Origin of the sequence: Lysinibacillus parviboronicapiens, from assembly GCF_003049605.2 — a bacterium.
Classification (GTDB): Bacteria; Bacillota; Bacilli; order Bacillales_A; family Planococcaceae; genus Lysinibacillus; species Lysinibacillus parviboronicapiens.
The window spans coordinates 453,356-511,026 of sequence record NZ_CP073713.1 but is presented as its reverse complement, the minus strand read 5'-3'; the positions used below and the strand labels follow the sequence as shown (position 1 = coordinate 511,026).

The window sequence follows — 57,671 nt, the reverse complement described above, 5'->3', positions numbered from 1 at the left end:
ACCTATTTCAAACCCTTGATAAATAAAGGGTCTAGACAATACGTAAAAAAAGTAATAGTATTTGCATCATATCTACAATAATTATTATATTCTGAAAAAGGTGAAAGTACATGGAATTCTCTAAAAAACTACAGCAACTGCCCACACAATTTTTCGCGGCACTTGTGCAGAAAGTCAACTCGGCTCTTGCAGAAGGACGAGATGTTATTAATCTTGGACAAGGCAATCCCGATCAGCCCACACCTCCACACATTATTAAAGCCTTACAACAAGCAGCCGAAAATCCACAACATCATAAATACTCTCCATTTCGTGGTATCGCAGAATTGCGTCAAGCTGCGGCTGATTTTTACAAACGAGAATATAATGTCGACATTGACCCTAATACGGAAGTAGCCATTCTAGGTGGTACCAAAATTGGTCTTGTTGAACTACCACTGGCTGTTTTAAATCCTGGTGATTATATGCTACTACCTGACCCAGGCTATCCTGACTATTTATCAGGCGTTGTACTAGGTGATGTAAATTTTGATGTCATGCCGCTTTTTGCAGAAAACGCCTTCTTGCCTGATTATAAGGCTTTGTCAGACGAAGTAAAAGCCCGTGCCAAGTTACTTTACTTAAACTATCCGAATAACCCTACTGGTGGTACAGCGACACTAGAGTTTTTTGAAGAAACTGCTCGCTTTGCTAAAGAACATAATATTATCGTATCACATGATTTTGCCTATGGCGCCATTGGCTTTGATGGCAATAAACCTGTTAGCTTCTTACAAGCAGCAGGCGCAAAAGATGTCGGCATTGAAATGTATACATTATCTAAGACGTTTAATATGGCCGGCTGGCGTATTGGATTTGCCGTTGGCAACGCTAAAATTATTGAAGCGATTAATGTTATTCAGGATCATCTATTTTGTAGCCAATTCCCTGCTGTTCAACAAGCAGCAGCTATAGCACTTACTTCCTCACAGGAGTGTGCAATAGAGCTTAGGGCAACCTATGAACGCCGTCGCAATGTTCTCGTGGAGGAAGCACAACGAATCGGCTGGCAGGTAACAGCACCAAAAGGTTCGTTCTTTGCGTGGCTACCTGTCCCAGTAGGATATACAAGTGAGCAATTTGCCGAGCTATTACTCGACAAGGCTGATATTGCTGTCGCAGCTGGCAATGGCTTCGGTAAGTATGGTGAAGGCTATGTCCGCGTTGGCTTACTTGTCAGCGAAGAACGTTTACGTGAAGTCGTAATAAGAATTGAGAAATTAAATTTATTTAAATAGACCAACAGACTGTCCAATCAACGTGCGGACAGTTTTTTGTTATTTATTTATTTTTCGAGGGCTGTCTAATCCTTCTTCTAGCGGATAAAATTGAACATGCGCTGTTTCTTCATCGAAACGTCTAAAATGCTGTACGCCCCGTACCTCCGCTAAAACAATATCCGCGGTAATGACTGGATTGCCACCTTTTATAAAATGGCCACCAGACACACCTCCCCATTGATCACTCATCGAGCCATGGAAATGTGTTTCATATACATCATCACGCTTGCAGACAACGCCCGAACCTTGTATAAATTCTAGCGGCCCTGCCTTTTCAATGATTTCACTAAAGCTTACGTTAATTTTTGATGTCTCATCTGGCACTAAATAAACAAAGCTACTTTTTTGAAAACTACCGATACAGCTAACAATTGTTGCTGACGCAATTGCATTCTCTTTACATACAGCCTCAATTCCCTCGACAATATCTGTTCCCATTAAGATGCGTGCACTAATAACTCTACCAAATGACCCTACTCCATAATTAACCCTTACAGACATAAAAAAACCCCTTTCCCTGAATAATTATATTCACATATCACTAGCAGAGACTTCATGCCCAGCACTATCGTCTTCACGGGCAATTTCTATCATCAAAAAACCCTATTGAATATAATTTAATTTTATAAAATATTTAAAATATTTATTGACTTAATATAACCTATAAATTATATTAGTTCTATCGGATTTACAAAAATACTATAAATCTCTTATCAAGAGTAGCTGAGGGACTGGCCCTATGAAGCTCGGCAACCCCCCTTTTTGGGAAGGTGCTAAATCCTGCAAACGATTATTCGTTTGAAAGATAAGAGAGGACTTCTTTTCATGAGCCTCTCTTAAGTTTGTAAGAGAGTTTTTTTTATTTTCAAAAACCGATAAAACAACTTTGGAGGTAATTTTTCATGAAAAAGAAAAGCAAATTTTTAGTAGGTTTAGCAAGTCTCACATTAGCAGTGGCATTAGCTGGTTGCGGTAGTAAAGACGACAGCAAAGGTGCTGGTGAGGCTATTAACGAAAATAAAATCGTAGTTGGTGTAACATCTGGTCCACACGAACAAATTGCAGAGGTTGCTGCCAAAGTAGCACAAGAAAATGGCTTAGAGGTTGAACTAAAATCTTTCTCTGATTACGTTTTACCGAATACGGCATTAGCACAAGGTGATTTAGATGCCAACAGCTATCAACATGAACCGTTTCTAGATACCTTTAATAAAGACCATGATACAGATTTAGTACCTGTTGGAAAAACAATTTTAAATCCAATGGGGGTATACTCTGAAAAATATAAATCATTAGATCAAATTCCTGACGGTGCAACATTTGGTTTGCCAAATGATCCGACAAACGGTGCCCGTGCCCTATTCGTCCTGCAAGAAGCAGGCTATATCAAATTGAAAGAAGGCACTGGTTTGACAGCGTCCATTCACGATGTGGAAGAAAACAAAAAGAACTTAAAATTTATTGAACTAGAGGCTGCACAAATTCCAAAGCAATTAAGTGAAGTAGATGTAGCGGCTATTAACACAAACTTCGCACTAGAAGCTGGCATTAATCCTAAAGCAGATTCCATTCTTTTAGAATCTACTGACTCTCCATATGTAAACTACATTGTTGTGCGTGCTGAAAACAAAGAAGACCCAACGATTAAAAAATTCGTTGATGCTTATCAATCGGACGAAGTACGAAAATTTATTGAGGAAGAATTCGATGGTTCTGTAATTCCAAGCTGGTAATACAACACGACAAAAGTTACCGTCTAAACGGTAACTTTTTCCTTTAGGAAGGAGAAATAGCATATGATTCAATTACAAAATATATCAAAAGAATTCAAAACAAAAACAGGTACTGTCAAAGCAGTTGATGGCATTAATCTTCATGTGAAAAAAGGTGAAATTCATGGAGTTATTGGCTATAGTGGTGCCGGAAAAAGTACACTTATTCGATGCGTGAATTTATTAGAACGTCCAACAGCAGGTAAAGTATTCATTAATAACGTAGATATTACAACTCTGTCATTAAATGAGCTTCGCCACACACGCCAAAAGATTGGCATGATCTTCCAACATTTTAATCTCTTAAAAACGGCAACGGTCTATAACAATATTGCCGTACCGTTAAAGTTGCTTGGTTATAGCGATACGGAAGTAAAAAATCGTGTTGCTAAGTACGCTGAAATTGTTGGTCTGACAGAGAAATTAGATAGCTATCCAAGTCAATTATCAGGTGGTCAAAAACAACGTGTCGCGATTGCTCGCGCGCTTGCACAAGAGCCAGAAATTTTACTAAGTGACGAAGCAACGAGTGCACTTGATCCTGAAACAACTGATGCTATTTTGGAGCTATTACTTAAAATCAACCGTGAGCTTGGCATTACGATTTTGCTAATTACGCATGAAATGAATGTTATACAAAAGATTTGCGATGACGTTTCTGTTCTTGAGGCTGGTAAAGTCGTAGAGTTTGGCTCTGCTATTGCGCTTTTTGCAAGACCCCAACATCCAACGACTCGAAAATTTTTAAATACTATTTCACAACGTAATTTATCCCCTACGCTAATCAAACAGTTAAATGTTTCAGGCAGTGTCATTCGTTTAACTTTTTTAGGCGAAAGTACTGGAAAACCTTTACTTGCCGAAGTAAGCAAAATTTATGATGTACAGCCAAACATTTTAACAGCCAATATTATTGAATTAAAAAATGGCATTGTCGGTAATATCGTTGTCCATTTAAACGGTGAAGTACATATCGTACAAAAAGCACTTACGTTTTTCACAGAAAACGGCGTAACCATTGAGGAATTGGGAGGCGAACTACATGGATAGCATTCAAAACTTCTTTACAGATTGGTCACACATTATTGGAAAATCTATGATTGAAACCTTCCAAATGGTCAGTATTTCTTTATTGTTCTCCATTTTAATCGGGATTCCTTTAGGGCTTTTAATCGTTTTAACACGCCCTGGACAATCCTTTGAAAATAAATTTTTGTATCAACTTGTCAATTTACTCATTAATATCGTCCGTTCTGTACCATTCATCATTTTACTATTCTTCATCCTTCCATTTACGAAGATAATCGTAGGGACAACGATTGGCGTAAAAGGTGTCATTGTACCACTTGTCATCTATACTGCCCCTTATATTTCTCGTTTAATGGAAACAGCGCTTTTAGAAGTGGACGCTGGTGTGGTGGAAGCTTATACAGCAATGGGTATTAAACGTCGTCATATTATTTGGCATGTATTACTACGAGAAGCACGTCCATCTATTATTTTAGGCTTAACTATCGCAACAGTCGGTCTTATCGGGGCAACTGCAATGGCGGGTATGGTTGGAGCTGGTGGTTTAGGTGACTTAGCATATCGTTACGGTCACTTGCGCTATGAAGTAGATGTGATGTATGCAACTGTCTTTATTTTAATTATTCTTGTCCAAAGCATTCAATCTCTTGGTAACCGCTTTGCTGCAAAACTAAAAAAAGACTAATAGGAGGATTCGCATGACAACTGAAATATATGTAGAGAGAGATGGCTATATTGCTACATTAGTGTTAAATCGTCCTGATAAACGTAATTCCTTGTCGAAAGCGATGTTCCAGGCCATTGTAGATAACCTAGAAATTTTACGTGAAGATTCTTCTGTAAAAGTATTAATCGTGCGCGGAGTAAATGACATTGCCTTTTGCTCTGGCGCTGATATTAGTGAATTTTTAGATATTCGTTATGCGGCTGAACATGCGAAAGCCTACAACGACTTAGCTTTGAAAGCCATTGATATACTTTATAAATTTCCCCAGCCTACAATTGCGATGATACAAGGCTTAGCTATTGGAGGCGGCTTAGAGCTAGCCAATGCTTGTGATTTCAGACTAGCAACGCCAAAAAGTAAACTTGGTATTACAGCTGCGAATATTGGTATTATCTATAACCTTGAAAGTACAAAACGACTGATAAATATTGTTGGTGTTGCAAAAGCAAAAGAGATTTTATATACAGCGAATATCTTTACAGCTGAAGAAGGAAAAAACATTGGCTTAATTACAGCATTACATGAACCAGTTCAAATTGAAGAAGCAACATTACAGTTTGCCAAACTTTTATTAAGTAAATCATCTGTTGCCAATGCGGGCATTAAAAAAATTATTCAAGCAATTGTAGATGGCGAGACCGAAGAAAGCGAAGAACTGGCGCAAATGATTCTTGATTCATTTAGCTCTGATGACTACAACGAGGGTATTCAAGCATTTCTAAATAAACGAAAGCCCACTTTCAATAAATAAGGAGGTAATAATGATGACAAACACAACAAATGGCGATTTACTATTAAAAAACATAAACGCGCAAGCTCCCTTTCCTATTTCTTTTGCTGATCTAGAGAAAGCCGTCGCTGAAAAAATCGATGCTGGCCCTTATGGCTATGTGCGCTCTGGTGCAGGTGGCGAACAAACATTACGCAATAACCGTGCCGCCTTCGAAAAATATTCTATTATCCCCCGTTTTTTAAATAATGTAGCAAACATCGATACAACGATTGAATTATTCGGGAAAACATATCCAACACCATTATTGTTTGCACCCGTTGGTATGAATAAAATGGCACACGAAGATGGCGAGCTAGCTGTTGTGCGCGCAGCCAATCATTTAGAAATCCCCTATATTCAAAGTACGGTTTCCAGTTACGCACTTGAAGATGTTGCTCAAGCAGCTCCAAATGCGACAAAATGGTTCCAATTATATTGGTCTACTAATGAAGAAATTGCATACAGCATGGTTGCTCGCGCAGAAGCTGCCGGCTTTGAAGCCATTGTCTTAACTGTCGATACAGTGATGCTCGGTTGGCGGGAGGAAGATGTACGTAATCAATTCTCCCCTTTAAAGCTTGGCTATGCACGCGGAAATTATGTCAATGACCCTGTTTTTATGGCCTCTTTACCGGATAATTCTTTTGAATCGTATGTGCAAGGTGTCTTGCAAAATGTGTTCCATCCTACATTGAATTGGGAAAATGTGCGTGAATTAAAACGCCATACAAAATTACCTATTTTGCTAAAGGGTATTTTACATCCAGAAGATGCACAACTGGCTGTAGACAATGGCATAGATGGTATTATCGTTTCCAACCATGGCGGCCGCCAATTAGACGGTGTCATTGGTTCGCTTGATGCACTACCTGCTATTGTTGAAGTGGTGGATGGACAAGTTCCTGTCATTTTAGATAGTGGTGTTTATCGCGGTATGGATGCGCTTAAAGCACTTGCGTTAGGTGCTGATGCAGTAGCAATCGGGCGTCCTTTCGTTTACGGACTAGCACTAGATGGACAACAAGGCGTCGAAAAAGTCATGACAAATTTATATGATGAATTAAAAGTATCTATTGCATTAGCAGGTGCTACATCTGTCAAGGATTTACGCAATGTGACTTTGGTGAAAAACAATGGGGTTGATGACATATGAAGCAAGCATTAGCAGGATTAAAAGTAGTCGATTTATCACAAGTACTTGCCGGTCCTTATTGCACAATGGTGTTAGCGGATATGGGGGCTGAAGTCATTAAGATTGAGAAGTATCCAAATGGAGACGATACACGATCAATGGGTCCCTTTATCAATGAAGAAAGTCATATGTATATGATGGTTAACCGTAATAAAAAAGGTGTTTGTATCAATTTAAAAACACCTGAAGGGTTAGAATTATTCCAAGAGCTGATTGAGTCTGTCGATGTGCTTGTAGAAAATTATCGTCCAGGTGTCACAAAAAAACTGGGTATCGATTACGATACATTGAAAGCCATTAATCCAGGGCTCATCTATTGCTCCATTTCAGGCTATGGACAAACAGGGCCTTATAGTCAAAAAGGTGGCTATGACATTATGGCACAGGGACTTAGCGGTTTAATGCATATGACCGGTGAACCTGATGGCCGCCCAGTCAAAGTTGGTTTTGCCGTGAATGACATTGCCGCAGCGCAAACAGCCCTACAATCTATATTAATGGCCTATATTTATAAGCTTCGAACAGGTGAAGGACAATATGTCGATGTATCACTTGTAGAATCGGGTCTAGCTTGGACAGTGTGGGAAGCTGCTGCTTATTTTGGTGAAGGGCAATTACCTGAACGTACAGGTACTGCACACCGTGTATCCGCACCCTATCAAGGCTTTAAAACAAAAGATGATTATATATTAATCGGTGCGGGCAATCAAAAACTGTGGGAAATTTTCGCAAACAAAGTAGTGAACCGTCCAGATTGGTTAGACAATCCACTATTTTCCACAAATTACTTACGCGCTCAAAATGTAAAAACATTAGAAACAGAAATAGAAAGCGAACTCTTGAAATATGGTGCTGCTCATTGGTTACAGTTATTAGACGAATACGGTGTACCTTCTGGCCCTATTTATTCATACAATCAAACTTTACATGACCCACATATTTTAGATCGCGGTATGGTCCTTTCTTATGAGCATCCAATTGCTGGTCCAATGCGGACCCTCGGTTTTCCTGCAAAATTCTCTAAAACGCCAGGTCAATTGACAAGTGCGGCACCTACATTAGGTCAACACAACGAGGAGATTTTACAAGCATTACATGTGACAGATCAACGCATTCAACAATTGAAATCAGCGAATGCTATCCATTCCTAATGTCGATTTTGCAGTACCGTCACTTTCGCGATTCTATCCGTTATTTCAAAAATCAAATGAAAATGGGGCTACCTCATAGCCGAGGAGCCCCGTTTTTTTATTGAATAACCCCTAATTCACGACCTACTTTTTCGTAAATTGCTAGTGCATTATCTAACATATCTTTTGTATGTGCCGCTGTTGGCATATTACGAACACGTCCTGTGCCCTTTGGAACTGTTGGGAAAACAATTGACTTTGCATAAACGCCTTCTTCAAATAGGCGACGCGAAAATTCTTGTGTAAGCTTTTCATCACCAATAATACATGGCGTAATTGGTGTTTCAGAATCTCCGATATTAAAGCCTAACTTCGCAAGACCTGCTTTTAAATAATGGCCATTTTCCCATAGCTTATCGTGTAGTTCTGTAGAGTCAATCAGCATTTGAACTGCTGCTGTAATTGCGGCCACATCACCTGGTGGTAACGCCGTTGAGAATAGGAATGGGCGAGAGCGTACTTTCAACCAGTCGATTAGGTTTTTCTTACCTGCTACATAGCCACCAACGACACCAATCGCTTTTGATAATGTGCCAATTTGGAAATCGATTTCTTTTTCTAAACCGAAATGCTTGACTGTCCCCTTACCTTTACCAGTTACACCTGATCCATGTGCATCATCAACATAAGTAATCAAATCAAATTCTTTAGCAATTTCAACGATTTCTGGTAGCTTGGCAATATCACCGTCCATCGAGAAGACGCCATCTGTAATGACCATCACTTTATTATATAAACCAGACGCTGTGGCTTCTTTTGCCTTCGCGCGTAAATCTTCCATATCAGAGTGATTGTAAGCAATGATTTTGGCACGTGATAAACGACAACCATCAATAATAGATGCATGGTTTAATTGATCTGAAAGAATGGCATCGTTTTTATCCATAACAGCAGAAATCGCCGCCATATTACAATTGAAACCTGATTGATAAGAAATCGCCGCTTCAGTTCCTTTAAATTCAGCTAACTTTTCCTCTAATTTCACATGAAGATCAAGCGTACCATTAATCGTTCGAACTGCACCCGCGCCCACACCATATTTATCAGTCGCTGCTTTTGCAATGCGCTTTAATTCTTCATTAGTCGCTAAACCTAGATAGTTATTGGAAGATAGGTTAATAAGATTCTGACCACGCACCTGAATTACCGGTCCGTTTGCGCTCTCTACTGCATCGATTTCATTGTATAAGCCTTGATCATGTAAGGCTTGTAGGTTTTCATTCAAAAATGCATTTAGTACTTTAGACAAGTGTATCATCCTTTCTAAGATCATTTCGTCTCGACGTAGATATGTCCCGGATTTGATATTATGCTTAGGTCAGCACAAGAGCCTACGGATAGCGGTCATTTCGTAAGTCCACAAAGACCGCTGCAGGTCAGTTAGCGGTTACTGTAGGATACGATAAAGTTCGTCTACCATCTTACAGTAACTTCTTCCAAAATCCGTGACATCCGTCGGAGTTGTTTAATCTGCATTCAGTTGGCATTTTGTCATCCTGTAAAAAAGGGTTGCACTCGCATTTATCCCGTTACCTACAGAAGTGAGGGCTGCTGAATGAAGATCAATTATTCTAGTTCCTAGTGTAGCATAAGCGCACAATTATATTAAATCACTTTGTTAATCTTTCAAATAAAGGTGCTGTTTTTTCACGCCACACGGCCGTCGACAAACAACGGTCCATTAACTGGCGTATCGTGTTCTCCGCCTCTTCGTAACGCGTCGCATAACCCATAGCATCTTGTAAAGCTGCTTTATATTTCACACGAATTTCTTCAATTTTCCCTTCAGCATCCTCTGAAAGTGAGCAATGTTGACCCATATCAAATATCTCATCACCCAGTCTGTCATCCTGTGGTTCAAATACATGTGGCTCTGTACTATCAAAAATACAGAAATTCAATTCTGGAATAATGACCATATCGATTGAGCCCGCATCCAGTCCACACCACACAATTTGTGCATCTAGCCCTCTTGCATTTGCTTCATCTGCTAATCCTTTCATTAGCGAAGATTTCCCTGTGCCTGGCTTGCCCTTAATCATCAGCCTTCTAGCCAAATTTTTCGTGATGCTTTCAACTGTATTTTGTGCACCTCGTGGTGTTAATGTGCCTAGTAATCTGTGTGTGCGAATACCTGTTTTATTAAGTGTTATTGACTGAAAAACAGCTGATTTTAAATTTTCAACTTGATTATTTAAAGCTTGCCAGTCCATACAGCTTTGCGTTACAACTTCCCAATCGTCATGAAGTTTTTTAGCAATTTCCAGCATAGTAATACACTTTTCACGATACAACTCTCGATCCTTCATTGCATGAGCAAGTTTGTCACCAACGACCGCAAGCTGCTCTTCTGCTAAACAATCATAAAAGGACAGCACACGATGCTTCGTGCCAAGTAAAGTTGGTTCAATCCCCCACTCCGATGCCCATACAAACAGACGATTGCAACCTCTAACATACACCGCCTCTACGGTATCTTCTAACAATGCATGTTTAAACCACTCCACCTCAAAACCTTGCTTCACATAAAAATAACCAAGTTCCTTCAGTAGCTCTGAGCCTTGAAAGGTTGGTGCGCCTTGTAGAACGTATACTAGTGTTGCCTCTTCCATCATTTCTTTATATAAATGCTTTCTCCCTTGGCCTGTCAATGCGTGTCCAAAATAATAGGTTACATTTCCGTTCAGTGTCGTTCCCCCTTTGCCTTATGCCCTGCATTATATGAATTATCTCTTTAAAAAATGAAAAACTACTTTTATCTCCATATTGATAAAAGTAGCTAATTTTCAATAAAATGGCTTCATGCCCTCAATACTACCGATACATTTCATTAAAACTTTTCGACAATAGGGCAATGAATACTGCACAATATAACCGGACGTTAAGGCAATTAATACTGTACCAACGCCAACAGGGCCGCCAAGTAACCATCCTAGAATCGTAACAAGTACCTCAATACCCATACGCGCTGTTTTAATAGTCCCACCAAATTTTTCAACAAGGATCATCATTAAAGTGTCTCGCGGGCCAGCTCCCATATTAGGCGCTATATACATACCGCAACCAAAGCTTAAAACAAATAATCCCATCACAAAATAGGTTATCTGAAATCCATAGATATCCGTTGACGGCAATAACCAGTTAAATACATCAATAAATGAACCGATAAGTAACATATTTAGCCACGTACCAATTTTAGGCCATTCTCGTAACACCAACGAAGTCGAAACAACAATCAAAAACCCAGTTAAAATAGACCAGGTCCCAATGGTCAGACCAAAGTTTTGAAACAAACCTACATGTAAAACATCCCATGGGCTCGTGCCAACAATTTTCCCCTTAATAGACATCGTGATGCCAAGGGCCATAATCATCATGCCACCGATAAAGAACGTCCAGCGCCATCCCGTAATTTTTCGCATTTCGCAATCCTTCTCTCTATGTACGATATTGCTCTAACTGTACCATATTTTCTCGAAAATGAAAGAATTCAGTTTGGGTGTCCTAAGTATTTCTAATGACTGGCTCTACCTGTGCAGTGACTCCCTTCACCCGAGCGATGGGTGACTCTACCTGAGCGATTGTTGGCTTCACCTGAGCGGTGACTTGTCTACCTGAGCCGATTCCCTTCTCCCGCACGTTCACTTGAGAATATGGGCAAAGATACGCACAACCTAGTGTTTCTTTTCATAAAAAAACTATCCATAATATTACACATGGATAGTTTTTATAGGTGCAAGTTGAGCCTTTGTCACTGCAATTAAATCATCCAGCTGCACATGAATTTGCATACCAATTTTACCTGCGCTGACAATAATGCGCCCTTGCTCCTGCGCAGAAGCATCAATAACCGTTGGATAAAGTTTCTTCATACCTACTGGTGAGCAACCGCCGCGAACATAACCCGTATAGCCAAGTAACTCTTTAACAGGAAGCATCTCGATTTTTTTCTCACCAACGACTTTTGCTGCTGCTTTTAAATCCAGTTCCTCTGCCACTGGAATGACAAACACAAAAAGCTTTTGTGCTCCTGCCTTTGCTACTAAAGTTTTAAAAACGAGTGAAACAGGTTGACCGATTTTTTCAGCTACTGACACTCCGTCCACTTGACCATCACCAGTTTCATACTCCATAACATCAAATTGTATTTTTTGCTGCTCTAATAATCTTACAGCATTTGTTTTCGTATGCTTTGCCTTTGCCACTTTTAAAATCTCCCATCTACAGCATTAGGCTGTCATTGAAAACATCGAATCGTTTCCAGCTCGATAGCCGTTTTTTGCCATTTGAATATGAGTAGCATACATAGCCAACGCATTTTTAAATGTCCGTGCTTTGAATGCTTCCTCATAGCTCTTACCGAAAATTGTATCTGCAAATGGGTCCAATTTCAATTCCTTCGAGAACCGCTCTGGTACCTTTACTTCAATAATTTCTCGTATGAAAGCAGGATTTTCCTCAAGTTGCTCCTTATCATCTTCATCGATGCTATGTTTTTTCGCCTGTATTTGCTGCAAGTGAGCATCCGCACTCGTTGCTACAAGTAAATCTTGAGATGATGGGTTAACCGGTGCTAGCGCCGCACTGCTAACATGTTCTACGTTCTGGAACGTGTCGTCTATAGCAGTGTCTTTATCAGCAGTGATAGCAACTTCCTCTTCTGAAATATTACGTTGCCCCTCTGGTTGTGTTGCGTGCGTGTCAGGGGACGTTCCAGTTTTATCACCACCCACAGCTTTATACACTTGCTCATGGGCACGGACATTTTTTTCAATTTGCTGTAAATCACTAATCATCGCACGTTGTTGTGGTGTTACTTCTTTTGCTTCTTCTTTGTGTTGCTCATATAAATCTTGATCTTTATGTCCTAATAAGAGATTTTCAAGCTCCAGCAATAAAGGGTTTTTCTTTGGTTGGAAATACTGTGCATTTTTTCGATACGCATCTCCAGCCTCTTTTCGCTGTAAAATTTTTTTACGAGTGTGGCTATTTGTATTACTTTCTTGTTGAATTAAATTAGATAATTTCATATGATTCACCTCGACTTTCTATCTTAATATGCAAGTTGAATAGTAAATATGATTAATTCTACTATTACTATACATATACCAACTGAACAGTTTCTGTACCCTCATTATCGGAATTTTCTTAATTAAATTCAAGTGCAAAACACGACTAACATCCTAAAGGAATAATTACTTTTTTTTAAACTAAATCTATCGACCTATCCTACTTTGAAAAATATTCTATTTTTTTGTCTCATCTATTGTTTTATTGTTTATTAGCATTGAAATTTATTATGCTATACACTGGTAAATTAGTGTTTACTTCCAACTATAAAATGAAGACATTCGACAAAATCCCCCGAGAGTTTCAGCACTCGAGGGATTTTCATCTCGTATTAGGGTCCTAGGGGCAAGCTTTTCAAATTCATCGTAGCAAAAATAAGCATTGCCTGCATGGACAATTTTTGAGGTTTCGTAGGATTATTCAACGCATACATGTTTTTCTTTCACATCGGCAAAGACATGTTCAATTGTTACTTTACGCATTGTTTATGTTTCTTTTACTCCAACATGATGACAGAGATATTCACTTCCTCTACATACCTTCCCAAAGCACAAAATGTTCAATTTCACGCTCATTGAGTTGGTTTTTTGTCATCCTATTTATCATCCAACATGTATAGAGCAGAATAGGCGATACAAGTCGATTTGGCGTGGAAAGCGCGACACTCCTGCTGGAACGGCATGTGCGGAGAGATCATTTTTGCGGGGATCTTTCGAGCCATGCCTGCTGAAAGTGAGCGCATGGAACGAAAATCAACGATTTCTTACTATATTTATGCTAAAAAAATACTGTAGGCAAACTTAAATTTCTTTACGTTTGCCTACAGTTTGAACAGTCTATTGATAATAGTTAGTTATTGCTCTTAGGTATGACCAGTAAGCATTTATAGGCTATGTAACCAAACCATGCGCCAACTGTATTTAATATTAAATCGTCAATATCGGCAGAGCCAACCGTAAAAATAAACTGCACAGTCTCTACCGCAAGGCTGGAGAAAAAACCTAAAATAATGATTAGCCATGCTTTGCGAAATTTCTTCGACAGTAGTGGCAATAAAAAGCCCATTGGTGTAAATATTAATAAATTGCCAAGTAAATTGATTAGCAGCAGATCTAAATTAAAATACTGCGAGTAGTTTATATAACGTAAAATTGTTTCAAACGGCACAAAATTTGTTGTCACTCGCCAACTACTATAATCAAACATGCCTAACTCGCCCAAAGAATAGTCGCCCTGAAAAACAACAACAATAACATTCACTAGACGATCAATCACTAATTTATAAAATGCTATAAAAGAATAGACAATAAAAATTATCCAGCCTACAATCTTCACTTGCATATAATATGTATCAAGCCACGATCGATAAGGTAATGGTAGTTTCGCATCACCTTGGACATTCGATATATTATTTTTCGTCATGCTATACCACCCACTTCCTCTTATCCATCCCATATTTTAATATGTCTGCACTGCCCACGCAAGGGGCTAAATATAGCAAAAAATGCACCCCAGAATTTTTTTCTGGAGTGCTTTTTTCTCTAACGAATGAATAATAACAGCCCTTAAAAAATTTTATATGCCATTATACGGGATTTACACCATGCTTCCGTTGTGAAAACAACAAATATTTCGACATATATAATTCTAAACGTGTTTCTAATGCTTTACGTAAATCATTCGGTTCAATGACATCATCAATAATTAGCTCCGATGCTAAGCGATATATGTCAATTTCCTCTTGGTACTCTTTGCGTTTTTCTGCAATAAAGTTTGCCTGCTCTTCCTTTGGAAGCTCAGCAATTTTGTTTGCATACACAGCATTTACAGCTGCTTCAGGGCCCATTACGGCAATTTGTGCGTTTGATAAAGCAATACAGCAATCAGGTTCAAAAGCTGGACCTGCCATTGCATATAACCCTGCCCCGTATGCCTTACGTACGATAACTGTTAACTTAGGCACAGTCGCTTCGCTCATAGCGAAAATCATTTTCGCACCATGACGAATAATACCAGCCTTTTCTACTTGTGTACCAATCATAAAGCCCGGTACATCTGCAAGGAAAATTAGGGGAATATTGAATGCATCACATAATGAAATAAACTTCGCTGCTTTGTCAGCCGAATCGTGGAATAGTACACCGCCCTTCACACGAGGTTGGTTGGCGATAATACCGACAGATTGACCATTTATGCGTCCAAGTCCAGTAATTAATTCTGAAGCAAATAATTTCTTTACTTCGCAGAAAGAATCTTCATCAATTAGTCGATCAATTAATTGATACATATCAAAAGGAGAGTTTTGATTTTTTGGAATTAATTCTTCAATTGACTTTTCAAATGATGCCGGTGGCTTTGGCTCTTCCACTTTACTGCGCTCTGCATAGTTATTTGGGAAATAGCTCAAATATTTGCGTGCATATGCGATCGCTTCCTGCTCTGATTTTGCCAGTACATCTCCACAACCAGATACAGAACAATGCATCTTAGCACCGCCCATCGTTTCTAAATCCACTTTTTCACCAATGACCATTTCCGCCATGCGTGGTGACCCCAAGTACATAGAAGCATTCCCCTCAACCATCACTACGATGTCACAAAATGCTGGAATATAAGCACCTCCAGCTGCAGAAGGACCGAACAATAAGCAAATTTGTGGTACTTTGCCTGAGAGCTTGACCTGATTATAGAAGATACGTCCTGCCCCTCTGCGACCAGGGAACATTTCTAACTGATCTGTAATGCGTGCGCCTGCCGAATCGACTAAATATAGCAATGGGCAGTTTAGCTTCTCAGCCGTCTCTTGTATACGAATCATTTTTTCGACAGTTCGTTTTCCCCAAGAACCTGCTTTGATTGTGGAATCGTTCGCCAAAACACATACTGTGCGACCGTGAATTTTACCAATACCTGTAATTACACCATCTGCTGGTAAATCACCTGCTAAACAGTTAGCATACAAGCCGTCCTCTGATTGAAGACCATCATCTAATAATAATTCAAGTCGTTCACGTACGAATAACTTACCTTGTTGCGCATTTTTTTCGTGATATTTCGGCAGTCCTCCTGCTAAAATTTGTTCCTTCATCGTATTTGTCGTATTTTCTGTCGATACGTTGCTCATGTCCAATTCCTCCTTTTGCCCATTCCATTAGCCCTTATCTTGAAAGATGGGACACTACTATTTCTGAATCAAAATAAATTACTGTCCCGAATATTGTGGCGACCGCTTTTCCTGGAAAGCAAGCAGGCCTTCCAAACGGTCCTCCGTTGGGATAAGAGCACTGTATGCAAGAGATTCAATTTTCAAGCCTGTTGCTAAATCTACTTCAACACCTTGATTCATAGCAATTTTCGCCTGCATAAGAGATAGTGGCGCATTTTTCGCCATTTCGAGTGCAAGTTGTTGTGCCTTTTCCTGTAGCTCATGGCCGTCAAATACATACTCTACTATGCCGTATTCCTTTGCTTCTACTGCATTTAATCGACGTGCAGTATAAATTAATTCCTTCGCTTTTCCGATACCAATCAGTCGCGGTAAACGTTGTGTGCCTCCTGCGCCCGGAATAATACCTAACGATGTTTCAGTAAGACCTAATTGCGTATGTGCAGCTGCAACACGTACATCACAAGCAAGAGCCAACTCAAGACCACCACCAAATGCAACTCCATTTAACACGGCAATAACTGGTTGCGCCAATGCTTCTACTTTGGTAACTGTCGCACCAATCAATTGCACAATTTGTTTTACTTGTCGATCAGACATACCTTTACGCTCTTTTAAGTCAGCTCCAGCACAAAATGCCTTTTGCCCTGTCCCTGTTAGCAATACAACCCGCACTGTCGGATCTCCGTTTACTTTATCCAAAGTGGCTCCAAGCTCATTCAATAACTGTACAGACATTGCATTTGCTGCTTCAGGTCGTGTTAGCGTGATGAGTCCTATGTTTCCTGCTATCAATTCAAAACGAACAAGTTGTGTCATAGAACATTAGCACTCCCTTCATTACGGACAATTGCCATTTGTTTAGACGCAACTGTTTTTCCTAGTTTTTGTTCTATAAAATGCGCCGCTTCTAGCAAAGATTTCAAGTTAACACCTGTTTTTATACCCATTTCATCTAATAGATACAATAAATCTTCTGTGGCAATATTGCCTGATGCTCCTTTCGCATAAGGACATCCACCTAAACCACCTAGTGCACTATCAAATTTTGTAATCCCCATATCTAAGGATTTCATAATATTTACAAGTGCTGTACCACGCGTATCGTGAAAATGCATCGCAAATTTTTCTGTGGGGTATCTTTTTAATAGTTCTTCTAAAAGAGACTCTACCTGTGTTGGTACACCAACGCCGATTGTATCACCTAGAGAAATTTCATCGACGCCCATTTCTAGTAATTTATCAGTTACTCGTAAAACCTTTTCTGGCTGTATGTAGCCTTCATAAGGGCAACCAATCACCGTTGAAATATAACCACGTACGTTTTTATGCTCGTTCTTTGCCCCTGTTACTACTTCCCGTAATATAGGAAATGTTTCAGCAATTGATTTATTGATATTATTTTGATTATGGCTTTCACTTGCAGACATAAAGACGTTCACTTCATCAATATCAGCTTGCAAAGCGCGTTCTAAGCCACGCATATTTGGTACGAGTGCCGCATATGTTATATCTTTTTCTCGCTTGATGGCTTGCAGGACCTCTACCGCATCCGCCAATTGAGGGATCCATTTTGGATGGACAAACGACGTTACCTCAATATAATTTAATCCCGTCTGACTAAGTAAATTCACTAGTTGTATTTTATCTGCAGTAGTAATGTGTGTCTTTTCATTTTGCAAGCCATCACGGGGGCCAACTTCCTTTAACGTTACATGCTTCGGTAGTTGCATATAGATGCCTCCTTATTCGATTTCTAAAATATCGTCATCTACGTTAATGAAATCTCCCTCATTGGCAATAATTTTTGTCACAACTCCATCTTCCTCTGCAGCAATCGGAATCTCCATTTTCATGGATTCTAAAATTACTACGTCTTGCCCTGCTGTTACTTTTTCGCCTTCTGCTACAACGATTTTCCATACTGTTCCTGCCATACTCGCTTTCACTATTGCCATAAAAAATCCCTCCAAATAGTATTGTGTCAAAATTTATTTCGATATTTCAGACGCATATTCGGCACTGTTATTTCGTTCCCGTTAGTTGCGGTAAATAATATTCCTCAACGAACTTAGTCGTTGTCTGTCCTTTTAAGAATTGCTCATGGGTTACAGTTTTTAAAAGCATCGGAATATTGGTCTGAATACCTTCTACTTTGTACTCCTTAAGTGCCTGAATTAGTCGCTCACATGCGATTGCGCGCGTTTCCCCCCATACGACTAATTTACTTATCATTGGATCGTAAAACGGTGTCACTGCTGAGCCTGCTTCTACCCCGCATTCATGACGAATACCTTCCCCAGCAGGTAACTCTAGTGCTGTAATCAGACCCGGAGACGGGAAGAAAGTTATTGGATTTTCTGCATAAATTCGTACTTCTATTGCATGCCCTTGTTTTTGAATGCTATCGCGCGTAAATGTTAATGGATGCTGAGCTGCAACTTTTAATTGCTCCTCTACGAGATCCAGCTTCGTGATTTCTTCTGTCACGGGATGTTCAACTTGTAAACGTGTATTCATCTCTAAAAAATAAAAATTTTGCTCTGCATCCACCAAATATTCGATTGTGCCGGCATTGACATAACCGATATGTTTAACTGCCTGAATAGAAGCATCTAACATACGTAGCCTCGTTTCTTCAGAGATGAATGGAGATGGTGCCTCCTCTACAACTTTTTGATTACGCCGTTGAATCGAGCATTCGCGTTCAAATAACGGAACAACATTGCCAGCATAATCAGCGATAATTTGTACCTCTACATGATGGGGATTAGCAATAAATCGTTCCATATACATCGTGCCATCACCGAAAAATGATTGTGCGCGTTTTTGATTACCTTCAAAAGCTTTTGCTAACTCCTCATCATTTTCCACGAGTTGCATCCCAATGCCACCACCACCAGCGGAAGCTTTCAACATAATGGGATACCCTAAACGGGAAGCAATTTCAATAGCTTCCGTACTATCGTTGACGGCTGTTTCTACACCTTCTACAATCGGTACACCTGCTGCCTTCATAGTCTTTCTAGCTTCTAATTTACTGCCCATTGATGCAATAACTTCAGCGCTCGGTCCAATAAAAACTAAGCCTTCTTGCTTACAGCGTTGAGCAAAACTAGCATTCTCCGATAATAAGCCGTAACCTGGATGGATTGCATCAGCACCGCTTTCCTTAGCCACTTCAAGAATCCGCTCCATATTTAAATAACTTTGTGCAACTGGTGGCTTTCCGATACAATATGCTTCGTCTGCCTCCCTAACATGTAAGCCTTCAGCATCCGCTTCTGAATAAACAGCCACGGTTTGAATTTTCAGTCGTTTACACGTTCGAATGATACGTCTAGCTATTTCACCACGATTGGCAATTAAAATTTTCTCGAACATTTCCTTACCTCCTTTATTTCACCATCGCCGCAAAGCCCTCACGTAATTTATATTTCTGCACTTTTCCCGATGCTGTCATCGGATAACTCTCGATAAAGAAAATATATTTTGGAATTTTATGTCTTGAAATTTTATCTTTGCAAAAGTTTCGGATTTCTTCTTCTGTTACACGTTCGCCTTCTCGTAAAATAATCCAGGCTGCTGCTTCCTCGCCATAAACTGGATCAGGGACGCCTGCAACTTGCACATCAGAAATTTTTGGATGCGTGTAAAGAAATTCCTCAATTTCTCGCGGATATAAGTTTTCGCCACCTCGGATAATCATGTCCTTTAAACGACCGGTTATTCGAACATAACCTGCATCATCTTTTGTAGCCAAATCTCCTGTGTGAAGCCATCCATCTGAGTCGATAGCAAGTTTAGTTTCCTCAGGATTTTTGTAGTACCCTTTCATGACATGATATCCTCTCGTACATAGCTCACCTTGCTCATGTGGAGTAGCTTCCTCATCTGTACCAGGAATTACGATTTTCACTTCTAAACTTGGTAATGCACGGCCAACTGTCTCGACTTTTAAATTGAGAGGATCATCTGCTCTCGTTTGTGTAATAACTGGAGAGGATTCTGTTTGTCCATAGCATATTGTCACATCTGTCATACCCATTTTGTCGATGACAGCTTTCATCACTTCGATAGGACAATTAGAGCCTGCCATTACTCCCGTACGTAATGACGATAAATCATATGACGAAAAATTCGGTAAATTCAATTCACTAATAAACATCGTTGGTACGCCATGTAACGCTGTACATTTTTCTTTCTCTACTGTTCGTAATACTTCTGCAGGGGAGAATTCCTGTACGGGTACCATCGTGCCACCACTAGTTGTAATCGCCAATGTACCAATTACACAGCCAAAACAATGGAAAAATGGCACAGGTATACACAAGCGGTCTTCATATGTTAATCGCATGCACTCAGCAATATTTAACGCATTATTCACTAAGTTATAATGCGTTAACATTACACCTTTTGGGAAACCAGTTGTCCCTGATGTATATTGAATATTAATGACATCATCATAATGAAGTAATTGCTGTCTTTGAGCTAATTGTTCCTCTGTTACTTGTTTTGCAGCGGCTAATACATCTGACCAGTTGAGCACACCAGGATACTTCGTGTTACCAATTAAAATAACATTTTTCAATAAAGGTAGGCGCTTCGATTGTAAATTACCTGGTTCACAATGTTCTAACTCCGGACATAACTCTTGCAGTGTATTTATAAAAGAATGGTCTCGAAAATTTTCAATTAAAATAATCGTTTTTGCATCTGATTGCTTTAATAGATATTCCAATTCATGTGCACGATAATTTGTGTTAACAGTGACGATTGGCGCTCCCATTTTCCCTGTTGCAAACTGCAATTGCACCCATTCTGGTACATTTGTCGTCCACACAGCAATGTGATCTCCCTTTTCGATTCCAAGAGACATTAACCCCCTAGCAACTAAGCGACTTTGATAATTTAGCTCCTCATAAGTCATTCGTAAATCTCTATCTGCATACACAAGCGCTTCACGTTTAGGATACTTTTCTGTTTTTTCATCTAGCAACTGACCAATTGTTTGATACACTAGCTGTGCCATGAAAAACCTCCTTCTATGTGCTATTTACTTATTAACAGCCGATTAGACGAGCAATAACGAGTCGTTGAATTTCCGATGTACCTTCACCAATTTCCATTAACTTAATGTCACGTAAATGACGTTCTACATCATATTCCTTCATATATCCTGAACCACCGTGAATTTGAATAGCTTGATTACAAGTACGGAAGCCCATTTCAGAAGCAAATAATTTTGCCATCGCTGCTTCTTTACCAAATGGCTTCTTTTGATCTTTTAGCCACGCTGCCTTATGTACTAACGTACGTGCAAGCTCAATTTCCATTGCCATATCTGCTAATTTAAACTGGATTGCTTGTAATTTTGAGATAGGTGCTCCAAACTGCTCGCGTTCTTTTGAGAATTGCAATGCTTTTTCATATGCAGCCTGCGCAATTCCAACTGATAATGCTGCGATTGAAATTCGCCCCCCATCTAAAGTATTTAAAAATTGACTAAAACCACGCTTTTCATCACCTAATAGATTAGTCTTTGGTACACGTACGTTTTGCAATACAATCTCACAAGTATTTGATCCACGCACACCCATTTTGTCGTAATTACAGTTGATTGTTACACCAGGCGTATTCGTGGGAACGATAATAGACGAGATAATCTTTTTCCCATCTTCACGTTTACCTGTTACTGCTGTCACGATAATTTGACGAGCATGACCTGCATTCGTAATCCAGCATTTTTCACCATTAATGACATAATCATCGCCATCAATGACCGCAGTTGTACGTGTACCTCCAGCGTCTGAGCCGGCATTGGGCTCTGTTAAACCGAATGCGCCCAGTGTTTCCCCCTTCGCTAATGGAACAAGCCATTCACGTTTTTGCTCCTCTGTTCCAAAATTATAAATTGGCGAAGCACCTAAACTAACTGCTGCTGCAAAACTTAAACCTGTGCCCCCACACGCTCGACCAATTTCTTCAACAGCAATTGCATAAGATACAGTATCTCCCCCAGAACCACCGTATTCTTCAGGAAACGGGATACCCAATAAGCCTAGTTCTGCCATTTTTTCAAAGCTTTCTATTCTCATTGTAGAAGTTTCATCTACTTCACGCGCATAAGGTTTAATTTCTTTTTCTGCGAAATCACGAACCATATCTCGAATCATCACTTGCTCTTTTGTTAGTTCAAAATTCATTCCAAGTTCCCCCTTGTGTTAAATTCGCCATCGCGAATTTTGTTAAGATGACAATTGCTCCAACTTAAACCGACTAGTCGGTTTGTATTACTAATTAATAAAACCAGTCTCTGTAGCTGGCTTTACCTTTACCATAAATTGAATTGCTTCTTCCATAGCTTGTTCAGTGACGATTGCACGTAATATCATGTCCGTAAAGACTTCTGTAATTTCCTCCATTGTCAATGGCCCTGTTTGTTTAAACCATTTATATGTCCAGTTAATCATCCCAACTATAGCCATTGTTACAATCGTAGACGGCAATTCCGAACGAAAATCATTTGTCTCCTGACCTTCTGCAATAACCTTTTGTAAAATATCCCGATATTGGTCACGTTTTTTATGAATAAGCACGCTATACTCTTCCGGCAGTGAACGACTTTCTTCGTAAAATACTATAATATGCGCCTGATACACATCAAACACTTGTGACAGCGTTTGAACCATAGCACATAAACGTGTAATCGGTGTGTTGTATTGATCGTAAGCTTCCTGGGATTGCTTTATAACATAGGAAATAAACACATCATGAATTTCATACAACAATTCATCCTTTGATTTGAAATTATGATAAAACCCACCTTTTGATGCACCAATATATTCGACAATTCGATCGACAGTTACACTGTGGTAGCCATCTTGCTGAAACAGTACTAGTGAAGCGTCTACAATTCTTTGTTTTAATGTTTTCTTTACCATAGGCATCCATCATCCTCTTTATGACTCTACTTCATCACTCCCTATAATCAGGAAATAACACTTTAAAAATACTATGACACCATTAATATAGCATTCTCAAAAAAAGGTGTCTAGCATTAACAAAGAAAATAATTGCTATTTCGAGAATTTAATTCACTTAATACAGTTATAATTACAAAACGCCATTTTACGTATGATACTTATCTTTATATAATAATTTTCAATAGCGTAATATAATTTCTCTTATTAGCTATAACAAAGTTTGCTTTGTCTCAACGATTACTCATATACATTAAAGGTATGACTGCCATTAAATTTTCATGCACCACTTTCACCATAAAAAAAGAGACTTCTAAAAGTCTCTTTTTTGGTCCCGCATGTGCTTTGGAATTTTTGTTACCCAAGTACTATTTAAAATACTTTTAGCTACTTAAGACATCACTAAATCATAACTTTATGCAACTGTAGGTACTTTTCGTATCCATGCAATAATGACTGCAATGATTAAAGCGAATCCTAAATACCCCATTGTTGAATACACTTTACCAACTAGTGTTGTAAACCCTACTAAGCTCGCTGCAAATCCAAGTAAACCAATAACGACAATACTAGGTTTAAAATATTTATGTTCTGGTGCTACAAAACGTACCGTAAAAGCATAAAACATGCCAACAGCAGTGTTGTACATCATCCCTAACAATGCAATTGACATGAGCACACCAACAACTGGATGAATTTGTTTGGCCAATTCTAACGTTGGCATTGCTACTCCATTCACAACATCCAATTTCACGAACATCGCGATATTAATCAGTAATATTAAACCACCAAGCATAAGTCCACCAAGTAGCCCACCTAATCCTGCCACTTTACGATCTTTCAGCGTACCGCCCATAACAATTAACATAGCTGCACCCGCTGCTATATTGTATGACACATAAAGCAGAGCACCCATAAACCAGTTTGGCGCTGCAGTTGTCTGCTCCCTAGCTATCACTTCCTGCTGGGCAATCGTTAGATCCATCGTCAATATTGAATAGACTAATATAATAAAGATAATAGCCATTAAATAGGGTGTTACTAATGCTATTATATTAATAATATTCTTCACATTTAATAACAATGTTAAAATAGTAAGAATCACCATTATAATACTACCGACCATCGGATTTATTCCGAACATTTGATGGAATGTTGACCCTGAGCCAGCAAACATTACAACAGCTACGCCGAATAGGAAAAATGTAATTAATATATCTAAAATTACGCCTACATAGCGTCCGCCTATATGATAGATCACTTTTTTATGGGACGTTGTTTGTAAATCCGTGCCAAGTTGCGCTAAACTCATCCCTAAAAAAGCAAAGGCAATCGTTGCAACAATTGCCCCTGCAATACCGTACAAACCAAAACTTGTAAAGTATTGCATGATCTCTTGACCTGATGCAAATCCAGCCCCTACGATTAACCCAACAAATGCACCGCCTATTTGCCAACTTTTTTTCATGAAACACCCGCTTATCAATTATTTATATGTTTTATGTGCTACGGTAAATGAATTGATTGTGTCTACATTTACGTCAAAGCCGATTCCTGCTTTTTGAGACACTTGAATATAACCGTCTTGCGCAACAACCTCTGGCTCGATGACATCCTTTTCCCAATAACGATTTGAACCTGCAGTATCACCTGGTAAAATGAAATTTGCTAGTGTTGTTAAGGCTACATTATGAGCTCGTCCAATTCCTGACTCAAGCATGCCACCACACCAAACTGGGATATTATTCGATTCACAGTAATCATGAATTTTTTTCGCTTCTGTTAAGCCCCCAACACGACCAATTTTAATGTTAATGATACGCGTACTACCTAACTCCACTGCTTTTCGTGCGTCTTCTAATGAATGAATACTTTCATCTAAGCAAATTGGTGTATTGATTAGCTCTTGCAATTTCGCATGGTCGATAATATCATCTGATGCCAGCGGTTGCTCAATCATTGTTAAGTTAAAGGCATCAAGCTGCTTTAACGTATCCGCATCGGCTAGGCTATATGCCGAGTTTGCATCAGCCATAAATGCTACATCAGGAAATGTTTCACGCAACCTACGCATCACATCTACATCCCAACCTGGCTTTATTTTAATCTTCATACGTTTATAGCCTTCTTTTACATAACCGTCTACTAAGCCAACTAAATCCTCGATTGATTGTTGAATTCCGATACTGATACCAACTTCAATTTTGTCCTTGTTGCCACCAAGTGCAGCTGCTAATGATTGATTTGTTTGCTGTGCATAAATATCCCAAATGGCACCTTCTAGCGTTGACTTTGCCATATTATTTTTGCGAATTGGCTTGAAGAGTTCGTTTACTTCATCTGGATGCTTGATTTCTTTATGTAGAATTAGTGGAATTAAGAAATCCTCGAGCATATGCCAGTTCGTTTGTAGTGTTTCTTCGTTATACCAAGGAGAGTGGAATGCAACTGATTCTCCCCACCCAATAGTACCTGATGCATCTTTAGCTTCTAAAACTAAAAAATCTCTATCGTCAAACGTACCAAAGCTTGTAGTAAACGGTGCTTTTAATTTCATTTTTAAATGGCGAATTGTAATTTCAGTAATTTTCATGTTAGTTAGCTCCTTCCAAGCCTAATGTTGCTAGTTTTACGAACACATACTCGTTATAGTTTTCCTGTTGCTGTAATTGAACTGCTGTATAACCTTGCGCAAATAATTTTTGTATCAATCGACGTGTTTTCAAGCGCCAATCCAATGCCAAAGCTGGGTCTTGTATCTTTAGTGTTTGAAAATCCTTCGGTACTGGTAATGTGTATATGTCATTATTAAAAATAGAATTTTCTGACATTTTTAGATAAGGTAAGTCTTGCTCATTGAATATACAGTTTGCTACATTTACCGCTGTAGTTGCATCGATGGCAACATCATGCACTACATAGTCAGATGTTAAGTACCAACTGACCTCCAATCGATCAGATGGTAAACCTTTATTTAAGCCATCCTGCATTTCACCGTAGCAATTTTCTATATATGTGTGGCAAATACCATTTAACTTTGATAGATTGAGATAACCGTTTCGTGTTTCAAGCGGGTCAAACGTCCACACCATTAAATCATAGCCGCGCTCAATAGCAATGACTTGCTGGGCTTGCTTTAATGATTCGCCAATTCCTTGCGAACGATAATTTTTATCGATACCTAACATATGAGAACATAAATAACTTTTACCCTCTCGAAAACCGGCAAATCCGTAGCTAAAACCAACTAATTTGTCACCATCATAAGCTCCAACTACGATACCACCGTTTTTCACTGCTGTTAATGTTTGATGAATTGGAATTGGCGGCATACTCCACACGTTATATTCAAGTTGTTGTACCTGTTCCAGTTGTTCGATTGTTTTTACTTCACGAATATCAATCATTTAGAATCGCTTCTTTCTTTACTTTTATCCCGTACCAACAGGAGCTAAATTCTCTTTGGCTAATTAAGCTCCTGTATGTACCCGATTGGTTCAACTATTAAAGCGATGACGTGGAAGATTCCACCGCTTCAGTTTCACTTTATCCCGTACCAACAGGAGCTAAATTCTCTTTGGCTAATTAAGCTCCTGTATGTACCCGATTGGTTCAACTATTTAGCGATGGCGTGGAAGATTCCACCGCTTCAGTTTCACTTTATCCCGTACCAACAGGAGCTAAATTCTCTTTGGCTAATTAAGCTCCTGTATGTACCCGATTGGTTCAACTATTTAGCGATGGCGTGGAAGATTCCACCGCTTCAGTTTCACTTTATCCCGTACTTACAATTGAATAACAGCTACGCTACTGCACGCTAAACAGTGCCCGCTACCTCCTTTTGTCGTTACTTCTTATAACGTACGTAGAATGGCTCTTGTGATGATAGCTACACCTGTTATGAGGCGTTCTTTATTAAACGTCATTTTCGGATGATGTAATCCTGGTGAAACACCACAACCAAGTCCAAGCATCGTGGCTTTAAGATGTGGTTTTTCATACGTATAAAAATGAAAGTCTTCGCCGCCCGGTGTAACAACTGGTGGTACGCACGCTACGTCCCCGACCACATCAATAATTGCTGCGCGCATATGTTCCATTGCTTCATCATTCACTAACGCCGCAACAATATGTGCATCCACTTGTAGCTCAATCTTTGCATTATACATGGCTTCCACAGATGCCTTTACACGTTCAATCCCTGCGGTTAACACGTGCATGACTTCATTCGTTTGTGCACGTGCATCAATACTAAATGTTGCTTTTCCAGGGATAATATTTGCCGAAGTACCTCCTGCATTAAATTGCGTCATTTTAGCCGAAGCTGATACATTCGGATCTGTCCAAATTTTTTGTAGGCCCTCTACAATTGCTGCTCCTACTTCAATGGCGTTAATGCCAAGTTCAGGACGTGCACCATGTGCCTCTTCTCCAATAATCGTACCCGTAAAAAGCTTCGCTGCCCCATGATATAACGCAGGTGTATACGTTCCATCCTGTAATTCTTTAAGTGGACGAACATGAACGCCGAACAAATAATTCAAGTCATCTATTACACCTTTATCAACTAAGGCACGAGCACCCTCTGCCTTTTCTTCAGCCGGCTGAAAAAGGATGCGCACTGCACCAGATAATGCTGGCTCCATATCCTTTAAAAGTAATGCCGTTCCAATAGCCATAGTCATATGGCCATCATGTCCACAAGAATGATTCGCTTTAAAAACACCATCAACTTCTTGCCAAAGCGCATCTATATCCGTTCGAAAGCCTACCTTCGGTGTTCCTTTTCCAATATCAACATAAAGCCCCGTCATATCGTCGAACATTTGTGGTTCCATATTGGCTTCCCTTAGTAAACTTGCAATGTATTGTGTCGTTTGCTGCTCCTGCCAACTAATTTCTGCATGCTCATGTAAATGCGAAAAAATTTCAGCCAAATTTGGCTGCAAGCTTTGTAAAAACTCGTTCATCCTATTCAACTCCATCGATTTGCAATAAAGCTATTTTGAAAATCATCATATTTTACGCGTTGACTTTCATAAAACTCATGATCCTGTGCTGTCATACCTGCAATAAGCGTATTCAAAAATGAGATAAGTGCTGGCATAGCGTCAATTGTTGACATTTCTTGTTGCTCATTTGCAAACGTAATTGTTGCATATTGCGCAATAGGTGCTACTGGGGAATCTGTTATACCAATAATCTCGCAATTTTTTGCTTGGATTTCTGCTGCTAATTGAATGGGCTCTTTAAAGTAGCGATGAAACGATAGAATAATAACAACAGAGTCCGCATCAATTTCTTGCAAGGCTCTTGCAATCTCGTTCGTTTCCAATCCAACGAGCACCACATTTGGCCGCAATAAATTCAGCGTGAAGTATAGCCATTTTGCAGCTAAATTTGAAGAACCGTAGCCAATAATGTAAATCTTCTTCTTCGTATGAAGTAACATTGAAGCGCGATTAAAATCTTTATCATTAATATTTGCTGCAACACTTAAAATCCTTGTTGCATCTCTTTCCATTGTTTGCTCATAAAAACGTGGATTTTCAAAAAGTTCTTGCTTTGATTCCAAATAATTTTGCAAACTACTACTATTGCCTTCATTGAATAAGTGTATCGTTACCTCACGCTGCAATTGTGCATATCCTGATAATCCTATTGCATAACAAAAACGAATTACTGTCGTTTCGCTCACTCCTGCTTGCTCGCCAACATTTGTAGCTGAGTGCATGCCAACATACTGCAAATTTTTAAGAATAAAGACCGCCACTTTTTGTTGGCTTTTTGAAAGTTTATGAAATTTTTCTTGAATGATATGTTGTATTGACCTATTATCCAACAAATTGAAGCGCACCCTTTTTTCTTTTATTTTTCTGAAGTCTAAACTTCATTGTTATGTTACATAGCCTAGCATAGTCTTTTTCGCAATTCAATATCTTTTCTGAAATTTCTGTTTTTATAAAAAATTATTAAGCTATTACTCATCAAAATCGCCAATAATCACTCAACAGAACAACACCTATAAAGAAGATTATTAAATAATTATGATGATGCCTTGTTTCTAAGTTTACAAATTTAGGCCTACATTCGACTGATTTTAGGATATGAACACATTCATGTCATATGGTAGTAAACATTTTATTTACCTTGATAATTAGGATTTGAAAAAACGCAGGCATGTTAATAATTAATTAACATGACTGCGTTTCACTTTTATAACAATTAATCAAACTTCATCCCTTTTAATAAATCCGCAAAGGCATTATTAATAGGTTCCGCCTCTTTCTCTTGTTCCTTCAGATACTTTTGCACAGAGCGTTTATCTACTTTTCCGCCACCTTCTTTTTTACGGCGAGCTTCAAACGCTGATAATTTTTCACGATGGCCACATTTACAAACGAAAATTTGGCCATCGCCTTCGCCACGAAGTTCTAGCTTTTTCTTACACTGTGGACAACGTGCATTTGTTACGCGTGCTACATTTTTACGATGACCACATTCGCGATCTTGGCACACAAGCATTTTGCCTTTTTTACCATTTACCTCAAGCATTGGTTTTCCACAATCTGGGCAAGATTTCGTTGAAATATTATCGTGCTTGTACTTTTTATCACTGCTTTTAATTTCAGATACGATTTCTTTTGTGTAGTTTTTCATTTCACTAATGAAAACTTCTTTTTTCAGTTTGCCTTTAGCAATTGCTTCAAGTTTTTGCTCCCATTCACCTGTAAGCGTAGGTGATTTTAATTCTTCTGGTACTAAATCAAGGAGCTGACGACCTTTTGAGGTAATGTGAATGTCTTTACCTCGCTTTTCAATAAGGAATGAATTGAAAAGCTTATCAATAATGTCGGCGCGTGTTGCCACCGTACCAAGTCCACCAGTTGATTTTAATGTGTCTGCTAGTTTCTTATCTTGTGTCTCCATGTACTTCGTTGGATTTTCCATAGCAGATAGTAATGTCGCTTCATTGAAACGAGCAGGCGGTTTTGTTTGCCCAGACGTTTGGACAATTAACTTTGTTTTTAATATATGCCCCTTTTCAATGCGAGGCAGGATTTGCTCTTTTAAATCATCTGTCGACTCTTCGTCTTCGAAGCGATTTTGGTATACTTCTTTCCAGCCAGCGCTAAGTATTGTTTTACCACGAGCGACAAACTTCTCTTCACCAATTGTTGCATTTAATGTTAACTGCTCGTATTCAAATGCAGGATATAATACCGCTAAGAAACGTTTGACAACTAAATCATATATTTTACGTTCTTTATCCGTAAAAGCTGAGAAATTTACATATCCTTCAGTTGGAATAATGGCATGGTGATCTGACACTTTGCTATCGTCTACGAAAGATTTAGAAGTTTTTATAGATTTATTTAAAACCTTATTTGCTAAAGTACGGTATTCTCCAATCGCACAAGCTTTTAATCGGTCTGATAGTGTACTAATAATGTCTGAAGATAAGTAACGTGAATCAGTACGAGGATATGTTAGTACTTTGTGCTGCTCATACAGCTTTTGCATAATGTTCAACGTTTCTTTTGCTGAGTAACCAAAGATTTTATTGGCGTCACGTTGAAGCTCTGTTAAATCATACAAGCCTGGTGCGAATGATTTTTTAGGTTTACGATCGATATCTGTGACTACGGCATCTTTATTGCCAAGTTTTTTCATGATGATATCAGTTTTCTCCTTATCAAAGCTACGGCTGTTACCCTTGTTATCCTGCCAAGTTAATTTTAAATTATCGCTTGTTTGTGCTTCAATGCCATAGTAAGTTTGTGGTTTAAAATGTTTGATTTCATCTTCGCGTTTAGCAATGATGGCCACCACAGGCGTTTGCACTCGGCCACAATTTAGTTGTGCATTAAATTTGGTCGATAGTGCACGACTGGCATTTAGTCCGATATACCAATCTGCTTCAGAACGTGCCACTGCAGAATGATACAAATTTTCGTATGCCTTCCCAGGTTTTAAATTATTGAAGCCATCTTTAATGGCCTTATCTGTAACAGATGAGATCCATAATCGTTTCATAGGCTTACGTACTTTTGCTTTTTCTATAATCCAGCGTGCCACAAGCTCACCTTCACGCCCAGCATCAGTTGCGATAATAATGTCACTCACATCACCACGCGTCAATTGCGATTTTACCGCGTTATATTGCTTACCTGATTGTTTAATAACTGTAAGCTTCAAGTTCTCTGGAAGCATCGGTAAATCTTCTAAGTTCCACGTTTTATATTTCACATCATAACTTTCTGGATCCGCTAATGTCACTAAATGTCCTAGTGCCCAAGTAACGATATATTTATCGCCCTCAAGATAACCATTTGCCTTTTTATTACAGTTAAGTACACGTGCAATATCACGCGCCACAGATGGTTTTTCAGCAATTACTAAGCTTTTTGCCATTTATGTCATCCTCTCTAGTTCCTTACATCCAATTACGCCTCGACGTAATGGCGTTTTAGATTGTGAATTGTGCCTGCGCAATTCACTCCTTGTCAAAATCTGCTGCTGTCACTGCGCTAAAGGTCGTTTTCGCGCACTAAAAATCTGGGACTTCCGCCAGAGGCACTTTCTTCATTCAGCAGTCGTTTAGAGCCCATTAATAAAGATAAAACTTCATTCATCTTGCCACCTGTAGAGGTGATGTTTTTTATACTGAATACAGATAACTATAGCATAGCTTGTAGATATTCGTTGTACGTTATATATTTCTTAATCGTCAAAAAACTTTACTCGACACTTCGCATACTCTAAAACCTCAAACATATATTGAATTGCCAGAATATTCTCTAAACTGTAAGGAGGGCAAAAAAATGCAAGCTCGACATTTTAGACCACGGAATGTGATTGTTATTACGATCATTGTTAGTTTATCCCTGTTAACTGGTCATGCTATTTATACAAACTTCATAGAGGTTCATTCAAATGACATAACTACTGACAAAAAATCTGGCGTCTTTATAAGTGAAATCAGCACTCCTTTAAGTCCTAGTAATCCCGATGAAGTGTAACGTAGTATAAGCTTCATGATGAATATGACATCATTAGCTTGTACGTTACAAACGGTGGCGTTGCCCATTTTTAAAGTTACGTTAGCACAAGAAAAACTTGAGGTAATTTCCAAATAGGTTAGTGAAATTATTGCATCAAAAGTAAAATAAAATAACGCAAGAAGGGAATCACATAATTCGTGGTTCCCTTCTTCTTAATAGTTCCTATCCATTATTGCTATTTCCCCTTGTTCAATCTACTATATAAGTATTTTTCATTGTCTAGTATACGTTTATCGTTCGGTTTATATCTGCGCGCAGCTTCATTATGCTCATGTGCATTTTCATATAGACCTAAGCGATCATACAGCTTACTTAATTGCAAATGTGGAAGCCATGTTGAATACGCTCGTCTCTGCGTACCGAGTGTAGTTGAAGATTGTTGTATCGCTTGCGAATACCAATAAATGGATGTTTCATTTTTAAATTGCTCCATAAATAGATGACCGATTCGACAACAAGTTTCAGGACTCGGCCGCTCATACAATAATGATTGTAAAAGAGACTGAATTGCTTGTTTTGAATCGCGTAAATGTTGATAGCAATCTGATACATTCAAACATGCCTGAATTTTATCCTCTGCAGAACCAAGGTCTAAATCTAGAAAGGTATTATAGTGATTAATTGCTTCTAAAAAGCGCTGATGACTTTTTAATTCATTAGCATAATGAAACGTTTCTCTCGCTGAAAACGAATGTCCTGCGGCCATTAGACGCTCATAAATTTGAATATTACGATCCCTATCTTTTTTTAATGGTAAATGGGTAATCACTACATCGCTATGGAAAAGTTTCCCTTTTACATGTAGAAACTCATGAACAGCACCCTGCCACTGAAAATTTCGCGAACGTTTTACGAGTCGATATCTTTTTTCAGAGATCTCGATTTCTCCATCTTCATCTAATTGTACGTAATAATCCATAGAGACAGCATCAATATTAGGATTTAGCGATTTCTTAAGTTGCAATAGCTTCTGCTGATATTCTGTCGTAAGTACATCATCTGCATCTAGCCATAAAGTATAATCTTTCGTTGCTTGTTGGAAAGAAAAATTACGGGCCTTTGCAAAATCATCGCACCATATGAAATCAAAAATACGCGTGGTATAGTTTTGAACAATTTCTTTTGTACGATCAGTAGAGCCCGTATCAATAATATTGATTTCATCCACTACATGTTGAACCGAATCTAGGCATCTTTCAATAATACTTTCTTCATTTTTGACAATCATGCATAAACTAATAGTTACCATCTGTCCCCTCCTCTATCTAAGTAATATATGCTACCTCTAAAATTATCAGCTTGGATATTTTCCCATTTCAAATGTGAAGTTTTGCTGTTCCGTTGCAAAAATATCCCTTTAATCCAAAAACGAACGGAGCAATATGCTACATCCGTTCGTTTTATCTTTATAAATATTCTTGTCGCCAACGTAATTGTTCTTTGTCTGATAACTGCTGTTCTAGCGTATTATCCCATTGATTTAATAGTGTATTCCACACTCTAGCGTACACAATATCTTGTTCCTTATCATGGAGGATGAATTCTAGACATGGAATATCATTTATTTGCTTGGCTTCTGTCTTCACAATGGTTTCAATGTGTGTATGTGCGGTGGCTGATTCATCATTTTCCTGCTGTAATGCTGCAATCATCATAGTTTCTTCAAATTGCTCCAGCTGTTCAGCCTCTTTATCTACATAGCGATATGGTTGTGGCAACTCATCATATTCCTCTATACTGTCTTCACCAATAGGGAGAAATAAGTGATGGCATGGACTAAATAAAAGATTTGCTGTTTTCACATCTAGTTCCTCCTCAAAAATACCCCGCTCCAATTGTTGCTCACCCTTAGCAGTTAATCTGTAGCAACCTTCCCTTTGTTCAATAAGACGAACCCGAGCCATCAATGACACTAAATCTTCAATAAAAAGTGGGTCAACAAGTAATAGTTCACTTAATTCCTGCGCATTTTGAAAATCCGCCTCTTGCATGCTCATTAATAGCATTTTCATTAAGACATCCATTGTAGCACGACGAATAGGCTCATAGGTCACTTCTACGGTACGAATGGGAATGCACCATTCATTTGACTTCACTATTTTCACATGGCGATTATGCTGTAGTTCTTTCATTAACCGCTGCTGTAATTTTGACATCCTATATCACCTGTCCTTCATGATTACGTAAGCCCTTGTAGGATTTCACCGTTGTGAGAAGATTGCTGTACATTTCACGCGTATCTTGATGTTTGGCTCGTTGTGCAAACATATCGGCGCTACCGACCAACATTAACAGCTCACGCGCGCGCGAAAGCGCAACATTTAAGCGACGATAATCGCGTGCAAAGCCGATGTCTCCTCCCTTAGGCGTATTACGTACCATACTCACTAAAATGACGTCCATCTCCATACCTTGGAACTTATCTACAGTCCCTGTTCTAAACTGGAGATGAGGTAGTTGTAGCTCCTGCTGAAGTAGGCGATTAATTTTCTTAACTTGCTCACCATAAAAGCTAATCACACCGACACTTTTCAGTGCATCCTGAGGCATGCGACCCGCCTTTTTCGCTTCAATAACAGCAGCATTTAAGTCTGTCAAAATGCGACGAATAGTTTGTAGCTCCCCTTCATTGTAGCGACTTGTTCCGCCCTTAACTTGCTCCTCTAAATAAGGCTTTTCAGTTGGAATGTCAATCCATAGTAAATGATCATCTCGTCTGACAAATTGCCCTTCTAAACCATGGTCACGTGCCACATCTGAGTCTGGCAAACCACATTGTAAACCATTTTCTTCCTTGGCGTAAAATGGTGTAATACTATGCATGATTTTTTCATGCATCCTGTATTGTAATGCAAGCATTTGCTTATGAGTCGCTGGTAAATTATTAAATAAACGTTCAAATAACGATTCACGCAACAAATTTTTCAGCTCTTGTGCCCCATCAAAGTTAGGATTGTCATCTATCATCGATTTCAGCGTTTCCTCTAACGTATCATCGCCAAGCAGCGGCGGTAACTGATGGTGATCGCCTACCAAAATAATTTTCTTACCTTTAAGCATTGGTAATAATAATTCGGGTGGTGTCGCTTTCGATACCTCGTCGATAATAACGACATCGAAGGTTGGATAGTTTTCCATAAACTCCTTACTTGCAGAAGCAACGCATGTTGTTCCGATTACATTGGCATGCCGCACATATAATTTACGAATTTCATCCAAATCATATTCTGTTGCGTTTTGTAGCTTATCACGCCACTCCACTTGCAATTTTTTACGAAGAGGTAGCTGTTTTTCTTTGCGTTGCAGTTCCTCATAGCTTGATTTAGCCGACACAATAGCTTGTGCTACTTCCTCATATGTACGCTCCGGAGTAGACTGGAGGAGTTGCGTGAATACCGTTAATTGCTTTTCCTTCTTTAAACCAGCCACATTAATATCCTTTAGGCTTGCTTCAAATTGCGTTAATTGCTGTTCAATGTCTTGTAAGCTTGCTTGTACTGTTTGGAGCGCTGCTTTCTTCGGTACGAGCTGCGTATTTGCCTGTTCGACAGCTTGTAGCTGTTGGCGTGCTGTTTGTAAAAAGACTTGCTTTTCTGCTACCAGTATTTTCAATTGTGCTACAGATTCTTCTGGCATAGAGCCACATTGCGTTACTAGTGTTTCAGCAAGCTGCTGTAGTTTTTCTTGATGCTCGGTATACGGCTTCAATTGTCGCAACAAGCTTTGTACATTGAAGCTCGTAATCGCACATTCTTGATGTAATAGACTACTGACATTTTGACGTAATGATGCAAATTCTTGATCTTTATGTTCTTGCTGTTGTTGAAGTGCGGCACCCTTTTGCCATACAAAATCACGACGCATATAGAGCCCAAGTAAATAGCTTTCTATTTGTTCTGCTGGTAGTGTCTGTCCCTCTTGAAAGGCTGTATTCAGCTGTGCAAACACGCCTGTTAAATTTTGCAATGAAAATGACTGAATAGGCTGCTGACGACTTTTTACAAGGGCTCGTTCCTTCGCTTCAGATGATAGTAATGATTCAAGCTTTTCAATTGCATTTCGTAGGCGCGTATTAATGATTGCCCAAGCTTCTAAATCCTTGGCATCCTCTAAATGCTCTAAACGTTGGATTTGCTGTGCTAGCACATGAGAAGGTCGAACGTGATAATGCTGTAAAAAACGATGAATACGCTCAAAAGTAGTTAATGTACTAGTAAAATTTTGCGCTTCCTTCATTGATTGGAGTCGCTTGCTTTCTTCTTCGTATTTCATTTGAATATCTTGGAACTGTAGCGCCATTTGCGTTATCTGAACTTGTAATTCCTTATATTGAATAGCCGCTTGCCACTGCTCTATCATTTTAGTAGTTTCATCTATAGTTAGTTGCAATTGTTCCATTGAAGTATTTTCTGTGAGAATCTGTTCCAGTGACTCAATAATAGGCTCTAATTGTGAAAGCTGTTTCTCGTAATGCTCTTTTTGCGCTTCACATGCTTGTTGCTCTGTCTTAACGGCTTTCAATTCTTTTTTTAATGCTTGGATTTCTTGTTGTAAAATCGGCTCATCGATAGCCGCTTGCTCTTTTGCCGCAATTTCCTTTGTAAGTTCCTCGAGCCATGTTTCTAGTTTTTCTAATTCATCTTTAGCTTTAATCATATTGTTTTGTAGTTCGTGCTCGCGTGCACTAAAGCTTGTAATTTCTTCCTCGACAGCGGCAAGTGTTTGCTCACGCCAATGTAGAGCAACGTTTTCCTCGATGAATTTTTTCCCCTCTTCCTCAATACTTTCCGTACGGCCATAGCGTAAAATACGAATTTCTTGATTGGAAAGTAGTCTCCCTAATGCATTATCTACGGCTAAATTTGATTGAGAGGCAACAAGTGTTTTTAAACCTGCCTTTACATTTTGTTGGCAGATTTCAGAGATAACAGTTGTCTTCCCTGTCCCAGGTGGTCCTTGTATGACATATAAATCCTCTACAGATAGAGCACCGATAACAGCCCGACGTTGATAGTCGTTTAAGTTATTATGAAATTCTATATCATCCCGTTGCTTAGCTGTTCTTACAGTTGGACGTTTTTCAAACAATATCGTCTCTAAACTAGGGTTGACTGCCTCACCTTTTTCGAGCTTAGTAAAACCATTGCGTAAGCGTTTAATTTGGCTCAATGTTGCAAAATTACTAAAGCTCGCTTGCTTTGAACGAACATTGAGTTGATCCTTTCTCGCCTGATCCTGTGCGAAAGGTTTTAAGTCAATCTCAATCGTTTGCTTCCCTGCATTTACTTTTAACACTTGTCCGATTTCGCCACGAACGCCTTGAATACTAACACTCAAGCCATTTAACTGCTTCCACTCCTTCGCCTTCACATAGGGGCATACGAGCGTAAGGCGTGTAAAATCTTCATTAAAATAGCTTTGTTTAAATTCTGTATGAATATCATCAATTGTGGCATCACGCTCTTGGATTTTTAAATAGCCTTCCCAGCTGGCAATTCGCTTTTTAACATATTCCGTACGCTCCTCAGCAATTGGTAGTTCTCTTATTTTGGTATGAAGGTCTAACGGAATACCCGCTCCATTATTAGGTCTTGTTACAAATTGCAGTACAACTGGTAAACGACGATTTGTATTCACTGGCCCGCGCATATGTACGAAACGGATATTTGTTGCCAGTAAGCCTTCAACTTTTAATACACAATCCATAATCGCTGTTTTCTCTTCGATTATGCCTGCTAACTTTTCATTTTGCTGTGCATTAAAATAAATCGACAAAAACGTTTCACCCGGGGTTTTCGCCTTTCGTTTTTCAATATAGACGGTAAATGTTTTTTGTAACGCAAAAAAGGCATGCTCATTTGCTGAGCATTCCTCTACCGCTTCCTTCGCCTTATTCGTCAAAATGAGATTACAGCGTTGTTTTTCTAGTAAAGCGATGTCCTGCATGAGCAGCCCTCCCTTCCGATATCACTAAAATCTTATTTTATCATATTGTTAAAGAATTCTAGAAAAGAAAAATCCCCTGAACAGTGATTTCCTTCCACTGTACAAGGGATTTATTGTTTTCCGATATGATTAAAGGCTTAGCGACCTTCACTTACATGCAAGGAGTTAAACCACATGTTGTCATTTTTAATGTTGGTCAATGGTTTCTTTCGGTAATGTTTTGCTCATTTCACAATATTGTACAAAGACGCGTGCCATTTCGCGTAAACGATTATGCACATCAACATCAGTAATATTATTATCTGCATCAAAATGTGATGTGTGTGTGTATACATAGTTTGGTGTTACTAGCGCACGGAAGTAATCTAAAATTGGTTTTAATTGATTTTCCACTACTAAATGATGCTGGTATGTGCCACCATTTGCAACAATTGATACAGGTTTATAGCGCATTGTTTTAGGATGTAAGAAATCAAAAGCATTTTTCAATACGCCTGGAATCGAAGCTTGGAAAATCGGTGTTGCAATAATATAAGCATCGGCTTCTTCAAATTTTTGAATCATTTTTTTCATATCATCATTTAACGGTGACCCATCGACGATTTGATGCTTATATTCACTAAAATGCATAATTTCTAACTCAAAATTAGCATCTAATTCTTTAATATATTGTTCAACTTGCTCTAAAATAGCACCAGTTTTACGTCCAAACATTGTGCCATCAACGAGTAAAATTTTCATTGTCATTTTGCCTCCACATTCATCTTCTACAATAATATTGTAACAAATGAATAGAAGCTCGGGAAGAATAGGAACGGTCAAAACCATAAATTCAGTCTTTAGGCGGAATGAAACAAACTCTTAATGGAGAAGAGCGCATTCACTTCTCATCTCTTCGTTTAAAATTCACTTCTTTATCTACAACGCTCTCTGTTACTTTAAATTTATCTCGGTTGATAATGACATCTCGATTGACCTTACTATCTTCATCAATTGTATTTGGCAATTTATTTTTTTCCCAATTAAAATAATTGTCACGTGAGGCTTGCTCATCTTTTAACTTAGGAAAATCTAACGAAACTAATTTCTGCGACGGATAAATCGTTACAGGCTGCTCTTTACTATACAACGCAATAACAATCATCGCCTTGGCAACCTGTGACGCTTCTATTGCACAAGAACGTTTCAGTGGCCCCACTAATAAAGGCTTTGCAAACTTGAGAACTTTCTGTCCCACCTTTTCACCAAAACGGAAATCCTTGCGCGCTCCTATCAATAATGATGGACGAATAATCGATAGACGCTGTAAACCAAGTTCCTTTAACGCATGCTCAAGCTTGCCCTTTACACGATTGTAGTAAAACAATGAATTCGCATTTGCCCCCATTGCTGTTATGACAAGCATATGTGGTATACCTCGCTTTTTGGCCAATGATGCAATAGCTAAAGGATATTCAAAATCAACTTTCTCAAATACTTCGCGAGAACCTGCCTTTTTTATGGTAGTTCCTAAACAACAATAGAGCTCATGAGCAAATTCAATATCATTTTCTTCTAATGTATCAAAGTTACGAATTTTGACCTCTAGCTTTGCATGCTCAAAAGCTGGTTTTTGACGTGCAATAACTGTCACTGAAATATATTCATCATTTTCACATAACTGTGCTACAAGCGAGGTGCCTGTTAATCCTGTTGCCCCTACAACAATTGCTGCACGCATTCCCATTGTGATGTTCCCTCCTTCTTCTAATGAAGTTTATGTATTAATTTAGCTAATCCTAATTTTTACACATACTTGCCCATTTTTCACCATAATTTAAATAGACAGACGAAAGGATGGGATACATTTGCAAAACGAAATTCAAACAATTAAACCGAAAAAAACGATTGTTTTCATTATTGAAAGCTGCATTGATAAAGGGCTCTATCCTTTTGAACGGGTTGCAACACTTGCTAAGCTACTCACACATGAGAAAGTTTTCATATTCGCAAAAACCCCTTCAAACGATGGGATACAAATTTTAATGAATGAAAATCTATCGCCTATATTATTCGAACATTTCGACGAACTATCAAAGCATATGAAAGGGATACAGCCTGATTTAATCGTTCGAGATGGTCGTAATTCTGAAAGCTGGCAAGTACACAATTTAAGACCATTTTGTAAAACAATCATCCATTTTGATGATTTTGGTGAAGGTGGTCAAGCCTGTGACTGCGTTTTACTAGCACTCTATCAAGAAGTTAAAGATTATTTACCATCACATTACATCGGTGGAAGCTTTGTCTTTGCTTTACCGGATACTTTCCAGCATTCAGAAGATTTACCGGACATTAAAATACCTGAAGATCCTCCACATATCGTTGTTGCTTTTGAGGATGGGGACGAGCATAACTTAACTTACCGAACGCTTCGACACTTAACTCAGCTACAAATTCCACTGCAAATTACTGTGATGATTGATGACAGCTACCGACATGCAACCGATGATTTGCAGATGATGGTTCTAAGTCGACGTAATACTGCCATTCTTCGTGATAAAGACGCACTCCTAAAACTATTACCCAAAGCTGATGTTATTATTTGTAACGCCAACTACACACCTTATAAAATTGCTTCCTATGGTGTACCTTGCATCACTTTAGCACAAACAGAGGCCGAATTATTACATGCTTTTCCTCGTGAACATAATGGCTTCATTCATCTTGGTCTTGGGCGTAAAATGAAGCAGTCACAAATTCAAAACGCCGTAATGGAATTTTTGTTACATGAGGCGAGAAGCGAACGTGCTGTGAAAAAGCAACGTCAACTTAACCTTGCAAACAATAATGAGACACTGGAAGCATTATTGCTTGATTTCGCATATGACCGTCATAATATCGCTTCAACTTAGTGATTCTTTTTAGGTGGATATGATACAATGTATTAGAATTTTTACACTTTCGCTTTTGTCAGCGTTTATCCCGTACTAAGGGTTCTAACCTCCCCCACTTCAATTTTGAGAAAACAGGGACGTTTAAAGTAAGGATTCGGCACACCCTTAAGTACCGATTGGTTCAACTAATAAGCGGTGGGGGATACGAAAAACCCTCACCGCTTAAAGTTTAGCTTTAAACGCATTTGTCATACAAATACCGATATAAAGGAGCAATGTATCATGCCATCAAAAAGTGATATTGAATATCAAATTAAAGAATTAAAAATGGATTATATGAATTTACAAGGTGACATTGAAAAGCTCGAATCTACAGGCCACAACGACCAAGTATCACAGGCTGAACAACGCCTTGCCAACATGGAAGCAAAACTAGCTGAACTAAATAAACAATTAGCAGCACTTTAAGTAATCTAGATTTTTGGAGGAACATTTATGGCAATATTAACAGTTGAAAACTTAGGTCATTCATTTGGTGACCGCACACTTTTTAAAGACGTATCCTTTCGTTTAGTAGAAGGCGACCATATTGGACTTGTTGGTGCAAATGGCGTTGGTAAATCTACACTAATGGGTATCATTACAGGCCAAACAATCCACGATACAGGAAAAGTTGAATGGCTACCAGGTACACATTACGGCTATTTAGATCAACATACTATACTAACAGCCGGACGTACAATGCGTGATGTTTTACGTGACGCTTTCCTCCCACTCTATAAAAAGGAAGAAGAGCTAAACGATATTACAGGTAAAATGGCTGAAGCAACACCTGAAGAGTTAGAAGTATTATTGGAGCAAATGGCCGAGGTACAAGATGCATTAGATGCAGGTGACTTTTACACATTAGATATGAAAATCGAAGAAGTAGCACGTGGTTTAGGTCTTGATGCAATTGGCTTAGAACGTGACGTTGCTGCCCTTTCTGGTGGTCAGCGGACAAAGGTTTTGTTAGCTAAGCTTTTGCTTGAAAAACCGAAAGTATTATTACTTGATGAGCCAACCAACTACCTTGACGAAGAACATATTACTTGGCTGAAAAACTATTTAAAGAACTATCCACATGCATTCCTACTCATTTCCCATGATACGGAATTTATGAACGACACAGTGGATGTAATCTTCCAATTGGAATTTTCTAAGTTAACTCGTTATACTGCAACATACGAAAAGTTTATCGAGCTAGCTGAAATAAACAAACGTCAGCATCTTGACGCTTATGAAAAGCAGCAGGAATTCATAAAAAAACAAGAGGATTTTATTGCGAAAAACAAAGCACGTTATTCAACAACTGGTCGTGCAAAATCGCGCGCGAAGCAGCTTGATCGTTTAGAACGAATTGACCGTCCTGAAACAGCAGTAAAGCCTGAATTCGGCTTTAAAGAGGCACGCACGCCAAGCCGTTATGTTGTAGAAGCAGAAAGTTTAGTCATCGGTTACGATAAAGATAAGCCGTTACTTCCTCCTCTTTCATTTATGATTGAACGCGGTGAAAAAATTGCCTTAGTCGGCATGAACGGAGTTGGTAAGTCTACCTTACTGAAAACGATGCTTGGTAAAATCAATCCACTCGGTGGCAAAGTGATCCGTGGCGATTATTTAGCCCCTTCTTACTTTGAACAAGAAGTAAAAGCTGATAAAATTACGCCAATTGATGATGTGTGGAACGCCTTCCCTTCAATGGAACAAGCACAAGTTCGTGCAGCTTTAGCGCGTGCAGGATTGAAAACTGATCATATTACGCGTCCACTCAATTCCCTATCAGGGGGCGAGCAAGCTAAAGTTCGCCTTTGTAAACTGATGATGGAAGAAGCGAACTGGCTATTATTTGACGAACCTACTAACCACTTAGATGTTGATGCGAAAGAAGAACTAAAACGTGCCATGAAAGAATTCAAAGGTACAATCGTGCTAGTTAGCCATGAACCTGAATTCTATGAAGGTTTAGTCACAAAAGTATGGAATGTCCAAGACTGGTTTACTTCAGGACAGCAAAGTTAAGAACATCTCTCACCGACACACTATGAGTGTGTCGGTGTTTTCTTGTAATTAAGGGATCATAGTGTAACGGATCATAAATAGATTGTTAGACGCAATTGACTTCCCGCAGATAATGCCCCCTAGAGATTCAATGCCAAATATCAACCCTTCTTTCGTGTCTCATAAAAAATATCTCTGTAATCTAGCAATCTTACATCATTGTAAGTAAATTTTACGAAACTTTTCCCTATTCCAAGCGTATATTCTAATATAGTTGAAAAAATTTCATTTTCCATTGACTTTTTTTCAATTAACTATTGATTTATATATAGCTTATTAGTAAGATATATGTATAACCTATTTAGCTTACTAATAAGATATTCATAAAATATAATCTAAAAAAGAAAGCGGGGAATGAAGAATGACAGTTACAATTTACTCACAAGCGAGCTGTTCTTCATCCAGAAAAGCATTAAAATGGCTAAAAGATCACAATATCGAATATAAAGAAAAACGTATTACATCACATCCACTTACGCTTGCAGAATTCAAAGAAATTTTAAGCATGACTGAAGACGGAACTGATGAAATTATTGCAACGAATTCAAATGATTTTAAAAATCTAAACATCGATATCGACCAATTATCTATTCAAGAATTGTATGCAATTATTCAGGCTCATCCGCGAATGCTGCGTAGCCCAATTTTAATTGATGAAAAACGTATTCAAGTTGGGTACAATGAAATGGACATCCGTCGTTTTATTCCACGTAAAGTACGTGCTTACGAATTAAATGCGATGACAAGATTGGCACAAGAAAGTTAAAACAGTTTTGGAGATGACCTATATGGATCAAGAGAAACAAAAAGCCATTTCCTCGTTGTTTGAAGTCGTCTCTTCCATTGAGCGTAAATGGGCAAACGAGTGGAATAATCATAATGTACTCGGCTTTTCAAAAACCCATATTTTAATTTTAGACTATTTATCGCAGGAGGGACCTAAGCGCCCTTCTGCTATTGCAGATCGTTTGAAAGTGACAACAGGTGGGGTTACAGTTTTAACGACCAAACTCATCAATGCGGGCTTTATAGAGAAAACACAGCATGCAACAGACCGTCGAGCTTCCCAGTTAGAAATCACCTCTGATGGTGAAGATATTTTAGAAGAATCACGTCAACAAGTTAGCGAAATCATCAACAATATGTTTGGCATGCTGTCAGCTGAAGAGGTACAAACTTTACGAGATATTTTCGCAAAATGTTTGCTCGAAGTTGAAATCAATCGTCATGATTAAAAACTTATTTGCATACCTTGCACCTATTGTTAGACTACTTCTAACTTTTAGAGGTGCTTTTTTTGCAAATTTTAAGGAATGTCCCCCAACTTTCTATATAATATAAGTCCGCTTCGCTTTCGCCGTATAAAACATTTGATGCTGTCGTTCCTTATCAGAGATACTAGGACTTAATTCAACGATATTGGCAGTTCTAGCAGCGATTCCAAGATTTCTACTAATTTTGTTAGAGGTTTCCTGATGATTTCGGGTACTTTATCAGCTATATATGATGTTCTACCTTCAAAAAGTTCAGCAACAAAAAAGATGCATCGCAAATTATGTCATTTTGCAATGCATCTCTTTTTGATTGGTCGAACAAATACTTCCGTCTAAGTAATTATTATTTTAATGTGCGACCAATGCAAACTATTATGCTGGCAGCACAGCCTCCACTATTGATACGTCAGCCATTAGCATTTCTTTTAAACGCGCTTTCGCACGGAATAAGCGTGATTTCACTGTTCCAATCGATACCTTCATTATTGTAGAAATTTCAGCAAGTGAGTATTGATCTATGTAGAAATACCACAATGTTTTTTGATAAATCGAATCTAATTGTCCCATTTTATCCTGCACTAGTTTTGTTACAATGTCTTTTTCAATTTTTTCTTCTGTAGAAATCTCATTATTAGGAACCAAATCTAAGATTGGAACGTCTAATGTTTCAGGTTGATTCATCATGTACTTACTACGTCTTACTTTTTTACGATAGCGATCTCTAAATGTATTCATAGTAATTGTTGTTAGCCAAGCTTTAATATGTTCTACTTCGGCAACGCTGTCCTCATAGCGTACAACTTTTACCCAAACCTCTTGCATTAAATCTTCCGCTTCTACATTATTGCGAGTAAGCTTTAAGCATAGATGATAAATATAACGATTAAATTCCTCATATACGCCTTCTAATTTTTCATTCATTGTGTATTCCTCCGCTTCTTGTTCTTGCTTCTATACACATTCTCGCAAAATAATGTATTACACTCTATCGTATTTGCTTTCAATTTCATTACAATCGTGTAAGCTTAATTGCTTTCACTTGTAATATTCGTAAAAAATGTTTTTCTACTATACTTCCAAAGGTAATGTATAACATAGAAATAAAACCCCCACTGCACCATAAAAGACAACACTACGCCATAAAAGTCTTTCTTTTAAATGGGAGATCAGAAAGTGGCATGTAATCATATTGTTATGCCACCACTAAAAGGTTTAGCAATCAAGGGCTCCTATCTACTTTTAAGTTTGTCTTAAAAGTAAAAACACCACCCTACGGTACTTTTTTAGCTAAATGCTTTCCTTTACAGACTCCCCTCCCAAATTGTACAATTTTTGCCCAATCAAACCGAAAGATGTGATACATAAGCAAGTACCATCATTACTAATAAAATAAACGTCTATTTCAATACCATGGTCGTAGGGTCCATAAAAGTCCCTTAATGTATTGCTATAACAGGATTACCCAGCCACATTATGCTATACTCTTTCTAGTATCGAAATATTGGAAAGAGGGATGAAATGATGACACATTTACAGGAATTAGACGCTTATTTTACTGAACATCGTGAAGCTCATTTGCATGAATTAAATGAATTTTTACGTATTCCAAGCATTAGTTCGTTATCAGCACACAAAGGGGATATTCAAGCTGCAGCTGAATGGCTAGCAAACGCTTGCAAAAAGCTAAACTTAGAAAACATCTCAATTACCCAAACAGCAGGTCATCCTGTTGTTTATGCAGATTGGTTACACGCTGAAGGACAACCAACTATTCTTTTTTACGGTCACTATGATGTACAACCTGTAGATCCATTACACTTATGGGAAAGTGAGCCGTTCAATCCTACAATTCGTGACAACAAATTATTCGCACGTGGTGCAAGTGATGATAAAGGCCAAGTTTTCATGCACTTAAAAATGATTGAAGCATTATTTGCTACAACTGGTACATTACCTGTAAATGTGAAGTTTATTTATGAAGGTGAAGAAGAAATCGGCAGTCCCCATCTCCCTGCCTTTGTAGAAGAACATAAGGAAAAATTAGCTGCAGATTTAATTTTGATTTCAGATACTGGTCTTTATGGACCTGGTAAGCCAGCTGTGTGCTATGGTTTACGCGGTTTAACAGGTGTACAAATTGATGTACGCGGGGCAAAAGGTGATTTACACTCTGGTCTTTACGGTGGTGGCGTGCAAAATGCGATTCATGCATTAGCAGACATTTTAGCATCCTTCCGTGATGAACATGGCACCATTCAGGTAGACGGCTTCTATGACAAAGTATTACCATTATCAGAAGAAGAACGTGAGGCATATCGCGCGCTTGGCTTCGATGAAGAGTCAGTGAAGGAAGAAGTCGGTGTGAAAGAGTTGTTCGGGGAAACTGGCTATTCTTACTTAGAGCAAACATGGGCTCGTCCGACACTAGAAGTTAACGGAGTGTTTGGTGGCTTCTCAGGTGAGGGCATTAAAACTGTATTACCTGCTAAGGCTGGCGCTAAAATCACTTGTCGACTTGTACCAAATCAAGAGCCAGATGAAATAGTTGCACTCTTAAAAGCACATATCGAAAAGCATAAACCAACTGGTGTTGAAGTAACCATTTCTGAATTCGATAAAGGACGCCCTTTCATAACGCCATTCGACCATCCAGTTATTCAAGCGGCAGGACGCTCTTACGAAAAAGTTTATAATGTCCCGACTGCTTACACACGTGGTGGCGGTTCAATACCCATCGTAGCTGCATTCGATGAAATTTTAGAATTACCTGTCGTATTAATGGGCTTCGGCTTATCTAGTGAAAACTTCCATGCTCCGAATGAGCACTTCCATTTAGAAAATTTCGATAAAGGTCTACGTGTTTTAGGTGACTACTTATATGAAGTTGCAAGTTTAAATAATAAGTAATACTACTCGCTGTTTATAACTTTAGAACTCGATTTATCATGTTCTAAGACTAATAGATATTAAAAAGCCCCTCAGTGAGAGGGGCTTTCCTTCTACAAACTATTCACCAAAAATCGTGACAATTTCAGCTGATGTTTTACGTTCTTTAGCCTTTGGAATATCATCAAAATAACCAACTTGTAACATCGCAATAACGCGCTCACCTGGCTGCACCTTTAATGCTTCGCGGAATTTCGGATTATCTAAAAATCCTGGTGTTTTCCAGCAAGAGCCGATACCTTTATCCCACGCAAGTAACTGCATATTTTGAATAAAAGTACTTGCAGCAGCAAAATCTTCTAGACGTTCTTTTTGACGTGCATCCTCCGGTACGATAACAAAAGCATAACCGCCTGGAAGCGTGAACTTCGTCATTTGTTTTGTTAAATCTTCACTTGAGAGCTCCTGCCATTTCGGAATAGTTAAGTCTCGCAATAAATCATGAAGTGCAAATAACTCCTTACCACACGCTACAACTAAACGCCAAGGTTCACGATTTCCATGATTCGGTGCCCATACAGCATCGTCAATAATTGTAAGTAATTGTTCACGGTCCACAGGTTGCCCATTAAATTTTTTAATGGAACGGCGCTCGATAATTGCATCTCTTACAGATAAAAAATGTTCGCTCATTTACTTTATCTCCCTCTAGAACTTTACATCATATTTTAATTCGTATTTTCTATCTCTCACATTATCACAAATTGCGAAGCTTTAAAACAGCTATCTTTCTAAGCAAAACTATCATCAATATGAATGAAAAAATACGTCATACTCGGTGTATATGCAGTTGAATCTTCATAAAAGTAAGGTCGATTAATGCTATCTGAAGTATGGGCATTTACATATGGTATGCCATTCTGAATACTCGTAACGATAACAGAGTGATCAATTCGTCCATTCCCCTGAAAATCATAAAAAATGATGTCCCCAAGCTCTAATTCCTCAGCATTTTGCACCCGTCTTCCCTTTAATCCTGTTTTGGAGCCTTCTAGATACCACCTAAGGGAATGTGCGACAGACCAACTGAAGCTCCAATTCCCCTGCTGAATCCACCAACCCTTATCTCTACTTGGAGCACCTCGCATTGGCGCTCCTCCTGCAAGTAAGCATTGTGATATATAATTCGTACAGTCCACATCAAAGTTTGGAAATGCTGGATTACGTCTATTCCACCACAAATTCGCATACTGTACAGCTGCCTGCCTATTATACATTTTTGCCACGTTCCCCCTCCTTACGTACATCATATGTGTAGTTTAGCTAATCTATTAGTTAGGACCCTATTCATCAATGACGCCCGGACGTCTCTGCATCCAAGTTTACATGTGTTTATGTCTGCACGATGTCAGTCGGTAAAGCTACAACATGTTGCATGCATTTTTATCGATACAGGTCTGTTAGCCGCTGTCGCAGAACGAAGTTAAGCAAACTTCTGAGACGACTCTTTACTAAATTTAGACATCTGCTGGTGGCTTTATCTTTAGTCAGTCTGTATTTGAACCGTTACAGACTGAAGATGAATGGAATGAACGCGGTCATATTCGGTGCTATCTTTTCCAATTTAAAGATAGTTTTTGCTACAATAGGATTGAATGCAATGTAGATAGATAATTTATGATCAGAAGGGATGTTGAATGTGAAGCAGCATGCGGAGAAAGAAATCTTACAACCTACTCTTTTATGCGATAAAAAAGGGAATTTAAATCCAGCTTCCATTGGATTTGCACGAAAACCTCTCATAAATAGCAATTTAAGCGGCCATATGATGCGCAAAAAGAAATGGAATTATTGGTGTGTATACGGTGATGAGATTTTATTCTCCGCTACCATTAGCCATCTAGATTACGCAGCGGTCTGCTTTGTATACTTCCTTGAGTATGAGACACAGCGCTATTTTGAAAAAACAATCACTATTCCATTGGGTGGCAAATTAAAAATGCCCACACAGGTGCTAGAATCGGTATCTTTCAGCAGTAGTGAAATGACCATCGATATGACCTATATTCACAATGAAACTCATTTATCTGTTTCTATTCCTAATTTCGATGGAGATGGCTTACGCGCAAATCTTGTCATTCAACATCCACCAGCAGACGAGTCTTTAAATGTGGTCATTCCATGGAATCGTAAAACTTTCCAATTTACAGGCAAGCATCATACGCTACCTACTTCTGGACATGTGACCATTGGCAATCGCCGCTTTATCTTTATGCCTGAGGAAAGTTTTGCTGTACTCGATTATGGGCGCGGTGTTTGGCCGCGTGAAGCCACATGGAATTGGGGTATGGCGTCTCAACGAGTTCGTGGTCGACGTATTGGACTCAATTTAGGAGGCAAATGGACAGATGGTACAGGAATGACTGAGAATGCAGTGTTCGTTGATGGTAAAATGACAAAAATCCATGAGGATTTACTATTCGATTATGATCGAGAAGATTTTATGCAACGTTGGAAAGTAAAAACTAAGTTTACAAATCAGGTGTCCTTAACCTTTTCACCATTCTTTGAACGTGTTGCAGCAACAAATGCTGGACTCGTCAAATCGGAAGTGCATCAAATGTTTGGTTATTATGATGGCACCATCTTATTGGAAAATGGTGAGACCCTCGTTATTCAGCAAATGCTTGGTTGTATCGAAGAACATCGTGCAAAATGGTAACAAACGTGGCGTCTCAAAGGGAATTTGAAACGCCATGTTTGTGTACTTTATTGTCCCCGTAAGGCTACAAGCATTTTTTCGGGATTATCAGTAAATATTGCGTTTATGCCGAGCTGCTGTAACGCCTTGGCATTATCAATCTCATTGACAGTGTAAACACGCACAATAGCCCCAGTTTCAAGTGCTGAACCAACTGATTTCCTGAAAGCTGTAGGCAAGCTAACATGTATAGCATTGGTCGGAATTAGGGCTGAATAAGATGTAAAATCAATTAAGACTTCAGCAAATAATGCAGCAGTTTCAATGTACGGGGCCATTTGTGACACTATTTGGATTGATTCATGATTAAAGGAAGAAATAATTACACGTTCTGTCATTTGATATGTGGCTATTTCCTTTAGCACTAGCGCCTCAATACCGTCGTAAGGAAAAACATCCGTTTTTAGCTCAATATTAATTCGGTGATGTGTGCCTGCAAATAGCTCTAAGACTTCTCCCAGCCTTGGTATTTTTTCTCCTACAAAGTCATCCGAAAACCAGGAGCCAAAATCAAAAGCACGAAGCTGCTGAAGCGTATAATCTTTTACATAGCCTGTACCATTGGAGGTGCGGTCAATAGCTTCATCATGGATGACGACCACTTCCCTATCTGCAGTTAAATGAACATCTAACTCGATACCCGTAATAGCTAATTTTGAGGCTGCATAAAAAGCAGCACCTGTATTTTCAGGGTAGTGTGAAGATACACCTCTATGCGCAAATATATCCAAACGTATCCCCTCCCTTTCGTATAATTTAACAGTATAACAATAAGCATTTAATAATCTTACCCTTGAAAGGTAAAATTTTGTATAGTAATATGAGAACCTATTTCCATTAAGGACTAGGCGTTATTGTTTTGTATCATATAGCCTATTAGTCGTTAGCTTATTGCAGTGAACTAGCTGGGCTAACATCCAAAATTAACTCCTTCCCTGATATCCAACTGAAAAAATGATATTTGTAAGTACTTAGGAGGTGCAAAAATGACTGCACAACACCCAGATTTTCAAGCTGAACTGGAGCGGCTCGCTTACACCAAAAACTATATGCAACAAATTTTAAGCGAGTCTCAACGAGATTTGCAATCTGCACAGGAAAATATTCGTAAGTCGATGGCAGATCTCGATTATTTAGATTCTAGTTTGAGCTATTTGAATATCTTAGCAAACGCTCGCTTCTTTGAAATGGCCCGCAATCAAAAAGAAGGCTTAGAGGCTGTTCAAAAAAAGCCTTATTTCGCTCGTATCCATTTCCAAAAAACAGGAGATCCTGAAGAATTCTTGTATATTGGCAAAACATCCTTATTTCATCGTGAAACACATGAGCCGATTATTGTTGATTGGCGTTCCCCTGTTGCAAATGTCTATTACGACGGACGACTCGGGGATATGGAATATGATGTCCGCGGAGAAATTCACAAGGGACATTTATTTGCCAAACGACAATATAAAATTGAAGATGGTCAATTGCTAAATATTCGGGATATTGACTTAACTACAAACGATGAATTACTGCAAGAAGCATTAGCTGGCAAAGCTGATGTACGTTTAACTGAAATCGTCTCCACTATCCAAAAAGAGCAAAATGAAATTATTAGGGCTCACCTCCGTCAGCCAATTATCGTACAGGGAGCTGCGGGTAGTGGTAAAACAACGATAGCCCTACACCGTATTTCATACTTTTTATACACAATGGGTGAAAATTTCAATCCCGAGCAGCTCATGATTTTAGCCCCTAATAAATTATTTATCGATTACATTGGTGATGTTTTACCGGAACTAGGTGTCGATAAAATTTCTCAAACAACTTTTGCAGACTATGTCCTTGCGGCAACAAAGCTAAAATTAAAACTACGTAATCCTAATGAACATTTAGAATCACTTGTTTCAGATGGTGCCAACCAAACAACTGCCTGGATTTCTGAAATAAAAGGGTCGCTTTATTACCGCGATGTCATAGAGCGTTATGTGCAAAAAATTGAGCAAGTAATTGCTGAACAATTTGAAGATGTATTTATTGAAAAATACCGTATTATGCGCGCCTCTCACTTAAAGAAGTTATTCTTATACGAGCTGTCCTATATGCCAATAGAAAAGAGACTTGCACATATCAAAAAGGTCATAGCGAGCCATGTTCGCCAGAAAAAACAAGCTGTTTTAAGTATGCTAAACGCTAAATACGATGAAGCACTTGGTAAAGCATTAAACGGCATACGTGACGATGAAAAGCGACGTCGTATCGTAACAAAGTATATCGATGAACGTGATGAACGTATTCCCGCAATTGAAAAAGAGACAAAATCAACAGCATCTGCCTACATGCGACGCTTTTCTAAATATAATGTCAAAACACTCTATCGTACCCTTCTCACAAACGCAGAACTAATCGCAGAGCTAGCACCTGAATGGCATTATTTAGAACAGCAACAGTTTTTACAAGTGCATGCAAAGGAACAATGGGTGTTAGAAGATTTAGCAGCCATTTATTATTTACAAGCACGCATAAAAGGGATTGCGGATGAATGGAAAATGCGCGTCGTTTTCATTGATGAGGTACAGGATTATAGTTTATTCCAGCTCGCTGCTTTAAAAACGGGACTCGAAACAGATATGTTTACAATGGTGGGTGACTTAGCGCAGGGAATTCATAGTTACCGTTCCCTAACTGCTTGGGAGCCTGTACAAAATTTGTTTCCACGAGCCAGCTTCCGAACACTGCAAAAAAGCTACAGAACAACGATTGAAATTATGGAAGTCGCTAATGAAATCTTGGCACAAATGGATGAACAACTCCCGCTAGTTGAACCTGTCGTCCGTCACGGCAATCCGCCAACCTTTATACAGGCAGAATTTTTTAGTGCTCAGCAAATCGCACAGATATTTGATAGCATTCGTGCCAATGGGCATCAGTCTATCGCTTTGATTTGCAAAACAACGGTCGATGCAACCCGCATGCATCAGGCATTAACCGATTACGGCGTTGCTTCACAGTTACTAACAGAGGATGAGACCATTAATCAGCAACTGTTACTCGTAGTACCAAGCCATTTAGCTAAGGGGCTCGAATTTGATGCAGTGATTGTGGCAGCCTTTGATACGCCTTTCTTCGATACTAAAATTGACCGAAAACTTCTCTATGTTGCGTTAACGCGGGCAATGCATGAGCTATACTTAATTGGTCCAACAAAAAAAACGTTTCTTTTAGAAAATTAAAAAGAGTCGCTATTCCTTGCGACTCTTTTTTTATGACGCTGAATGCATGGCAAGATTATTTTTGTCTTGGTGGCAAACGATAAAATTTGCCCTTTGACAAATAGGCTTTAACAACCTTCCACCATGAGTTAGGGGCTTCCTTTGGAGGAGACTTCTTTTTCGGCAATGCGGGCATGCGCATGATATCGACTCCTTTCATCGGGCTTATAAATACTATATGGGCATAGTACATATTTATGATAAAAAAACCAATTTATCACTAGATCGCTTCATGGCCTAAGAAAGAGACTTTAGGACGTTACCGTTTTGTCATAAAAATAAAAGAGTGAGTAGTGATGCATATAGCACACTCCTCACTCTTATTTTATTTTTTCACGTAATAATCAATTTGCTGTGCCTTCATAAAACCAGATTTTTCATAAACAGAGAGCGCTTTTCTGTTTTCGATTTCAACATCTAGCATGACATGCTTTGCTCCTATTTGGCTGGCATAATTCTTCGTGAATAACAATAAAGCTGTGCCAATGCCTTGCCCCTCATAATGTGGATGAACGGCCAATGCTGTTACCCATTGAACTTCGTTTTCTTCCGCTGTTGTCACCGTACCTACTACCTTACCATCTTTATGAGCTACCCATAATTTACGCCCACTTTTAGACGTATTAAAGGCAATAAGTTCTACCGATTCCTCTGGTAAATCACCAAAAGCCTCACTATAAATAGAAACCAGCTCCGCTTGCTCTCCAGCATACGCAGCAATAACAACGTCATCTTGTAGCTCCACTGGTTCTGCCTTAGTTTCTAGTGTTGCTTCTGAAAAACTATAGGTATAGCTACAGTTTTCGATAAACGTATGACCATAAGGTGAACCATCAATGACTAAAGCCAATTGACCTTCTGCACTCCGCTCTACTAGTCCAGCTTGTAAAACTTCTACTAAAGCTGTACCAATTCCCATTTTACGATATGTTGGTAAAACAACTAACGACCACTCATACGTATATAGACCCATTAAATCAATCGCACTTGCTGCTCCGACTAATAAATCCTTGTCATCGTCGTACGCTAACACCATAAAACCTTTTGATTCAAAAGAGCCTGCTAACGGTATATTCATAATCGTTTCATATACTCGATAATCATGTATTGTTGCTTCTTCGCATAATGCTCTTAATTCATTTAATGTTTCGCCGTCTAACGGAAAAGACACTGTCATCACTGAAATTTTCATCATTTACTCCGTTCTATTACCAGACTATTGCCCTATTGTAGCAAGAAAGAAAATAAGCTGGCAACATTATTATGTGTGTTTACCAGCTTATTTTTACCCCATACTTATAGGTGCTAAAACGCCCACCTCAAAATAAAGCATAAAAACGTTTAAAAGAGAGGTTAGCACACACCAAATATGCGACGAATTGATGACCAACTTTATATGGCATAACAAGAACACAATTCACTATTACAACACTAGCACTAGCTACACGTAGCCTTTTCCTACCTAAAAGTTTCACTTTATGATTATAAATGATGGGCAGACGATTCAAGCATTTGTGCATAAATCCCACCAGATGCAATTAACTTCTGTTGTGGCCCTGCCTCGACTAACTCACCCTTTTGCATTACAAGGACAATGTCAGCATTGTGCACTGTATTTAATCGATGGGCAATGACGAAGCTTGTACGCCCTTTCATCAACGTATCCAGCGCCTCTTGAATGGCTAGTTCTGTGACCGTATCAATGCTACTAGTTGCCTCATCCAGTAATAAGATCTTAGGATCCGCAATGAGGGCTCGGGCAATAGATAGTAGTTGCTTCTGCCCTTGAGAGATTTCACTTCCGTCCGCCGCTAGAAGCGTATCATAGCCATCTTTTAGCTTCATGATGAATTCGTGTGCGTTTGCACGTTGCGCTGCTTCTTCAATCTCTTCATCACTAGCATCTAATCGACCATAGCGAATATTTTCTCGCACCGTTGCTTCAAATAAAAAGGGATCCTGGAGCACAAAGGCCATTTGTGAGCGTAGTGCTCCGCGTTCAATTTGCTGCACATTTATACCATCAAATAATACCTCGCCCTTCGTTACTTCATAGAACCTAGCAATAAGCTGAAGAATCGTTGTTTTCCCCGCTCCAGTTGCACCAACCAATGCAACTGTTTGACCTGGCTCCACTTGAAAACTTACATTCTTTAATGTGTAGGCTTCTTCTGATTGCTCATATTTAAAATATACATGTTGGAAGGCTACATTTCCTTTAAGCAAGTGCTTTTGTGAGGTTGGAAATTCAACCTCCTGCTGTTCATCAAGTAAAGAAAATACACGTTCAGCCCCCGCAATTGCTGAAAGTACCGTATTGAACTGATTGGCTAAATCATTTAATGGACGGGTAAACTGTCGTGCATACTCCGTGAAAATAACAATTACGCCAATGGTTACATGACCGTATAGTGCTAGTACCCCTCCAATTCCCGCAACAATTGTAAAGCTCATATTGTTTAAAAAATTCATGACCTTTGGGATATAACCTGAATATGTTTGTGCCCAAAAGCCTGTTCTCTTTAAACGTAAACTTTTATCACGAAACTCTGCCTTAACACGTTCCTCCTGTGAAAACGCCTTGACAATTCGCTGCCCAGAAATGGTTTCTTCAATCATGCCATTAAGCGCCCCAAGCGCTGCTTGTTGTTCTTTAAATAACGGCGCTGTACGACGTGTAATCCACCGCATCGCTATAAACATAATTGGAATAATTGTCATTGTTAGTACAGTTAAAAGAGGGCTCAGACTTAACATGATAACAAGTGTTCCTACGAGTGTTAACACACTTGAAATGACTTGGATAAAGGAACTATTCAATGTAGAACTAACTGCTTCTATATCATTTGTCACACGGCTCATTAATTCCCCATGCTGGCGGCGATCAAAGAACGACACCGGAAGACTTTGGAAATGGGCAAATACACTTGTGCGTAGTCTGTAAATCGTTTGCTGAGCAATACCAATCATCCAATAGTTTTGTAAAAATAACGACACAGCTAACAGCACATAAATTCCAATTAGCCAGGCGATTCTACTCCCAAGTCCCGTAAGTTCCCCATGCATCACATATATATCTATCATTTTTCCGATTAAATATGGTCCTAGTAGTGCCAAAATTGAGCTTACAGTGACCAGCAAAAACACTATGATTAATAGAGCACGTTGTTCATCAACAATTTTCCATAACCGCCCAAGCGTACTTTTCCAGTCTGTTGCACGCGGACCCTTCTTTTTCTTTACGACCTGTTTTAAATCCTCTTTCTTTAAAATCGGCTCATAGCCAAAAGGTTTTTGGAAAAATCCCATTATTCCTCCACCTCCTGTTGGGAGATTGCGATTTTTTTATATAAACGAGAAGATTGCAATAGCTCATCGTGTGTACCATATGCCACCACTTCACCTGCATCTATTAAAAGAATGCGGTCTGCCTCTTTAGCCGTACGAATTTTTTGTGTGACCACAAGCATTGTTGCCCTTTCATCGCTCAAAGCCTCCCACAAAGCCTGCTCCGTTTTCACATCAAGAGCACTTGTACTATCATCAAGCATTAATAAATGCCCTTTCCTTAGTAATGCCCTTGCAATGGACAATCGTTGCTTTTGGCCGCCAGATAAATTAACGCCCTTCTGCCCAACTCGTGTATCGTACCCATTTGGGAAGTCCTCTACAGAAGCATGAATTTGTGCTTGCATAGTAGCTTTCAGCACTTCGTCCATGCCAGCCTGTGCATCACCCCAACGAATGTTATCAGCAATGCTACCTGTAAATAACAATGATTGTTGCGGTACATAGCCTATGGTTTCTCGTAATTCTTCCAGATCCCATTGTTGCACATCTTTCCCTTCTACAGAAATCTGTCCCGACGTCACATCATAAAAACGAGGAATTAGTTGTAGTAACGTCGATTTACCAGCTCCTGTTGCTCCCATAATCGCTAACTTCTCACCAGACTTTACTTGAAAGCTGACATTGGACAGTACAGGTTTCTCTTCACCTGGATACGTAAAACTCACGTTTTCAAATGCTAACTCACCAAAATTCGCCTTGTGAGGAGTTTCTTCAGACGTAGTAACAACCTCTACTTCATTTTCAACAGCCAGCACTTCTGCCATACGATCTGCCGAGGCTTTTGCACGAGCGTAAAAAATTATGATAAAGGCGAACATCGAAAATGAACCTGTCATACGCATTGCATAATTGACAATGGCTACGATATCTCCGAGTGGCGTTGTACCAGCAGCGATTTGCTTTGTACCAAACCATAGCACTGCAAGTAAACTCATATT

The 57,671-nt window shown here is 38.9% G+C and carries 50 protein-coding genes and 1 riboswitch (1 of these 51 cut by a window edge); of the genes, 17 read left to right on the top strand and 33 right to left on the bottom strand.

From position 1 onward, the window contains the following. Positions 1–110: 110 nt before the first annotated feature. Positions 111–1,277 (top strand): pyridoxal phosphate-dependent aminotransferase, encoded by a 1,167-nt coding sequence (locus tag C9J31_RS02530; RefSeq protein ID WP_107948296.1) that lies wholly within the window; start codon positions 111–113, stop codon positions 1,275–1,277. A 39-nt stretch (positions 1,278–1,316) separates the two neighbouring features. On the opposite strand, the gene C9J31_RS02525 is transcribed toward C9J31_RS02530, so the two are convergent. Next, on the bottom strand, positions 1,317–1,820 hold the full coding sequence (locus tag C9J31_RS02525; protein ID WP_107948298.1) for a PPC domain-containing DNA-binding protein: 504 nt from the start codon (positions 1,818–1,820) through the stop codon (positions 1,317–1,319). Between the two features lie 206 nt (positions 1,821–2,026). Continuing rightward, a riboswitch (SAM riboswitch) is annotated at positions 2,027–2,131 on the top strand. Between the two features lie 90 nt (positions 2,132–2,221). Between C9J31_RS02525 and C9J31_RS02520 the strand changes: the two genes are divergently transcribed. The 6 genes from C9J31_RS02520 to C9J31_RS02495 all read left to right on the top strand — a co-directional run bounded on the left by C9J31_RS02520 (position 2,222) and on the right by C9J31_RS02495 (position 7,962). Next, positions 2,222–3,052, top strand: coding sequence for a MetQ/NlpA family ABC transporter substrate-binding protein (locus C9J31_RS02520; RefSeq protein ID WP_107948300.1), 831 nt, complete (start codon positions 2,222–2,224; stop codon positions 3,050–3,052). Positions 3,053–3,115: 63 nt separating this feature from the next. After that, on the top strand, positions 3,116–4,141 hold the full coding sequence (locus C9J31_RS02515) for a methionine ABC transporter ATP-binding protein (protein WP_107948302.1): 1,026 nt from the start codon (positions 3,116–3,118) through the stop codon (positions 4,139–4,141). Then, a complete protein-coding gene (locus C9J31_RS02510) occupies positions 4,134–4,805 on the top strand; it encodes a methionine ABC transporter permease (RefSeq protein ID WP_107948304.1) in 672 nt (223 codons plus the stop codon). The genes C9J31_RS02515 and C9J31_RS02510 overlap by 8 nt, the downstream gene beginning before the upstream one ends. A gap of 13 nt (positions 4,806–4,818) precedes the next feature. After that, complete coding sequence (locus tag C9J31_RS02505; RefSeq protein ID WP_107948306.1) at positions 4,819–5,598, top strand: enoyl-CoA hydratase/isomerase family protein; 780 nt, start codon at positions 4,819–4,821, stop codon at positions 5,596–5,598. A gap of 13 nt (positions 5,599–5,611) precedes the next feature. Next, a complete protein-coding gene (locus C9J31_RS02500) occupies positions 5,612–6,772 on the top strand; it encodes an alpha-hydroxy acid oxidase (protein WP_107948308.1) in 1,161 nt (386 codons plus the stop codon). After that, positions 6,769–7,962 carry a CaiB/BaiF CoA transferase family protein gene (locus tag C9J31_RS02495; protein WP_107948310.1) on the top strand — a complete coding sequence of 398 codons (1,194 nt, stop codon included), beginning with the start codon at positions 6,769–6,771 and terminating at the stop codon, positions 7,960–7,962. Before C9J31_RS02500 ends, C9J31_RS02495 begins: the two co-directional genes overlap by 4 nt. A 97-nt stretch (positions 7,963–8,059) precedes the next feature. On the opposite strand, the gene C9J31_RS02490 is transcribed toward C9J31_RS02495, so the two are convergent. From C9J31_RS02490 to C9J31_RS02410, 17 genes are all read right to left on the bottom strand, one after another. After that, on the bottom strand, positions 8,060–9,259 hold the full coding sequence (locus C9J31_RS02490) for a glycine C-acetyltransferase (protein ID WP_193767028.1): 1,200 nt from the start codon (positions 9,257–9,259) through the stop codon (positions 8,060–8,062). A gap of 352 nt (positions 9,260–9,611) precedes the next feature. Next, positions 9,612–10,652, bottom strand: coding sequence for a nucleotide kinase (locus C9J31_RS02485; RefSeq protein ID WP_238602060.1), 1,041 nt, complete (start codon positions 10,650–10,652; stop codon positions 9,612–9,614). Positions 10,653–10,787: 135 nt separating this feature from the next. Continuing rightward, entirely contained in the window at positions 10,788–11,423 is a 636-nt protein-coding gene (locus tag C9J31_RS02480) for a YczE/YyaS/YitT family protein (protein ID WP_107948316.1), read from the bottom strand. A gap of 288 nt (positions 11,424–11,711) precedes the next feature. After that, complete coding sequence (ybaK, locus tag C9J31_RS02475; RefSeq protein WP_107948317.1) at positions 11,712–12,206, bottom strand: Cys-tRNA(Pro) deacylase; 495 nt, start codon at positions 12,204–12,206, stop codon at positions 11,712–11,714. 24 nt (positions 12,207–12,230) lie between these two features. Next, complete coding sequence (locus tag C9J31_RS02470) at positions 12,231–13,031, bottom strand: putative metalloprotease CJM1_0395 family protein (RefSeq protein WP_107948319.1); 801 nt, start codon at positions 13,029–13,031, stop codon at positions 12,231–12,233. Between the two features lie 889 nt (positions 13,032–13,920). Then, positions 13,921–14,493, bottom strand: coding sequence for a VanZ family protein (locus C9J31_RS02465; protein ID WP_107948320.1), 573 nt, complete (start codon positions 14,491–14,493; stop codon positions 13,921–13,923). A gap of 163 nt (positions 14,494–14,656) precedes the next feature. Further along, complete coding sequence (locus C9J31_RS02460; RefSeq protein WP_107924471.1) at positions 14,657–16,195, bottom strand: acyl-CoA carboxylase subunit beta; 1,539 nt, start codon at positions 16,193–16,195, stop codon at positions 14,657–14,659. 78 nt (positions 16,196–16,273) lie between these two features. Beyond that, entirely contained in the window at positions 16,274–17,056 is a 783-nt protein-coding gene (locus C9J31_RS02455; protein ID WP_107948322.1) for an enoyl-CoA hydratase, read from the bottom strand. Continuing rightward, complete coding sequence (locus tag C9J31_RS02450; protein WP_107948323.1) at positions 17,053–17,970, bottom strand: hydroxymethylglutaryl-CoA lyase; 918 nt, start codon at positions 17,968–17,970, stop codon at positions 17,053–17,055. The genes C9J31_RS02455 and C9J31_RS02450 overlap by 4 nt, the downstream gene beginning before the upstream one ends. 12 nt (positions 17,971–17,982) lie before the next feature. Continuing rightward, positions 17,983–18,195 (bottom strand): acetyl-CoA carboxylase biotin carboxyl carrier protein subunit, encoded by a 213-nt coding sequence (locus C9J31_RS02445; protein ID WP_054768013.1) that lies wholly within the window; start codon positions 18,193–18,195, stop codon positions 17,983–17,985. A gap of 67 nt (positions 18,196–18,262) precedes the next feature. After that, entirely contained in the window at positions 18,263–19,621 is a 1,359-nt protein-coding gene (locus C9J31_RS02440; protein ID WP_107948325.1) for an acetyl-CoA carboxylase biotin carboxylase subunit, read from the bottom strand. Between the two features lie 13 nt (positions 19,622–19,634). Continuing rightward, positions 19,635–21,269: an AMP-binding protein gene (locus C9J31_RS02435; RefSeq protein WP_107948327.1), complete on the bottom strand. Its 1,635-nt coding sequence runs from the start codon at positions 21,267–21,269 to the stop codon at positions 19,635–19,637. A 31-nt stretch (positions 21,270–21,300) separates the two neighbouring features. Beyond that, the gene (locus tag C9J31_RS02430) at positions 21,301–22,443 is read right to left on the bottom strand and encodes an acyl-CoA dehydrogenase (protein WP_107948329.1); all 1,143 of its coding nucleotides are present in this window, start codon (positions 22,441–22,443) and stop codon (positions 21,301–21,303) included. A gap of 90 nt (positions 22,444–22,533) precedes the next feature. Further along, a complete protein-coding gene (locus C9J31_RS02425; protein ID WP_107948571.1) occupies positions 22,534–23,181 on the bottom strand; it encodes a TetR/AcrR family transcriptional regulator in 648 nt (215 codons plus the stop codon). A gap of 454 nt (positions 23,182–23,635) precedes the next feature. Further along, positions 23,636–24,688: a YkvI family membrane protein gene (locus tag C9J31_RS02420; RefSeq protein WP_107948331.1), complete on the bottom strand. Its 1,053-nt coding sequence runs from the start codon at positions 24,686–24,688 to the stop codon at positions 23,636–23,638. Positions 24,689–24,706: 18 nt separating this feature from the next. Then, a complete protein-coding gene (gene menC, locus C9J31_RS02415; protein WP_107948333.1) occupies positions 24,707–25,813 on the bottom strand; it encodes an o-succinylbenzoate synthase in 1,107 nt (368 codons plus the stop codon). Between the two features lies 1 nt (position 25,814). Then, a complete protein-coding gene (locus C9J31_RS02410; RefSeq protein WP_107948335.1) occupies positions 25,815–26,627 on the bottom strand; it encodes a GNAT family N-acetyltransferase in 813 nt (270 codons plus the stop codon). Between the two features lie 75 nt (positions 26,628–26,702). Between C9J31_RS02410 and C9J31_RS02405 the strand changes: the two genes are divergently transcribed. After that, positions 26,703–27,041 (top strand): hypothetical protein, encoded by a 339-nt coding sequence (locus C9J31_RS02405; protein WP_107956245.1) that lies wholly within the window; start codon positions 26,703–26,705, stop codon positions 27,039–27,041. Positions 27,042–27,074: 33 nt separating this feature from the next. Here the strand turns inward: C9J31_RS02405 and C9J31_RS02400 are convergent, their stop codons facing one another. The 3 genes from C9J31_RS02400 to C9J31_RS02390 form a co-directional block, all read right to left on the bottom strand. After that, entirely contained in the window at positions 27,075–28,190 is a 1,116-nt protein-coding gene (locus tag C9J31_RS02400) for a M20 peptidase aminoacylase family protein (protein WP_107948339.1), read from the bottom strand. Positions 28,191–28,195: 5 nt separating this feature from the next. Then, positions 28,196–29,065 (bottom strand): MurR/RpiR family transcriptional regulator, encoded by an 870-nt coding sequence (locus C9J31_RS02395; protein ID WP_244854860.1) that lies wholly within the window; start codon positions 29,063–29,065, stop codon positions 28,196–28,198. Between the two features lie 380 nt (positions 29,066–29,445). After that, complete coding sequence (locus C9J31_RS02390) at positions 29,446–31,635, bottom strand: DNA topoisomerase III (RefSeq protein WP_107948341.1); 2,190 nt, start codon at positions 31,633–31,635, stop codon at positions 29,446–29,448. Positions 31,636–32,045: 410 nt separating this feature from the next. Between C9J31_RS02390 and C9J31_RS02385 the strand changes: the two genes are divergently transcribed. Continuing rightward, the gene (locus C9J31_RS02385; protein WP_107924479.1) at positions 32,046–32,243 is read left to right on the top strand and encodes a hypothetical protein; all 198 of its coding nucleotides are present in this window, start codon (positions 32,046–32,048) and stop codon (positions 32,241–32,243) included. Positions 32,244–32,460: 217 nt separating this feature from the next. Here the strand turns inward: C9J31_RS02385 and C9J31_RS02380 are convergent, their stop codons facing one another. The 5 genes from C9J31_RS02380 to C9J31_RS02360 all read right to left on the bottom strand — a co-directional run bounded on the left by C9J31_RS02380 (position 32,461) and on the right by C9J31_RS02360 (position 39,957). Beyond that, complete coding sequence (locus C9J31_RS02380; protein WP_107948343.1) at positions 32,461–33,534, bottom strand: glycosyltransferase; 1,074 nt, start codon at positions 33,532–33,534, stop codon at positions 32,461–32,463. 157 nt (positions 33,535–33,691) lie between these two features. After that, positions 33,692–34,441: a hypothetical protein gene (locus C9J31_RS02375; protein ID WP_107948344.1), complete on the bottom strand. Its 750-nt coding sequence runs from the start codon at positions 34,439–34,441 to the stop codon at positions 33,692–33,694. A 1-nt stretch (position 34,442) separates the two neighbouring features. Then, the gene (locus C9J31_RS02370; RefSeq protein WP_107948346.1) at positions 34,443–38,231 is read right to left on the bottom strand and encodes an AAA domain-containing protein; all 3,789 of its coding nucleotides are present in this window, start codon (positions 38,229–38,231) and stop codon (positions 34,443–34,445) included. A 186-nt stretch (positions 38,232–38,417) separates the two neighbouring features. Beyond that, positions 38,418–38,972, bottom strand: coding sequence for an NADPH-dependent FMN reductase (locus tag C9J31_RS02365; protein ID WP_107924483.1), 555 nt, complete (start codon positions 38,970–38,972; stop codon positions 38,418–38,420). Positions 38,973–39,111: 139 nt separating this feature from the next. Further along, positions 39,112–39,957, bottom strand: a complete 846-nt coding sequence (locus C9J31_RS02360; RefSeq protein ID WP_107948348.1) for an NAD(P)H-binding protein — start codon at positions 39,955–39,957, stop codon at positions 39,112–39,114. A 121-nt stretch (positions 39,958–40,078) separates the two neighbouring features. Here C9J31_RS02360 and C9J31_RS02355 point away from each other — a divergent pair, with 121 nt between their 5' ends. The 5 genes from C9J31_RS02355 (at position 40,079) to C9J31_RS02335 (ending at position 44,442) form a co-directional block, all read left to right on the top strand. Further along, the gene (locus C9J31_RS02355; protein WP_107948350.1) at positions 40,079–41,125 is read left to right on the top strand and encodes a PseG/SpsG family protein; all 1,047 of its coding nucleotides are present in this window, start codon (positions 40,079–40,081) and stop codon (positions 41,123–41,125) included. Positions 41,126–41,389: 264 nt separating this feature from the next. Next, on the top strand, positions 41,390–41,575 hold the full coding sequence (locus C9J31_RS02350; protein ID WP_054768016.1) for an SE1832 family protein: 186 nt from the start codon (positions 41,390–41,392) through the stop codon (positions 41,573–41,575). A gap of 27 nt (positions 41,576–41,602) precedes the next feature. Further along, positions 41,603–43,168, top strand: a complete 1,566-nt coding sequence (locus C9J31_RS02345) for an ABC-F family ATP-binding cassette domain-containing protein (protein ID WP_107948352.1) — start codon at positions 41,603–41,605, stop codon at positions 43,166–43,168. Between the two features lie 400 nt (positions 43,169–43,568). After that, positions 43,569–43,973 (top strand): transcriptional regulator Spx, encoded by a 405-nt coding sequence (spx, locus tag C9J31_RS02340; protein WP_036117523.1) that lies wholly within the window; start codon positions 43,569–43,571, stop codon positions 43,971–43,973. Positions 43,974–43,995: 22 nt separating this feature from the next. Further along, positions 43,996–44,442, top strand: a complete 447-nt coding sequence (locus tag C9J31_RS02335) for a MarR family winged helix-turn-helix transcriptional regulator (protein WP_107948354.1) — start codon at positions 43,996–43,998, stop codon at positions 44,440–44,442. Positions 44,443–44,853: 411 nt separating this feature from the next. Here the strand turns inward: C9J31_RS02335 and C9J31_RS02330 are convergent, their stop codons facing one another. After that, positions 44,854–45,402 (bottom strand): RNA polymerase sigma factor, encoded by a 549-nt coding sequence (locus C9J31_RS02330; protein WP_107924487.1) that lies wholly within the window; start codon positions 45,400–45,402, stop codon positions 44,854–44,856. A 600-nt stretch (positions 45,403–46,002) separates the two neighbouring features. Here C9J31_RS02330 and C9J31_RS02325 point away from each other — a divergent pair. Next, on the top strand, positions 46,003–47,388 hold the full coding sequence (locus tag C9J31_RS02325; RefSeq protein ID WP_107948356.1) for a dipeptidase: 1,386 nt from the start codon (positions 46,003–46,005) through the stop codon (positions 47,386–47,388). A gap of 99 nt (positions 47,389–47,487) precedes the next feature. On the opposite strand, the gene C9J31_RS02320 is transcribed toward C9J31_RS02325, so the two are convergent. Together C9J31_RS02320 and C9J31_RS02315 are read right to left on the bottom strand one after the other, a co-directional pair. Next, entirely contained in the window at positions 47,488–48,060 is a 573-nt protein-coding gene (locus C9J31_RS02320; protein WP_107948358.1) for a nitroreductase family protein, read from the bottom strand. Positions 48,061–48,158: 98 nt separating this feature from the next. Next, a complete protein-coding gene (locus C9J31_RS02315) occupies positions 48,159–48,653 on the bottom strand; it encodes an amidase domain-containing protein (RefSeq protein ID WP_107948360.1) in 495 nt (164 codons plus the stop codon). A 413-nt stretch (positions 48,654–49,066) separates the two neighbouring features. Between C9J31_RS02315 and C9J31_RS02310 the strand changes: the two genes are divergently transcribed. After that, positions 49,067–50,089 carry a DUF2804 domain-containing protein gene (locus C9J31_RS02310; protein ID WP_107924491.1) on the top strand — a complete coding sequence of 341 codons (1,023 nt, stop codon included), beginning with the start codon at positions 49,067–49,069 and terminating at the stop codon, positions 50,087–50,089. 47 nt (positions 50,090–50,136) lie between these two features. Here the strand turns inward: C9J31_RS02310 and C9J31_RS02305 are convergent, their stop codons facing one another. Further along, positions 50,137–50,859: a glycerophosphodiester phosphodiesterase gene (locus C9J31_RS02305; protein ID WP_107948362.1), complete on the bottom strand. Its 723-nt coding sequence runs from the start codon at positions 50,857–50,859 to the stop codon at positions 50,137–50,139. A gap of 255 nt (positions 50,860–51,114) precedes the next feature. Between C9J31_RS02305 and helD the strand changes: the two genes are divergently transcribed. Further along, positions 51,115–53,343: an RNA polymerase recycling motor HelD gene (gene helD / locus C9J31_RS02300; protein ID WP_107948364.1), complete on the top strand. Its 2,229-nt coding sequence runs from the start codon at positions 51,115–51,117 to the stop codon at positions 53,341–53,343. A 364-nt stretch (positions 53,344–53,707) separates the two neighbouring features. Here helD and C9J31_RS02295 read toward each other — a convergent pair whose 3' ends face one another. From C9J31_RS02295 to C9J31_RS02285, 3 genes are all read right to left on the bottom strand, one after another. Then, positions 53,708–54,577, bottom strand: coding sequence for a GNAT family N-acetyltransferase (locus C9J31_RS02295; protein WP_235616274.1), 870 nt, complete (start codon positions 54,575–54,577; stop codon positions 53,708–53,710). A gap of 287 nt (positions 54,578–54,864) precedes the next feature. Continuing rightward, entirely contained in the window at positions 54,865–56,691 is a 1,827-nt protein-coding gene (locus C9J31_RS02290) for an ABC transporter ATP-binding protein (protein WP_107948365.1), read from the bottom strand. Further along, a protein-coding gene (locus C9J31_RS02285) for an ABC transporter ATP-binding protein (protein ID WP_107948367.1) crosses the window boundary here: on the bottom strand, positions 56,691–57,671 show its 3' portion. Its footprint extends 741 nt past the window's final position; the window shows 981 of its 1,722 coding nt (coding positions 742–1,722); its start codon lies off the right edge, out of view; its stop codon occupies positions 56,691–56,693. The genes C9J31_RS02290 and C9J31_RS02285 overlap by 1 nt, the downstream gene beginning before the upstream one ends.

Coding starts and splice junctions, on each gene's coding strand:
- C9J31_RS02530 (WP_107948296.1), top strand. CDS start 111: ATGGAATTCTCTAAAAAACTACAGCAACTGCCCACACAATTTTTCGCG.
- C9J31_RS02525 (WP_107948298.1), bottom strand. CDS start 1,820: ATGTCTGTAAGGGTTAATTATGGAGTAGGGTCATTTGGTAGAGTTATT.
- C9J31_RS02520 (WP_107948300.1), top strand. CDS start 2,222: ATGAAAAAGAAAAGCAAATTTTTAGTAGGTTTAGCAAGTCTCACATTA.
- C9J31_RS02515 (WP_107948302.1), top strand. CDS start 3,116: ATGATTCAATTACAAAATATATCAAAAGAATTCAAAACAAAAACAGGT.
- C9J31_RS02510 (WP_107948304.1), top strand. CDS start 4,134: ATGGATAGCATTCAAAACTTCTTTACAGATTGGTCACACATTATTGGA.
- C9J31_RS02505 (WP_107948306.1), top strand. CDS start 4,819: ATGACAACTGAAATATATGTAGAGAGAGATGGCTATATTGCTACATTA.
- C9J31_RS02500 (WP_107948308.1), top strand. CDS start 5,612: ATGACAAACACAACAAATGGCGATTTACTATTAAAAAACATAAACGCG.
- C9J31_RS02495 (WP_107948310.1), top strand. CDS start 6,769: ATGAAGCAAGCATTAGCAGGATTAAAAGTAGTCGATTTATCACAAGTA.
- C9J31_RS02490 (WP_193767028.1), bottom strand. CDS start 9,259: ATGATACACTTGTCTAAAGTACTAAATGCATTTTTGAATGAAAACCTA.
- C9J31_RS02480 (WP_107948316.1), bottom strand. CDS start 11,423: ATGCGAAAAATTACGGGATGGCGCTGGACGTTCTTTATCGGTGGCATG.
- C9J31_RS02470 (WP_107948319.1), bottom strand. CDS start 13,031: ATGAAATTATCTAATTTAATTCAACAAGAAAGTAATACAAATAGCCAC.
- C9J31_RS02465 (WP_107948320.1), bottom strand. CDS start 14,493: ATGACGAAAAATAATATATCGAATGTCCAAGGTGATGCGAAACTACCA.
- C9J31_RS02460 (WP_107924471.1), bottom strand. CDS start 16,195: ATGAGCAACGTATCGACAGAAAATACGACAAATACGATGAAGGAACAA.
- C9J31_RS02455 (WP_107948322.1), bottom strand. CDS start 17,056: ATGACACAACTTGTTCGTTTTGAATTGATAGCAGGAAACATAGGACTC.
- C9J31_RS02450 (WP_107948323.1), bottom strand. CDS start 17,970: ATGCAACTACCGAAGCATGTAACGTTAAAGGAAGTTGGCCCCCGTGAT.
- C9J31_RS02445 (WP_054768013.1), bottom strand. CDS start 18,195: ATGGCAATAGTGAAAGCGAGTATGGCAGGAACAGTATGGAAAATCGTT.
- C9J31_RS02440 (WP_107948325.1), bottom strand. CDS start 19,621: ATGTTCGAGAAAATTTTAATTGCCAATCGTGGTGAAATAGCTAGACGT.
- C9J31_RS02435 (WP_107948327.1), bottom strand. CDS start 21,269: ATGGCACAGCTAGTGTATCAAACAATTGGTCAGTTGCTAGATGAAAAA.
- C9J31_RS02430 (WP_107948329.1), bottom strand. CDS start 22,443: ATGAATTTTGAACTAACAAAAGAGCAAGTGATGATTCGAGATATGGTT.
- C9J31_RS02425 (WP_107948571.1), bottom strand. CDS start 23,181: ATGGTAAAGAAAACATTAAAACAAAGAATTGTAGACGCTTCACTAGTA.
- C9J31_RS02420 (WP_107948331.1), bottom strand. CDS start 24,688: ATGAAAAAAAGTTGGCAAATAGGCGGTGCATTTGTTGGGTTAATCGTA.
- menC (WP_107948333.1), bottom strand. CDS start 25,813: ATGAAAATTACTGAAATTACAATTCGCCATTTAAAAATGAAATTAAAA.
- C9J31_RS02410 (WP_107948335.1), bottom strand. CDS start 26,627: ATGATTGATATTCGTGAAGTAAAAACAATCGAACAACTGGAACAGGTA.
- C9J31_RS02405 (WP_107956245.1), top strand. CDS start 26,703: ATGTACCCGATTGGTTCAACTATTAAAGCGATGACGTGGAAGATTCCA.
- C9J31_RS02400 (WP_107948339.1), bottom strand. CDS start 28,190: ATGAACGAGTTTTTACAAAGCTTGCAGCCAAATTTGGCTGAAATTTTT.
- C9J31_RS02390 (WP_107948341.1), bottom strand. CDS start 31,635: ATGGCAAAAAGCTTAGTAATTGCTGAAAAACCATCTGTGGCGCGTGAT.
- C9J31_RS02385 (WP_107924479.1), top strand. CDS start 32,046: ATGCAAGCTCGACATTTTAGACCACGGAATGTGATTGTTATTACGATC.
- C9J31_RS02380 (WP_107948343.1), bottom strand. CDS start 33,534: ATGGTAACTATTAGTTTATGCATGATTGTCAAAAATGAAGAAAGTATT.
- C9J31_RS02375 (WP_107948344.1), bottom strand. CDS start 34,441: ATGTCAAAATTACAGCAGCGGTTAATGAAAGAACTACAGCATAATCGC.
- C9J31_RS02370 (WP_107948346.1), bottom strand. CDS start 38,231: ATGCAGGACATCGCTTTACTAGAAAAACAACGCTGTAATCTCATTTTG.
- C9J31_RS02365 (WP_107924483.1), bottom strand. CDS start 38,972: ATGAAAATTTTACTCGTTGATGGCACAATGTTTGGACGTAAAACTGGT.
- C9J31_RS02360 (WP_107948348.1), bottom strand. CDS start 39,957: ATGGGAATGCGTGCAGCAATTGTTGTAGGGGCAACAGGATTAACAGGC.
- C9J31_RS02350 (WP_054768016.1), top strand. CDS start 41,390: ATGCCATCAAAAAGTGATATTGAATATCAAATTAAAGAATTAAAAATG.
- C9J31_RS02345 (WP_107948352.1), top strand. CDS start 41,603: ATGGCAATATTAACAGTTGAAAACTTAGGTCATTCATTTGGTGACCGC.
- spx (WP_036117523.1), top strand. CDS start 43,569: ATGACAGTTACAATTTACTCACAAGCGAGCTGTTCTTCATCCAGAAAA.
- C9J31_RS02335 (WP_107948354.1), top strand. CDS start 43,996: ATGGATCAAGAGAAACAAAAAGCCATTTCCTCGTTGTTTGAAGTCGTC.
- C9J31_RS02330 (WP_107924487.1), bottom strand. CDS start 45,402: ATGAATGAAAAATTAGAAGGCGTATATGAGGAATTTAATCGTTATATT.
- C9J31_RS02325 (WP_107948356.1), top strand. CDS start 46,003: ATGACACATTTACAGGAATTAGACGCTTATTTTACTGAACATCGTGAA.
- C9J31_RS02320 (WP_107948358.1), bottom strand. CDS start 48,060: ATGAGCGAACATTTTTTATCTGTAAGAGATGCAATTATCGAGCGCCGT.
- helD (WP_107948364.1), top strand. CDS start 51,115: ATGACTGCACAACACCCAGATTTTCAAGCTGAACTGGAGCGGCTCGCT.
- C9J31_RS02295 (WP_235616274.1), bottom strand. CDS start 54,577: ATGATGAAAATTTCAGTGATGACAGTGTCTTTTCCGTTAGACGGCGAA.
- C9J31_RS02290 (WP_107948365.1), bottom strand. CDS start 56,691: ATGGGATTTTTCCAAAAACCTTTTGGCTATGAGCCGATTTTAAAGAAA.